Below are 57,671 nucleotides of genomic sequence, written 5' to 3'. Positions count from 1 at the left end.
CATCATGACCATCGCCCAGGCCGGTACGGGCTCCGGTGCCTCCGGTGAGGCCGTGCGCAACATCTACAGCGCGCTCTACGGCGTCCAGTCCGACGGCTCCATCGACAAGAAGAAGGCCCTGCTGCCCACCCCGCAGAAGGGCCTGCCCCAGGTCCGCACCGACGGCACGATCGCCGCCGGCAAGGTCTCCCGCGACCCTGCCAAGGACATCCAGGCCACCCCGTCCGGCTCGCCCGCCCCGGACGACTCCCAGCCCCCGGCGACCACCGCCTCGCCCGAGACCGGCAACCGCAACAGCAACACCCGCAGGCGACCTCGCAAGAGGGGAAGCCGGAGGATGCCCGTATGACCGGCAACAGCTTCTCCGTCTCCGGGTACGGCCCCGCGCGGGCCGGCTGGACCCGGCTCCTCGCCCGCGACTCGGTGGCCCGCCGACTGGACTGGCCCATACTGCTCGCGTGCCTCGCCCTGTCGGGGCTCGGCTCGCTGCTCGTCTACTCCGCGACCCGCAACCGCACCGAGATCAACCAGGGCGACCCCTACTACTTCCTGCTCCGGCACCTGATGAACACCGGCATCGGGCTCGCCCTGATGATCGGCACGATCTGGCTCGGCCACCGCACCCTGCGCAACTTCGTGCCGATCCTCTACGGCCTCTCCGTCTTCGGCATCCTGCTGGTGCTCACCCCGCTCGGCTCCACCGTCAACGGCGCCCACTCCTGGATCGTGCTCGGCGGCGGCTTCTCCCTCCAGCCCTCGGAGTTCGTGAAGATCACGATCATCCTCGGCATGGCGATGCTGCTCGCGGCCCGCGTCGACGCCGGCGACAAGAAGTACCCCGACCACCGCACCGTCCTGCAGGCCCTCGGCCTGGCCGCCGTACCGATCATGATCGTGCTGCTCATGCCCGACCTCGGCTCGGTCATGGTCATGGTGATCATCATCCTGGGCATCCTGCTCGCCTCCGGCGCCTCCAACCGATGGGTGTTCGGCCTGCTCGGCGCGGGCGCCCTGGGCGCGATCGCGGTCTGGCAGCTGCACATCCTGGACGAGTACCAGATCAACCGCTTCGCCGCCTTCGCCAACCCCGACCTCGACCCGGCCGGCGTCGGCTACAACACCAACCAGGCCCGCATCGCGATCGGCTCCGGCGGCCTGACCGGCGCGGGCCTCTTCCACGGCTCGCAGACCACCGGCCAGTTCGTGCCCGAGCAGCAGACCGACTTCGTCTTCACCGTCGCGGGCGAGGAACTGGGCTTCGTCGGCGCGGGCCTGATCATCCTGCTGCTGGGCGTCGTGCTCTGGCGCGCCTGCCGCATCGCCCGCGAGACGACCGAGCTGTACGGCACGATCGTCGCCGCCGGGATCGTGGCCTGGTTCGCCTTCCAGGCCTTCGAGAACATCGGCATGACCCTCGGCATCATGCCGGTCACCGGCCTGCCACTGCCGTTCGTCTCCTACGGCGGATCGTCGATGTTCGTGGTGTGGGTGGCGGTGGGGCTCCTCCAGTCGATCAGGGTGCAGCGGCCGATGTCCGCGTAGCCCCGCGGAGCATCGCGGAGCCTCCGCGCAGCCGATGTCCCTGCGGGAGGGCGTACCAGGCCGGATCGGGGCTAGATTCGGTTCATGGCGGATACGAAGCGGGAGATAGAACGGAAGTACGAGTCCGACGAGAGCGGCCTGCCCGACCTGACCGGCGTCGGCGGGGTGGCGGGCGTCCTCGACAAGGGCGTCGTGGAACTGGACGCCACCTACTACGACACCCCCGACGAGCGCCTCGCCGCCACCGGTGTCACCCTGCGCCGCCGCACCGGCGGCTCCGACGCGGGCTGGCACCTCAAACTCCCGGTCGCCCCGGGAGTGCGCGACGAGATCCGCGCGCCCCTCTCGGACACGGTCCCGGACGACCTCACCCCCCTGCTCCGCTCCCGCGTCCGCGACGCCGAACTGGTCCCCGTGGTCCGGCTCCGCTCCGTCCGCGACGTACGCCACCTCGTCGACGCCGACGGCCGGCTGCTCGCCGAGGCCAGCGTGGACGCCGTGACCGCGGAGCGGCTCACCGGAGACGGCGGCCTGGCCCAGTGGACCGAGATCGAGGTGGAGCTCGCCGACGGCGGGGACCCGGCCTTCCTCGACCTGGTGGACAAGCGGCTGCGCAAGGCCGACGTACGGCCGTCCAAGTCACCGTCGAAGCTGGCCCGGGCGCTGACGGAGACCGCGCCGAAGGGGTCGGGGCCGAAGGGGAAGAAGGGCCGGCGCCGGCAGAAGGCCGGACAGCCCGCCCAACCCGCCACCGCCGGCGACCACGTCCTCGCCTACATCCGCACCCAGCGCGACGTGATCGTCGACCTCGACCCGGCCGTACGCAGGGACGTCGAGGACTCCGTCCACCAGATGCGGGTCGCCACCCGCCGCACCCGCAGCGCCCTGCGCGCCTACCGCTCGCTGTTCGACCGGTCCGTCACCGAGCCGATCGGCGCGGAGCTGAAGTGGCTGGCGGGCGAACTGGGCGTGGACCGCGACCGGGAGGTGCTGGCCGAGCGCCTCACGACGGACCTCGGCGGCCTGCCGGACACGCTCGTCCACGGCCCGGTCGCCGACCGGCTGCACGCCTGGTCGGAGGGCCGGCGCGGCGGCTCCCGGCCGCACGTGATCGGCGTACTGGACTCCGCCCGCCATCTGGCGCTGCTCGACTCCCTGGACGCCCTGCTCACCGACCCGCCGCTGCGGAAGGCGGCCGGCGGCAAGCCGTCCAAGGCGATCGCCAAGGCCGCCCGCAAGGAGTCCCGCCGCGTCGCCGGGCTCATCGAGCAGGCGATCGACACGCCGCCCGGCCAGGACCGCGACGTCGCCGTGCACGAGGCCCGCAAGAAGGCCAAGCGCACCCGCTACACGGCGGAAGCGGCCACCCCGGCCCTCGGCCACCCGGCGGCCGCCCTGACCAAGGCCATGAAGTCCCTGACCCAGCTGCTCGGCGACCACCAGGACAGCGTCATGGCCCGCCTGGCCCTGCGCGAGCTCTCCGCCGTGGCGCACGCGACGGGGGAGGACACGTTCACCTGGGGACTGCTGTACGGGCGGGAGGAGCAGCGGGCGGCGGAGGTGGAGGCGGAGCTGCCACGGGTGTGGAAGAAGGCGCGGTCGAGGGTGATCGTCTGAGCGGGGCCCTTCGCCGGGTTAGGCTAGATGGTCACCCCTGTCAGCTCACGAAGGTACGAAGGTAACCCCCGCGATGTCTGTCGAGTCGGTCTTCCCACAGCTCGAGGCCCTGCTCCCGCATGTGCAGAAGCCGATCCAGTACGTAGGCGGCGAGCTCAACTCGACCGTCAAGCCGTGGGACAGTTGTGACGTCCGCTGGGCGCTCATGTACCCGGACGCGTACGAGGTCGGCCTGCCCAACCAGGGCGTCATGATTCTCTACGAGGTACTCAACGAGCAGGAGGGCGTCCTCGCCGAGCGCACGTACAGCGTGTGGCCGGACCTGGAGGCGCTGATGCGGGAGCACGGCGTCCCGCAGTTCACGGTGGACGGCCACCGCCCGGTGAAGGCCTTCGACGTGTTCGGCCTCAGCTTCTCCACGGAGCTGGGCTACACGAACATGCTCACGGCCCTGGACCTGGCCGGCATCCCGCTGGAGTCCAAGGACCGCACGGTCGACGACCCGATCGTCCTGGCCGGCGGCCACGCGGCCTTCAACCCGGAGCCGATCGCCGACTTCATCGACGCGGCGGTCATCGGCGACGGCGAGCAGGCCGTGCTCGACATGACGCGGATCATCAAGGAGTGGAAGGCGGAAGGCCGCCCCGGCGGCCGCGAGGAGGTCCTCCTCCGCCTGGCGAAGACCGGCGCCGTCTACATCCCGGCGTTCTACGACGTCGAGTACCTCCCCGACGGCCGCATCGCCCGCGTGGTCCCCAACAGGTCGGGCGTCCCCTGGCGCGTGTCGAAGCACACGGTCATGGACCTGGACGAGTGGCCGTACCCCAAGCAGCCCCTCGTCCCGCTCGCCGAGACGGTGCACGAGCGCATGTCGGTGGAGATCTTCCGCGGCTGCACGCGCGGCTGCCGCTTCTGCCAGGCGGGCATGATCACCCGCCCGGTGCGTGAGCGCTCGATCACCGGCATCGGCGAGATGGTCGACAAGGGCCTGAAGGCGACGGGCTTCGAGGAGGTGGGCCTGCTGTCCCTCTCCTCCGCCGACCACACCGAGATCGGCGACATCGCCAAGGGCCTGGCGGACCGCTACGAGGAAGACAAGATCGGCCTCTCCCTCCCCTCCACCCGCGTGGACGCCTTCAACATCGACCTGGCGAACGAGCTGACCCGCAACGGCCGCCGCTCGGGCCTCACCTTCGCTCCCGAGGGCGGCTCGGAACGCATCCGCAAGGTCATCAACAAGATGGTCTCGGAGGACGACCTCATCCGTACGGTCTCGACGGCCTACGGCAACGGCTGGCGCCAGGTGAAGCTGTACTTCATGTGCGGCCTGCCCACGGAGACCGACGACGACGTCCTCCAGATCGCCGACATGGCGACGAAGGTCATCGCGAAGGGCCGCGAGGTCTCGCGCTCGAACGACATCCGCTGCACGGTCTCGATCGGCGGCTTCGTCCCCAAGCCCCACACGCCCTTCCAGTGGGCCCCGCAGCTCTCCGCCGAGGAGACGGACGCCCGCCTCGAAAAGCTCCGCGACAAGATCCGCGGCGACAAGAAGTACGGCCGCTCGATCGGCTTCCGCTACCACGACGGCAAGCCCGGCATCATCGAGGGCCTCCTCTCCCGCGGCGACCGCCGCATCGGCGCCGTCATCCGCGCCGTCTACGACGACGGCGGCCGCTTCGACGGCTGGCGCGAGCACTTCTCCTACGACCGCTGGATCGCCTGCGCCGACAAGGCCCTCGCCCCCCAAGGCGTGGACGTCGACTGGTACACCACCCGCGAGCGCACCTACGAGGAAGTCCTCCCCTGGGACCACCTGGATTCGGGCCTGGACAAGGACTGGCTCTGGGAGGACTGGCAGGACTCCCTCGACGAGACGGAGGTCGAGGACTGCCGCTGGACACCGTGCTTCGATTGCGGGGTGTGCCCTCAGATGGACACCCAGATCCAGATCGGCCCGACCGGCAAGAAGTTGCTCCCTCTGACGGTCAAGAACGCTGCGCCGGCGCCCGCTTCGAGTGGTCACACGCACTGAGGTGACCATGATGCCCCCTTCGCTTCGGAGGGGGCGCAGTCGTGTCATGACCTGCCGGAACAGCCGATGCAAGTTGCCTTCGGCAAGTTGATGCCCATGTAAGCGATTGCTGGTTAAAGTCATGTGGTTACTACTGGTTGTGGGGACAACCAGAGCTCGGTCGGCTGTGCCGACATCCTGGGGAGGGCCTGTAGCGCATGAGTCGTCGCTCTGCTGGTTTTGTCGGTGCCTGGGCAGAAATGCAGCGTCAGCACCAGCGTCAAGTGGAAGCCGAGGCCAGACGGCGCCGGGAAGAGGCACGGCAGGCGCGGGCCTATCAACGACTTGCCACTCAGGAACGTCGGCAGTATCGACAGGCAGAGGCGAGGCGGCGCACGGAGGAACTGGACGCGCAGGTCGCCACCTTGCAGGGGCTGCTGGCCGCGGGTTGCCAGGCGCCGGCCTTCAGGGCGTCGTCCCTGATGCGCGCGGAAGAGATCGCGCCGTTCGACCCGGGACAACTCGCGTGGCCTGTGCGCATGCCGGATCCGAGCCAGTACCAGGCGCAGGGTGGGTGGACCGCAAACAGGCGTGCACAGGCCGAGGCGGAGGCACGGGCTCGGTTCGAACGGGACTGGCACGCCGCGCAAGCTGCAGAGGCCCAGCGACAGCAGCAGCTGGCTGCCCTCCAGCGGGACTACGAGCAGAGGACTGGGGCTCAGCGTGCGGAGGTGCGTCGGCACAATGCCGGCATCGTCGAGGTGACCGAGGGCGTCAGGCGGGGAGACCCTGACTCCGTGGTCGAGTACTTCTCAGCGGCTCTCTACTCGTCGACTGCCTGGCCGGAAGGGTTTCCTCGGCAGGTCGCGGCAGCCTTCGACTCGGCGGCGGGGCAGCTTGTTCTGGACTGGGAGCTGCCCGGGTACGACGTGGTCCCCGAGGCGAAATCCGTGAGGTACGTGCCCGCCCAGGATGAGGACAAGGAAACCGCACGTCCTGTGACTCAGCGCCGTGGGCTGTACCGAGAGGTGCTGGCGCAGAGCCTGCTGCTGGTCCTGCACCAGCTCTTCGCGGCGGACGAGTACGGAATCCTCGACTCGGTGGCCCTGAACGGCTTCGTGGACGCCCACGACCCGGCGACGGGCAGGCGAACGCACATCTTCCTTGCGACCGTCATGGCCCAGCGGGCGGCGTTCATCGGCCTGCACCTGGAACAGGTGGACGCGGTCAGCTGCCTGACCGACGCGTTGAGGGGCCAGCTCGCGTCCAGACCTGATCAACTCACCTCCGTACGGCCTGGTCGAAAGCCTCAGGACGTAGGGAACCACGTTGTCACCCACGGCGGTGATGAGGATCCGGATCTGTATGACATGGATCCGATCGAATTCGAATCGCTCGTTGCCGACCTGTTCCGCGCCATGGGGATGCAGGCTGTGACGACTCAGCGCTCGAATGACGGCGGCGTGGACGTCGACGCGCTGGACCCGACTCCCATCCGAGGCGGCAAGATCGTCGTACAGGTGAAGCGCTACCGGAGCACGGTGCCGCCCACCGCGGTGCGGGACCTGTACGGAACGGTCCAGGACATGGGCGCCAACAAGGGAGTGCTGGTGACCACGGCGGGCTTCGGCCCCGGCTCACACGCATTCGTTCGGGGCAAGCCTTTGGAGCTCATCTCGGGCGGTGAACTCGTCGATCTGCTGCACCGGCACGGGCTTCGGGGGCGCCTGGGAGAGGGCGGACGACCGACTCCGGCGCAGCCGTCGTCGTCCAGTCCCGCATCGGCGCCCGACGACCACAACGTGTTGGGCATGACGTGGTCCGGCCGTGTCGCACTGGACGTATGCGCGCTCGTCTGCCGTGGCGACCGAGTCCTGAGCGATGACCATTTCGTCTTCTTCAACAATCCGCAGACTCCCGACGGTTCGGTACGCACGGTGCCGGCCGCGGCGCCGGACAAGGCGGCGCTCCGTGTCTCCTTCGACGCGCTGCCGGAAGCGGCTGACCGGTTCGTGCTCGTGGCGGCCGTTGATCCGGAGGTGAACCCTGGAGCCGACCTGTCCGGATTCACCGACGCGTGTATCCGGTTGCTGGACCCGGCAATGACTGAGCTCGGTCGGCTTGAGGTCTCCGATGGCCGCTCCCACGAAACCGCCTTGGTGCTCGGCTCCTTCCGGCGCAGGGCCAGTGGCGACTGGGACTTCGTGCTCGGCGGGAAGGGGTACACAGGGGGGTTGGAGCAGCTCGTGCAGGAGTACGGCATCGAAGTGGAATGACGGCACCGGCAAGAGGTTGCTGCCTCTGGCGGTCAAGGACGGGCGGCAGGCGCGGGGCCCGACTACACAAGCTCGGCGGATATCTTCCACAGTCCTTCGAAGAATTCCGTGCTGTCCCGGACGAAGCGCTTTGACTCGTCGTTTCCGTGTCTGGAATTCCAGCCGTGGATGCTGGTGAGTGGGCCTTTTGGGTTCAGCAGGGTGCGGGTTGGGTCTTGGATGGGGAACCCTGACGTCCAGGCCACGTCATAGAACCCGGTGAAAGCCATGTCCTCGTTGAAGATGTAAAGCTTGAAGACGGGAATTCCGGGGTAGGTTCGAAACTCGACGGTGACATCAACCCCGGATTCCCGTAGGCGCAGCGCAAGTCCGGACAGGTGATGAGAATAATCCCTGGTTCTGCGGGTCTGGTATTCGCGGAATTCGGGGTCGTCGGACGTTGAGCCGTCCTGGTGGAGCGTACAGGGGAGCCCGACGGGTCCCGCCAGGTCCGGAACGAGGATCCGGATGGTGACCGAACGGGTGCGCCCCGGGGTGGTGAGGACATCCAGCAGAAGGCGTTGCAGGTGCAGGAAGAGGGTTTCCCCTGTATAGCCGATGAAGCGAATGTTCACCGTGCGGGCGGTGAAGGCCTCATCGATGTAGGGGCCCAAGGAGTGCGGATTGGTGACCGGCGGTGTGTTGCGGCCGTTCGGTGGTGTGTCCGCCAGATCCTTCAGGGCGTCGTACAGGATGTAGGCGACCGCACTGAGCAGTGCCCCGCCGAGAAACATCTTTCCTTCGAGAAAGTCACCCACCGGTTTGACGAACTGCGCCAGGATGCCGAGCGCAACGACACCCAGCAGCACGCACCGCGTGACGGCCGACTCCACGCGCGACCGGAAAAGACGTACACGCGCGCGAATCCGCTCAGCAGATGAAACCGCCATGACGCCCCCGTCATTCGACCCCGCAGGGCGTGCGCCCCGCACAAGTGCTGAACAGGGTCGCGGACACGGGCCCGCGGGACAAGGGCGCGCGGGAGGCGTACGGAAGTGGGTCAGCGGGACGAGTCGGGGCACCGGGCTGTCGCGTCACCCCGCGTTCTGCTCGATGTGCAGATGGACCGGACCGCGAAGAACGGGGCTGCGCCGGTACGGCGGGGGGTCGGTGACCAGTCGGGGGTGGTCCAGGCGGCGTACCAGTTCGGTCAGGGCTATCTGGGTTTCCCGGCGGGCCAGTGGGCCGCCGAAGCACAGGTGGATGCCGCTGCCGAAGCCGAGGTGCTGGTTGTCGCGCCGGTCGGGGTCGAAGCGGTCGGGGTCGTGGAACCGGTCGGGGTCACGGCTGCCCGAGGCCAGCATCAGCATGATCTGCGAGCCCTTGGGGATGACGGTGTCGGCGACGGTGATGTCGCTGTACGCCGCCCGCCAGGGAATGATGTGCACGGGGGGCTCGTAGCGCAGCAGTTCCTCCACCAGCGGGACGACCAGGCCCGGTTCGTCGCGCAGTCGCTGGAGCACCTGCGGGTTGCGCAGCAGCGTCAGCATGCCGTTGGTGATGAGGTTGACGGTGGTCTCGTGGCCGGCGATCAGCAGCAGGTTGGCGGTGGCGATGATCTCGTCGTCGGTCATCCGCCCGTCCGGCCCGTCGTCGTTGGCCAGCCGTGCCAGCAGGTCCTCGCCCGGCCGGCCGTGGCGTTGCTCCAGCAGCCCGCCGAGGTACTGCCGCAGGTCTTTGCGGGCCTGCAGCCCGTTCTCCAGTTTTTCCTTCGGGTCGGTCTTGGGGTTGTAGTCGATCGCGTTGACGAGGGCGTCCACCCACAGATGGAACCGCGGTTCGTCCTCGCGTGGCACGCCGAGCAGGTGGCAGATCACCGTGACGGGGAACGGGTAGGCGAAGTCGTCGACGATGTCGATCCGCTCCTTGCCCGCGAAGCCGTCGATCAGGCCGTTGACGACGGCGGTCAGGTCGCCGTCCAGGCCCGTCACCAGCCCCGGGGTGTGCGGGGGGCCGAAGTGGCGCATCGCCATGCGCCGCAGGCGGTCGTGCTCGGGCGGGTCGAGGTTGATGAACGCCGGGGTGGCCTCCCCCTCGTGCGTGGGCATCGGGTGCGACAGATTGCGGACGTCGGAGCTCAGGTGCGGGTCGTGCAGCAGGTCCGTGAGCTCGCGGTAGGTGCTGATGACGTAGCTGCCGTCCTCCTGCCGGGCCACCGGCGTCTCGCGCAGTTCGGCGTACAGCGGGTAGGGGTCGGCCCGGGAGGAGTAGTCGAGGATCCGGTGCAGGGTGTCGGGTGTCTTGGTCGTGGTCATCTCGCTCTCCCTCCTACCGGTGGTGCTGGTAAGCGGCCGTGACGCGCCGTTCACCCGGGTCATGTCCGGTGACGACCACGGTGGCGCCCTGGGCGAGCAGGGTGGGGCCGGGGAAGTCGACGGGCACCGGCTTCACGTCGACGGGCTGGTCGGGCGTGGGGCAGGGCGGCGGGAACGGGGCGGCCGTCTCGATCAGCCGCCGGTAGTGGTCGAGCCACTTGGCGTTGTTGAAGCTGACCGCCGCGGTGACGCGGCCCTGGTAGCCGTACGCGGCGACGAAACGGCGGTCGGACACCGACCCCTGGCTGACGACCACCTCGTCGGCGAAGGTCGGTACGCCGACGGACTTGATGTTGACGCCGAACTGGATCGACCAGAACACCGGGATGGACAGGTGGGGCCAGCGGTCCGCCTGGCCGCTGACCATGTTGTGCGCCGCGACCTCGGCCTGTTCCACGGCGTTGGCCCAGTGTTCCAGCGAGATGAGCCGGTACTCGTAGACCGGGTTCGGGCAGCGCGCCACGTCCCCGGCGACGAAGACGTCGTCGGTGAGCAGGCCGTCGATGGTGAGGGCCCGGCAGCCCGTGTCGCAGGCGATCCCCCACGGGCCGGCGGCCAGTCCCGAGCCCCGCAGCCATTCGGTGTTGCGGATGCCGCCGAGCGCCACCACGGCCACGTCGGCGTCGATCGTGCTGCCGTCGTCGAAGTGGGCCCGGCGGAAGCGGCCCCGCGCGTCGCCCTCCAGCTGGGTGACCTTGACACCGCAGCGCAGGTCGACGCCGTGAGCGCGCTGCATGTCCGCCGCGACCTCGCCGATCATGGCGCCGAGCGCCCCGACCAGCGGGGCCGGCGCGAGTTCGGCGACGGTCACCGGGATGTCCCGTTCGCGGCAGACGGAGGCGATCTCGGACCCGGTGAATCCCGCGCCGATGACCAGCACGCGGGAGGGCCCGGCGGCGAGGGCTCGCTGCAGGCTCTCGGCGTGTTCGCGCGTTCGTACGACGAATACGCCGTCCAGGTCCGCCTCGGCCTCGACGAACCACGGCCGGGCCCGTACCCCGGTGGAGATCAGCACCCGGTCGAAGGGAATCTCGCGTCCGTCGGCGAGACGCACGTGGTTGGCCGCCAGGTCCAGCCCGGCGGCGGGTACGCCCAGCAGCCACTCCGCGTCGATGTCACGGCGTCGCGGCAGCATGGTGCCCCCGGCCGGCACCCAGCCGGTCAGTACCTGCTTGGACAGGGGAGGCCGGTCGTAGGGCTCGCCCGTCTCGTCACCGATCATGGTCAGCGATCCGGTGAATCCCTCGTCGCGGAGGGCCTCCGCGGCCCGCAGTCCCGCCAGGGACGCTCCGACGACCACGACGCGGCCGTCACGCTTGAACGCTCGCAGGGTGTCGGCGCTGGTCATGACGTCGACGCCTCCATCGGTACGTTCCGCCCCTCCAACTGGTCGACCAGGATCGCCTGGACCGGGCAGGCCGCCGCGGCCCGCAGGACCTGGTCGCGCCGGGCGTCGTCGGGGTTCGGGTCGTACATCAGCGCTTCTTCGCCGTGCATCCGGAACGCGTCCGGGGCGAGGAACGCGCACTGCGCGTAGCCTTCGCACCGGGAAAGATCAACGACAACTCTCATCCCGACCTCCACAGGGATTGCGAGCTGCGGACCGATGACAGGGTCAGGTCCTCTGGGCGGTTCTACAGACGCCGGTCGTTCTGTCCGCGACGAGTCGTCCTGTCCGCGACGAGTGGTTGTTCCTGCGGAGAGCCGACGGGCGGGGTGCGCACCCTCGTAAAACGGTATCCCCCGGGCATGTCACCCGCACCCGGGGAACTTCGTTCACCCGCCCGCCGCGTGCCCGTGCGGCGGTGATCGCTGGCGCCGATGCTTGCCGCATGGGTCAAGTGCTGGGTGATGTGCTGGGCCTGGCGGCCGGTGTGGCCGTCAGTCCGCTGCCGATCATCGCCATCATCATCGTGCTGGCGACGCCTCGTGGACGCGTGAACGGGTTGGTGTTCGCCACCGGCTGGGTGGTGGGCCTGTCCGCCTTGGGCGCGGTGATGCTGCTTATCGGCGGCAAGGGCGGTGCCGGAGCCCAGGGACAGCCCGCCGACTGGGTGGGGGCTCTCAAGCTCGCGCTGGGGGTGGCGCTGGTTCTGCTCGCCGTGCGGCTGTGGCGTCATCGTCCTGCGGATGCCACACAGGCGCAGTTGCCTCAGTGGATGGCCGCGCTCGACCGCTTCACCCCGGTGAAGATCTTCCTTCTCGCCCTGCTGCTGTCCGCCGGAAACCTGAAGAACGCCCCGCTGACCATCGCCGCGGCGGCCACCATCAGCTCGTCGGGACTGCCGGCCGGAGAGCAGATCGCCGCGCTGGCGATCTTCGTCCTCGTCGCCTCCCTCGGGCTGCTGACTCCGCTGGGGGTCTTCCTGGTCATGGGCGAGCGGGCGAAGAGCACGCTGGGCAACTGGAAGGAATGGGCGGCGCGGCACAACACGGCTGTCATGGCGGTGCTGTTCTTCGTGTTCGGGCTGAAGCTGCTGGGGGACGGGATCGGCGTGCTGAGTTCCTGACGGAGTTCGTGCTGAGTTCCTGACGGAGTTCATGTCACGGACGCGCATCCCGGTCCCGCACCGGAGGCGGGCTTCCGAGGCGGCCGGCCAGCCGCGGTTCCTGGGCCGCCACGGCACCCGCGCTGATGCTGATCGCGACGGCGACACAGACCGCGATCAACCACGACAGCATGATGAACACCGAGCCGAGGGAGCCGTACTCGGCGAGGGCGTGGTTGAGGGCCCGCGGCAGGTACAGCCGTGCGGTCACGCTCAGTGCGGTGAGGGCGACAGCTGTGATCACCGCGCCGGGCAGCAGCGGCTTCCAGGCGATCAGGCCGCCGAGCAGCAGGTGCTGGGTCCACCACCACAGCCCCGTCAGACCCACCAGCGTGATCGGGATCCCCAGCCAGGCCCCGACGCCGAACCCGTCGCGCAGGGGACCCTGCACCAGCAGTGCCCCCAGCCACAGGACGAGCCAGGCCAGCCAGCGCCAGGGGGCGATCCGGGTTCCTGCCCGGGGGATCTCCCAGGCCCGTTTGCACAGCCGTTGCATCGCCCTGCTGACCGCGGTGGCCGAGAGCAGCACCATCAGTCCGCCCACCACACCGGTCGCCTGCCGCAGATCGCCCGAGGTGGGAGTGAGCGCGTGTACGAGCTGGGCGTTCGCGGCTCCCGTGACCCCGAAGACGGTGCGTACGGACGTGATGAGCTGCTGCCGTACCGGAGGGGGAGCGTACGCCCCGACCACGAAGAGCAGCGGGACCGCGGTCAGGAAGCACTGCGCCGCCAGGCGGGTGGCGGAGTCGAAGACGTTCACCGACACCAAGCGGTCCGCGAGGTGGGTGACCACCGGGAACCGGGCCGCCGCCCGGGAGTGCGCGGACCGGGCGGCGGCGACCAGCCGATGCGCCAGCTGATGCGGCGCCAGCCGATGCGCCGATCCCCGCCGACGGGAGGTACCGGCGGTCCGGTGATGCGATGTGAGCATGTTCCCAGAGTGGGGGACCTGGCGCTCCGCAGCACGTCAGGCACGGCGCGCCCGCCCCGGCCCGTACTCCGGGGCGCCGCCGCTTCTGTTGCGGAGGGCGGCGGCCCGGCGTTGGAATCAAGTGTGAGGCACTTTGGCGGCGCCGTGTCCGCAGGCCGCCCCGCTCCCGGGACGGGGTCCGGCCGGAAGGGGCTCAAGAGCGACGCCCTGGGCATGTTCTCCTCGGTGGTCATCGGGCTGGCCTCCACCGCCCCGGCGTACAGCCTCGCGGCGACGCTGGGGCTCATCGTGGCGGCGGTCGGCCTGCAGGCCCCGATCGTCATCATGCTGTCGTTCGTCCCGATGCTGCTGATCGCGTACGCGTTCCGGGAGCTCAACGCGAGCAACGCCGACTGCGGAACCACCTTCACCTGGGCGACCCGCGCCTTCGGTCCCCGCACCGGCTGGATGGGCGGCTGGGGCATCATCGTCGCCAACGTCATCGTCATGGCGAGCCTCGCCGAGATCGCCGGTACCTACAGTTTCCGGCTGGTGGGCCTGGACGGGCTGGCGAGTAGCCGGCTGTGGACCACCGTGGCGGGCATCGTCTGGATCGCCGTGATGACCGCGGTCTGCTACGTCGGCATCCAGTTCTCCGCCGCCCTCCAGCGCTGGCTGCTGTGCCTGGAAGTGGGGATGCTGCTCCTCTTCGCCGTGGCCGCGCTGGTGAGGGTCTACACCGACGCGCCCCCGACGGCGATCCATGTCTCCGCCTCCTGGTTCAACCCCTTCGAGGTGTCCTCGGTGAAGGGCCTCACCTCGGGCCTCCTCGCGGGCGTTTTCATCTACTGGGGCTGGGACACCGCCGTCTCGATCAACGAGGAGACCGTCGACAGCACCCGCATCCCCGGCCGCGCCGCGGTCCTGTCCACCGTGCTGCTCCTGATCATGTACGCGCTGGTGGCCACCTCGGCGCAGGCCTTCGCCGGAGTCGGCTCCTCGGGCATCGGGCTGGGCAACAGCGGCAAGTCCGACGATGTGTTCTCCGGACTGGGCGACGCCGTCTTCGGGAGCCAGAACGCGGGGCTCGTCCTGTCGAGCCTGCTGATCCTGATGGTCCTGACCTCGGCGCTGGCCTCCACCCAGACCACCATCCTGCCCCTGGCCCGGACGGTCTTCTCCATGGCGGTCCACAAGGCCGTCCCCGCCCGGTTCGCCCGGGTCCACCGCAGGTTCCTCACCCCGACCTGGTCGACCGTCGGCATGGGGGCGCTCTCGATCGCCTTCCTCGTCCTGCTGACCTCCTTCAGCGGGAACGTCCTGGCCGACTCGATCGACTCCGTCGGCCTCGCGATCACCTTCCACTACGGACTGACCGGCTTCGCCTGCCTCTGGTACCACCGCAAGGTCCTCACCCGCAGCAACAAGGACCTCGTCTTCAAGGGCGTACTGCCCGGTCTTGGCGGGCTGATCATGCTCTGCCTGTTCCTCTACGCCACCTACGTCTACGCGGCCCCCGGGTACGGCGCGACCAGCGTCGACCTGCCCCTGATCGGCCCGACCGGCGGGGTCACCGTCATCGGCCTGGGCGCCCTGCTGCTCGGGGCGCTGCTGCTGCCGGTGGTCACCCGTGGCCACACCGTGGCGCTCAAACTCCAGCGGGGCCTGCTGCCCCGCCGTCTGCCGCGGCACACCGCCCTCGACTCGGCGAGCCGCTATCTGCCCGCCGACAGCGGGTCCGGGGTGGGCGGCGACTGGTACGACGTCATCCCGCTGTCGGGCACCCGGGTCGGCCTGGTCGTCGGGGACGTGCTCGGGCACGGGCTGCGCGCCGCGGCCACCATGGGAAGCCTGCGTACGGGGGTGCGCGTCCTGGCCCGGCTGGACCTGACCCCGGACGAGCTCCTGTCCCGCCTCGACGACCTGGCCGAGCAGACCGCGCACGAGCGCGGGAACGGCCACGACCCGGGCCTGCTGAGGCGGCGGGCGCCCGCCGACGTCCGGGTGACCTGTCTGTACGCGGTGTACGACCCCGTGTCGGGCAAGTGCAGCCTGGCGCGGGCCGGGGAGTCGCTGCTGGCGGTCGTCGAACCGCACACGGGCGTCGTCGACTATCCGGAACTGCCGCCCGGACCGCCGCTCGGAGTCGGCGGCGAGCCCTACCAGAGCACGGAACTCCAGCTCCCGCCGGGCAGCCTCGTCGCGCTCTTCACGGGCGGCCTCCTCCAGGCGACGGACGGCCGCGACGCCGGGCTCGCACAGCTGTCGGACGTCCTCGCCGGCGACCGGAGCTCCCTGGAGGAACTGTGCGACCGGGCGGTGACCACCCTGCTGCCCGGACCGGTGGACCAGGACGCGACGCTGCTCGTGGCCCGCACCCGCCTGCTCAACCGGAACCAGTTCGCCGAGTGGGGGCTGTCCCCGAACCCGGCCGCTGTGGCCACCATCCGCGGCGCCGTCAGCAAGCAGCTCGGCGACTGGGGGCTGGACGAACTGGCGTTCACCAGCGAACTCATCGTCAGCGAACTGGTCACCAACGCCATCCGCTACGTCGGCGGCCCGATCCAGGTACGCCTGATCCGCGACCGTAACCTGATCTGCGAGGTCTCCGACACCGGCCACACCACCCCCAACCTGCGGCACGCCGCGAGCGACGACGAGGGCGGCCGGGGCCTGTTCATCATCGCCCAGATGACCCATCACTGGGGCACGCGCTACACCCCCACCGGCAAGACGATCTGGACCGAGCAGGACCTGCTGCCGTAACGGGACCTGCTGCCGTAACGGCCGGCGTCGGCGCCGCGCGAACCACCCGCGGAGGGTGATGCCGCCCCCGCTGACCATGCCGCACCTTGAGGGGGCGACGAAGGGACGAGCAGGCGATGGCCGACGAGAGAGCCGAGGGGGCCGCGGACGGCCGGGCGTGGTACGCGCTGCCGACCGGGGAAGTGGCCGCGGCCTTCGATGTGGACCCGGCCGGGGGGCTGCCCGCGGCGCGGGCGGCGGAGCGGCTCCGGGCGGACGGGCCGAACGCGCTGCCCGAGGAGAAACCCGTGCCGGGCTGGCGCCGCTACCTGGCCCAGTACCGCAGCTACATGCAGCTGGTCCTGGTGAGCGCCGCCGTGGTCTCGCTGCTGATCAAGGAGTGGAGCACGGGAGTGCTGCTGCTCGTCCTGACGGTCCTCAACGCGGTCGTCGGGATGCGGCAGGAGGGCAAGGCGGAGAGCGCCATGAACGCGCTCAAGTCGATGATGAAGGCGACGGCCCGGGTGCGCAGGGACGGGACGGAGTCCGAGATCCCCGCCGAGGAGGTCGTCGTCGGCGACGTGGTGCTGCTCGCGGCGGGGGACGAGGTGCCGGCCGACGGCCGGATCGTCGCGGCCAACGCCCTGCAGATCGACGAGTCGGCGCTGACCGGTGAGAGCGTGCCGGCGGTGAAGGAGACGGGAACCCTGACCGGGACCGGCCTGCCGCCCGGGGACCGCCGGAACATGGCGTTCATGAACACGCCGGTCACCCACGGCAGCGGGACGGTGATCGTCACGGCCACCGGCTCCGGTACCGAACTCGGCCGCATCTCCGGGATGCTGTCGGCCACCCCGCGCGAGGCCTCACCGCTGAGCCAGGAGATGGACCGGCTCACTCTGTGGATCACGGCGACGGCCGGGCTGACGATGATCGTGATGTTCGTCCTGGGACGCAGCCGGGGTACGGCGTGGGACGCGCTGTTCGTGAGTGCCGTCTCGCTGGCCATCGCCGCCATCCCGGAGGCCCTGCCCACCGTGACGCAGACGATCCTGTCCATCGGCGCCGTCGACCTGGCCCGGCGCGAGGCGATCGTGAAGGACCTGCCGTCGGTGGAGGCGCTGGGCTTCACCTCGGCCGTCAACTCCGACAAGACCGGCACGCTCACCATGAACCAGATGACGGCCGTGGAGGTGGTGGACCCCGGTGACCGCTACACCGTCTCCGGCACCGGGTACGGCCTTCAGGGCAAGGTCCACCACGCCGTCGGCAGCGCACCGGACATGGAGAGCGCGATCCTGCCCTACCTCGTGGCCAACGACGCGCGACTGGTGGACGGCGAGGTCGTCGGCGATCCCACGGAGGGCGCGCTGCTGGTGCTCGGCCACAAGGCCGGGGTGGACATCGACGCCACCCGGGACCGGCTGCCGCGGCTGGCCACCCTGCCCTTCGACCCGTCGTACAAGCTGATGGCCACCTTCAACGCGGCCACGGACGCCGCGGGCCGCCCCGTCGTGCGCTGCTTCGTGAAAGGGGCGGCGCCCGCCATGATGGAGCGGGCCGGCAGCGCGCTGTCGGGGGGTACCGCCGTCCCGTGGGACGACGCACTGAGGGGCCGGGCGCAGGAGCACGTCGAGCGCATGGGCAGGGAGGGCCTGCGGGTGATGGCCGCCGCACAACGCGACCTCGACCCCGCGGAGTTCGACAGCGCGGGCGACCTGCTCGGCTACGTCACCGAACTGCGGATGACGAGCCTGGTCGGGATGGTCGACCCGCCGCGGCCCGAGTCGCGCACCGCGGTGGCGGACGCGCAGGCCGCTCACGTCAGGGTGCGCATGGTGACCGGGGACGACGTCGTCACCGGTGCGGCCATCGCCCGGCAGCTGGGGATCGAGGGGGAGGCCATGCTCGGCGCGGACTTCGCCGCGCTGCCCGAGAACGAGCGGCTCGACCGGATCGACGGCGTCGGGGTCGTCGGCCGGGTCGCCCCCGAGCACAAGGTGCTGCTCGCCGACACCCTGCGCAAGAAGGGCCATGTGGTGGCCATGACCGGCGACGGCGTCAACGACGCCCCGGCGATCAAGGCGGCCGACGTCGGGATCGCCATGGGATCGGGAACCGAGGTCGCCAAGAACGCCGGGCGCATGGTGCTGGCCGACGACAACTTCGCCACGATCGTCTTCGCCGTCGAGCAGGGCCGCAAGATCTACGACAACCTCACCAAGTACATCCGGTTCGTCCTCGTCCTCCTCGTCGTCTTCGTGCTGACGTTCCTCGGTGCGGCGCTGTTCGACATAGCCGCCGGCGAACCCTTCACCCCGGCACAGGTGCTGTGGATCCACTTCTTCGTCAACGCGGCCTTCGGTTTCGCGCTCGGCTTCGACCGGCAGAGCCCCGGCCTCATGGAACGCCGGCCGCGGCCACGCGGCATGCCCGTGCTGAGCAGGGGAGTGGTCATCACGGTCGGGCTCTCCGGGCTGGTGATCACCATCGGTCTGCTCCTGCTGATCAAGCTGGGGGAGTCGCGCTTCGGCAGTGCCGCCGTCGGCCAGTCGATGGCGTTCACGTCCTTCGCGCTCTGCCTCATCGTGGCCGCGCTGGAGTGCCGCAGCGAGACGGACACCGTGCTCACCACCGCCAGCTTCGACAGCAAGCAGATGAACCGGGCCATGCTCGTCGAGTTCGTCCTCGCGGTCCTGGTCACCCAGATGGACGCCTTCCGCCGGCTGCTCGGAACGACCGAACTGAATCTGCCGCAGTTCGCCTGGACGCTGGTGCCGGCCCTGGCGCTGCTGGCGCTGTGGGAGATCGGGAAGTTCCTCGCCCGCTGGAACGGCGGACCCTCAGTGCGAAAGTGACCGGTCGGGCCGGGCCAGTGCCAGGCGCAGCACGCGCCGCCAGTCGGCCGGGGGCCTGTTCGGCGGTGTTCCCGGCCGGTGCCGTGGGACACGGACCCGCAGCGCTCCGGGGGTCACCCGGCAGACCACCGGAGCGGGCAGTACGACGGATTCTCCGTCGATGCCGACCGCGACGGTGTCCCCGTCGGACTCGACGACCACTTCGCGGGCCGTCAGCCGGGTCACGGCCGGTGACCGCCGGCCCCTCCCCAGCAGCCGGGCCGGGAGCCGGGCCGCCTGGGCGGAGTTGTCGACGCGCACACCCAGCACACCCAGCCGTCCGGAGTCGAGGCGTTCCCGCAGCCCGGGGTGCGCCGAGTCGGCGACGGGCCGGTAGGGGTTGTTGCTGACCAGCACGGCCTGCAGCCCCTCGGCGCGCGACTGCCCGGCACGCATCCGCAGCCGTGGCGCAGCCGGGCCGGTGAGGAGAGCGGGCAGCGCCTGAAGTGTCATGCGCAGTTTCGCGTCCCGGTAGGCGGGATCGCCCACCACGACCGCGTAGGTGCCGAAGGAGGCGTTGTTGACGAACACCCGGTCGGCGGCGAACCCCAGGTCGACGCGGAGTTCGACGGCGTCGGTGAAGGCATCGAGGGCCGCTGCCGGGTCGTCCCGGTCGAGACCCAGGTCGAGCGCGAAGTGGTTGCGCGTCCCCGCCGGGATCACCATGAAGGGCACGTCGTGCGCGGCCGCGACCTCGGCGACCAGGGCCTGCGTGCCGTCCCCGCCGGCCACGGCCAGCAGATCGGCTCCCTCGGCCACCGCACGCCGGGCCAGGTCCGCCACGTCCTGGTGGTGCTCCGGGTCCAGCAGGACGACGCGGGCGCCCGCCGCTCTCGCCTGCTCGGCCAGGTGGAACCGGCCGACCTTGCCCCCGCCCGAGCGCGGGTTCATCACGACCCACGGATGCCGCGGGGCCGTCACCGGCCCGGGCTCGGCGCCGTGCCCGGCGGCACGGTCCGCGGGGGTCGTCGCGATCCGGGCGGTCGCCAGTGCCAGCACCCACAGGCCCAGGGAGAGGCAGGCCGGCCAGAGCATGCCGTACGCGGCGAAAAGGGCCAGGCCCACGAGCGGAACGAGTACCACCAGGAGGATCCCGGCGGCCCGGACGGCTCCCGCATGGGCGAGGGCCCACCAGAGTCCGGCGGCCGTCACGGCCACGCCCCCCGCGGCGATCAGTACCCAGAGCAGGCTGCGCAGCCCGGCGGTGACGAGCAGGACGAGCACGCTGCCCAGCAGGGCGAGGAGCGCCAGCCGGGCCCAGGCCGCGGGCGTGCCTCCGCGCCGCTGAGGTCGCACGTCGATCCGGTTCCCGTCACACCCGTCACGCGGCCGGGCGCCTCTCGTCCCGCACCACGCACAGCGCCCAGATGACGAATCCGGAGATGGCGATCGCCAGGACGGACCACACCGGGTAGTAGGGCAGGGAGAGGAAGTTGGCGATGATGAGGAATCCGGCGATCACCACGCCGGCGACCCGCGCCCAGGTCGCCACCTGGAACAGGCCCAGGCTGACCACGAAGGCGACCGCCCCGAGGATGAGGTGGACCCAGCCCCAGCCGGTGAGGTCGTACTGGAAGACGTATCCGGACGTCGTCAGGAAGACGTTGTCGTGGGCGATGCCCATGATGCCGCGGAAGATGTCGAGCACGCCGACGATCGCCAGCATGACGGCGGCGAACATCATCAGACCGACCGCCCAGTGCTGCTTGGCGGATTCCGGGCGTGCGTGGTGTGTCGCGGTCATGATCTGTCTCCTGTCTCCTTACTCCTCCTTCGGCCTAGCTTGCGCACGTCAAGAGCCGGGCCGCCTCACCCTGCGAGGGTGAGGCGGCCCGGCTCGTGTCATCGCACGGATAATCTACGGACACGGAGGGCCGACGTCGGGGAGGCCCGCAAGGGGCGTGTGGGGAGACTGGTCCAGTGTCGAGGCGTAAAGTGCCCGCGGGTGCCTGGATAACCGGGCTGTTGGTGGGGGCACTGGCCATAGTGTTCGCGCTGTCCCTCCAGGCGCGGAAGGGGATTCCGGACGGGGGACTGGCCGGCGGTGCCGCTCCGCAGCCGAGTCCGAAGGCGTCCCACTCCACCGCGCCCAAGACCCCGCAGTACAAGGTGCCCGCCGGCTCCGGGACGGGGCGCCGGGTCGTGTACTCGCTGGGGCAGAAGCGGGTGTGGCTGGTCGGGGCCGACGGCAGGTCCGAACGGACGTTCGCCGTCTGGCCGGGCACGGTGACACCGGCCAAGGGGGCGTTTCCCGTGACGTTCCGGCGTGAGACGGGGGTCGGCAGCGACGGCGTGCAGATAGAGAACGCCGTGTACTTCGGGACCTCCAACGCCTTCTCCAACGCGGTCGACGGCTCCTCGCCGTCGCCGAAACCCGGCCTGCGCACCGGCGCCGTACGCGAGAGCGCGGCGGACGGCAAGGCGATGTGGGACTTCGCCACGAAGGGAACGACCGTCCAGGTCGTCGGCTGACGGCGGACCTGACGGCGGACGGTGGGAACTCCCGGCGTCCAGGACACGTACTCTTGGTAGCAGCACCACCGCTCTCACGAAGGACTAGGACACTGGGCAAGCGACAGCCCGAAGGCCCGCCGCCCGCACCCGCGGTGCAGCGCATCCGACTGCGCTACACCAAGCGCGGCCGCCTCCGGTTCACCAGCCACCGTGACTTCCAGCGCGCCTTCGAGCGTGCGCTGCGCCGTGCCGAGGTGCCGATGGCGTACTCGGCGGGGTTCACGCCGCACCCCAAGGTGTCGTATGCCAATGCCGCACCCACCGGCACGGGCAGTGAGGCGGAGTACCTGGAGATCGCCCTCACCGCGCACCGCGACCCGGAGCCGCTGCGCGCCCTCCTCGACGAGTCGCTGCCCCTCGGGCTCGACATCGTCGACGCGGTCGAGGCACGGACATCGGGACTCGCCGACCGGCTGACGGCTTCCGTGTGGGAGCTCAGGCTGGACGGAGTCGACCCGGCCGAGGCCGAGCGGGCGGTGACGGCCTTCAACGGGGCCGGCGCCGTCGAGGTCCAGCGCATGACCAAGAACGGCGTCCGCACCTTCGACGCTCGACCCGCGGTCGTGAACCTGGAGAGCCAGGAGAGAGTGACAACACAGAGTCAGCAGGCTGATAGGCCGACCGACCAGCCCTGTGCGATACTGCGGCTGGTTGTTCGGCACGTGACGCCTGCCGTACGACCCGACGACGTCCTGTCCGGTCTCCGCGCCGTGGCCGACCTGGCGCCGCCGGTCCCCGCAGCGGTGACCAGGCTGGCGCAGGGGCTGCTCGATGAAGAGACCGGCACGGTGACCGACCCGCTCGCGCCCGACCGCGAGGCGGCGGAGGCCCTCACAACGGCCGTTCCCGCTGCCGCCGCGACGGCGTCGGCGACGGAAGGTTCCGCGTAAGGACGGACGTCGTAGCGCCGCCCTCGTACTCGGGAGCCACCTGGGTCGGGCAGCGCACCGACCACAAGACTTTCGCCAGGCCGTACAAAACAAGGCGTACGGAACCGGCGAGACAGGACACAAAGAGCTCCCGTGCGGCGACCGCGCCGCGAACGGCGGCACCGCGCACCGCGCGAGCCGCGGACGTCAACGGCGGTCGACGAGATCGACGCCGGACCAGGCGCGGCGCCCGGGAGCCTGACGGGAGAAACGCCCGCATGCTCGAGCCGACCGAACCCACCGAGGGTTCCGAACTCAACACCCCCAGCGACACCCTGCCGCCGCGTCGTCGGCGCCGTGCCGCTTCCCGCCCCGCGGGTCCGCCCGCCGGGCCCGAGACCTCGGCCGAGGTCACCGCGCCGGCCATACCGGCCGCCGATGTCGACGAGGTCGAGGAGAAGGTGGCCGCCGAGGTGGAGACCGAAGAGACACCCGCAGCAGAGGCGCCTGCCGTCGAGGCTACGGCCGCCGTGGAGGAGGCCGCGCCCGCTCGTCCGCGTCGCCGTGCGACCCGCCGGGCCGCCGCGCCCGCCGGTTCCCCGGCGTCCACGGAGGCCGCCGAGACGGTCGTACAGGCCGCCGCCCCGGCCCCCGCCGAGGCCGAGGCGCCCGCCGCCGCAGAGGCCGGCGAGCAGGCCGCGCAGGAGGCCGCCCCGGCCCGTACCCGCCGGCGTGCCACGCGCCGGGTGTCCGCCCCCGAGGCCGCGCCCGCGCCGGCGGAGACCGCCGAGCCGGAGGTCGCCGAGGCGGAGACCGTCGAGGCGCCCGCCGCCGAGGCTCCGGCCGCCGTGGAGGAGCCCGCGCCCGCCGCCCGCCCGCGTCGCCGTGCGACCCGCCGGGCCGCCACGCCGAGCGCGGCCGAGGAGGCCGCTCCCGCTGCCGCCGAAACGCCCGTAGCGGCTGCCGAGGCGCCCGCCGTCGAGGCCGAGGAGGCCCCGGAGGAGACCGCTCCGCGCCGCACCCGCCGCCGTGCCACGCGCCGCGTGTCCGCTCCGGCCGGTACCGCGGTGACGGAGGAGACCGCTGTGACCGAAGAGGCCGCCACCGTGCCCGCCCAGCCCGCCGAGGCCCCCGCCGCCGAAGCGCCGCAGGCCCCCGCCGAAGCCCCGCAGACCGAGGCCGAGGCCGCCGCCCCGCGCCGCCGCCGTCGGGTCGTGCGGCAGGCCGCGACCGGGTTCGCCGAGCCCGCGCAGACGGCCGCCGCGCAGGCCGCGGAGGGCGATGCCCCGCGCCGTCCGGCCCGGCCCGCCGTGGCCGTGTTCCAGGCGCCCGTGTTCACCGAGCCGCAGTTCCAGACCCCGCAGCGCGCCGCCGCCGAAGCGGCCGCCGAGGCGGCGGAGACCGACGAGCCCGATGAGGCCGCGGCGGTCGAAGCGGTCGAGGAGTCCCCGGAGGAGCAGACCGGCTCGCGCCGCCGCCGTCGCCGCCGGGGTGGCGAGGAAGCCGAGGCCCGGGCCGAGGAGACCACCGCCGACGAGGCCGAGAAGGCCGGGGAACCGGCGGAGTCCGCCGAGGACCTCGCCGAGGGCGACGAGGCCGACGACACCGACGCCGATGACGACAACGAGGAGACCGGTTCGCGCCGTCGCCGCCGCCGCGGTGGCCGTCGCCGCCGTCGCGGTGACGCCGCCGACGGCGAGGCCGGCGCGGACGGCGAGTCCGAGGAGCTGGCCGCCGAGCAGGCCGAGCAGGATGCCGAGGACACCGCCGAGCAGGAGGAAGAGGACGCCGACGACGCTCGTGGCGACGAGTCGTCCGGCGGCTCCAGCTCCAGCCGTCGCCGCCGCCGGCGCCGTCGTCGCGCCGGTGACTCCGGCACCGACGCCGAGCCCGGCGAGGGCGACCCGGAGCGTACGGTCGTCAAGGTCCGCGAGCCCCGCAAGGCCGCCGAGCCGTCCGACGAGGTGCAGTCCATCAAGGGCTCGACCCGACTGGAGGCCAAGAAGCAGCGCCGCCGGGAAGGCCGCGAGCAGGGCCGCCGCCGCGTCCCGATCATCACCGAGGCCGAGTTCCTGGCCCGCCGCGAGGCCGTCGAGCGTGTGATGGTCGTCCGCCAGAACGGCGACCGCACGCAGATCGGCGTCCTGGAGGACGGCGTGCTCGTCGAGCACTACGTCAACAAGGAGCAGTCGACCTCGTACGTCGGCAACGTCTACCTGGGCAAGGTCCAGAACGTGCTGCCGTCGATGGAGGCCGCCTTCATCGACATCGGCAAGGGCCGCAACGCGGTCCTGTACGCCGGTGAGGTCAACTTCGAGGCGCTGGGCATGGCCAACGGCCCGCGCCGTATCGAGTCCGCCCTGAAGTCCGGCCAGTCGGTCCTCGTCCAGGTGACGAAGGACCCGATCGGCCACAAGGGCGCCCGCCTGACCAGCCAGGTCTCCCTCCCGGGCCGCTACCTCGTGTACGTCCCCGAGGGCTCGATGACCGGCATCAGCCGCAAGCTGCCCGACACCGAGCGCGCCCGGCTGAAGACCATCCTCAAGAAGATCGTCCCCGAGGACGCGGGCGTCATCGTGCGCACCGCCGCCGAGGGCGCGAGCGAGGAGGAGCTGCGCCGGGACGTCGAGCGGCTGCAGGCGCAGTGGGAGGACATCCAGAAGAAGGCCAAGAACGGCAACGCCCCGACGCTGCTGTACGGCGAGCCGGACATGACCGTCCGGGTCGTGCGCGACATCTTCAACGAGGACTTCTCCAAGGTCGTCGTCAGCGGCGAGGACGCCTGGGAGACGATCCACGGGTACGTCTCGCACGTCGCGCCGGACCTGGCCGAGCGGCTGTCGAAGTGGACCTCCGAGGTCGACGCCTTCGCCACCTACCGGATCGACGAGCAGCTCGCCAAGGCCCTGGACCGCAAGGTCTGGCTGCCCAGCGGCGGTTCGCTGGTGATCGACCGGACCGAGGCGATGGTCGTCGTCGACGTCAACACCGGCAAGTTCACCGGCCAGGGCGGCAACCTCGAGGAGACCGTCACCAGGAACAACCTGGAGGCGGCCGAGGAGATCGTCCGCCAGCTGCGGCTGCGCGACCTCGGCGGCATCATCGTGATCGACTTCATCGACATGGTGCTGGAGTCCAACCGGGACCTGGTGCTGCGGCGTCTGCTGGAGTGCCTGGGCCGGGACCGTACGAAGCACCAGGTCGCCGAGGTCACCTCGCTGGGTCTGGTCCAGATGACCCGCAAGCGGGTCGGCCAGGGTCTGCTGGAGTCCTTCTCCGAGACCTGCGTCCACTGCAACGGCCGTGGTGTCATCGTGCACATGGAGCAGCCGACCGCCCCCGGGGGTGGTGGCGGCAAGCGCAAGAAGCGCGGGCGCGGTGGCGACGGTCAGGTGACCGAGCAGGAGACCGTGTCCGTGGCCTCCGGCGTCGCCGCGACCGTCGAGGAGGAGGCCGAGGTCGAGGCCGTGGCGGAGGTCGCGGCCGAGATCGCCGAGCCGGTGGCGCTGCCCGCGCCGGACTTCTCCCCGGACGAGGAGCTGTACAGCAGCGTCGCCGAGGCGGAGGCCGCCGCCACCCGTGGCCGTTCGCGGCGCCGGGCCAGCAGGCGGGCGTCGGCTCCGGCCGGCGCGCCCAGGGCGGAGACCCGCAAGAAGGAGGCCCCCGAGGCGGAGGCCGAGGTCGTCGAGGCCCCGACCGCCCAGGACGTCTCCGTCGCGGCGGAGACCGAGCGTCCGGTGCTGCCGGAGCCGGCCGCCGAGGCGCAGGCCGAGCCCGTCGCCGTCGAGGACCCGGTCGTGCCGGTGGCGCAGGCCGAGGCTCCCGCCCCGGCCGCCGAGGAGGCCGCGCCCAAGGGCCGTACGCGCCGCCGGGCGACCCGCAAGGTGTCGGCTCCGGCCGGTGCCCCCGAGGGGGCCGAGGCGTCCGTGGTGACGATCACCGAGCCGGTGGCACCCGCCGCCGAGACCCCGGTGGCGGAGCCCGAGGCCCCGGTGGCACAGCCCGAGGCCGCGGTCGAGGAGGCGCCCGCCGAGAGCGCCGCCCCGGCCCGTCCGCGCCGCCGTGCCGTGCGCAAGGCCACCGCGCCCACCGCGTCCGAGGAGGCGGCCGTCGTGGTCGTCCCGTCGGCGGAGGCGCCCGCAGCGGCCGCCGAGGTCGTGGAGGCCGCCGAGGAGGCGGCTCCGGCCAAGAAGACGGCCCGCAAGGCCGCCAAGAAGGCCACCGCGAAGAAGGCCGCCACCAAGGCGACCACGGCGAAGAAGACCGCGGCCAAGAAGACGGCCGCCAAGAAGACGACGGCCAAGAAGGCGGCGAAGACCGCCAAGACGGCCGCCGCCAAGACGACGGCGAAGAAGACCACGGTCTCCGCCGCCACCGACGAGGGCTGACCCGGCAAGGTCGGCACGCTGTGCGGCCGGTCCACGTGACCGGCCGCACAGCGGCGGGGCCCGGCCCGGTTTGACCCCTTCGACCGTGGCCCCGTAACCTTGACCCTCGGCGTGTTCCGTGGATATGGACGCGCCACATCCCCGTAAACCTCTTCCTCCGGAGCATTGGGTGTTCCGGAGAGGCCGCTCGCGTGCCGGGCGGCTGGACTGCGGGGGTGCCGTTCCCCGAGCGAGAGAGTGAGATCCGCGTGTACGCCATCGTGCGCAGCGGTGGTCGCCAGCACAAGGTTGCTGTCGGCGACATCGTTGAGGTTGACAAGATTTCCACCGCCAAGGTTGGCGACACGGTCGAGCTCTCGACCCTGCTCGTTGTCGACGGCGACGCTGTGACCAGCGACCCGTGGGTGCTGGCCGGCATCAAGGTCCAGGCCGAGGTCGTGGACCACCACAAGGGCGTCAAGATCGACATCCTTCGCTACAAGAACAAGACCGGCTACCGCCGTCGTCAGGGCCACCGCCAGCAGTACACGGCGATCAAGGTCACTGAGATCCCCGCGGCTGCGAAGTAAGGGACTGAGGAGACATGGCACACAAGAAGGGCGCATCGTCCACCCGGAACGGTCGCGACTCCAATGCCCAGCGGCTCGGCGTGAAGCGCTTCGGCGGTCAGGTCGTCAACGCGGGTGAGATCCTGGTCCGCCAGCGCGGCACCCACTTCCACCCCGGCGCGGGCGTCGGCCGTGGCGGCGACGACACGCTGTTCGCGCTCCAGGCCGGTGCGGTGGAGTTCGGCAGCCACCGTGGCCGCAAGGTCGTGAACATCGTTCCGGTCGCCTGAGCTACGGCTTAGACCGAACGTTTCGCGAGGCGGACCTCACTTCCCGGTCGGGAAGGCGGGTCCGCCTTTCGCGTGTTGACATTGGCATTACCCCGTATGTATCTGGAGGCACGAACCATGACCACCTTCGTGGACCGCGTCGAACTGCATGTCGCCGCGGGTAACGGAGGTCACGGCTGTGCCTCCGTCCACCGTGAGAAGTTCAAGCCGCTGGGCGGCCCCGACGGCGGCAACGGCGGCCGGGGCGGTGACGTCATCCTGACCGTCGACCAGTCGGTGACGACCCTTCTCGACTACCACCACTCCCCGCACCGCAAGGCCACCAACGGCAAGCCCGGCGAGGGCGGCAACCGCTCCGGCAAGGACGGGCAGGACCTCGTCCTGCCGGTGCCGGACGGCACGGTCGTCCTCGACAAGGCGGGCAACGTCCTCGCCGACCTGGTCGGACACGGCACGTCGTACGTCGCCGCGCAGGGCGGCCGCGGCGGCCTCGGCAACGCGGCTCTGGCGAGCGCCCGCCGCAAGGCGCCCGGGTTCGCGCTGCTCGGTGTGCCGGGGGACCTCCAGGACATCGTCCTGGAGCTGAAGACGGTCGCCGACGTGGCGCTGGTCGGCTACCCGAGCGCGGGCAAGTCCTCGCTGATCTCGGTGCTGTCCGCGGCCAAGCCGAAGATCGCCGACTATCCGTTCACCACCCTCGTGCCCAACCTGGGTGTCGTCACGGCCGGTTCGACCGTGTACACCATCGCCGACGTGCCCGGCCTGATCCCGGGTGCCAGCCAGGGCAAGGGCCTGGGCCTGGAGTTCCTGCGGCACGTGGAGCGGTGCAGCGTCCTGGTGCACGTGCTGGACACGGCGACCCTGGAGTCCGACCGCGACCCGCTGTCCGACCTCGACATCATCGAGGCGGAGCTGCGCGAGTACGGCGGGCTCGACAACCGTCCCCGGATCGTCGTCCTGAACAAGGTCGACGTGCCCGACGGCAAGGACCTCGCCGAGATGGTGCGGCCGGACCTGGAAGCGCGCGGTTACCGCGTCTTCGAGGTGTCGGCGGTGGCGCACATCGGCCTGAAGGAGCTGTCGTACGCGCTCGGTGACCTGGTCGGCGGGGCGCGGGCCGCGAAGCCGAAGGAAGAGGCGACCCGGATCGTGATCCGGCCGAAGGCCGTGGACGACGCGGGCTTCACGGTCACCCGCGAGGAGGCCGGCGGGGAGCTGGTGTTCCGGGTGCGCGGCGAGAAGCCCGAACGCTGGGTCCGCCAGACCGACTTCAACAACGACGAGGCCGTCGGCTACCTCGCCGACCGGCTCAACCGCCTCGGTGTCGAGGGCGAGTTGATGAAGGCGGGCGCCCGCTCCGGCGACGGCGTGGCCATCGGCCCCGAGGAGAACGCGGTCGTCTTCGACTGGGAGCCGACGGTCATGGCGGGCGCGGAGATGCTCGGCCGGCGCGGCGAGGACCACCGGTTCGAGGAGCAGCGTCCCGCGGTCCAGCGACGCCGGGACCGGCAGGCGGAGCGCGACGAGGCCTTCCAGGAGTTCGGCGAGTTCAACCCGTTCGAGTGAAGTGGGGCGCGCGACCGCGCCCCACCGCCCCCTCACCGTCTCCTGAGCACGGCTTGGATCGGGCTTCACCTGTTGAACGGCTCGCCCCAGAATGTCTCCTGACACCCAGTAGCACACACAGTAATTCGGGTTGACCTTCGGTAAGACCCGTTGCGGCAAGATCACGTTCGTCGTGTGGTTCCCGTGCCGCAACGGGTCTTCTGTTGTCTGCCCATTTGTCATGCACGCGAAGGCTTCCGTTCAGCGGGCGGACCGTCCGGCCGTGGGAGCTTCCGAGTGTCCAAGAGGCCACTGTGGCAAGGGAGTTAGCGCATGACCGGAGTAACGCCCGACCGACGCCGCTTTCTGACCGCCGGTGCCGCCGTCCTCGGCGCCGCTGCCTCCGCCCAACTCTGGCTGCCGGGCACCGCGCGGGCGGCCGAGACCAAGCTGCCCGACGGTGTGTTCAGCCTCGGCGTCACCTCCGGCGACCCGCTGCCGGACGGCATCGTGCTGTGGACCCGGCTCGCCCCCGACCCGCTGAACGGCGGGGGTATGCCCGACAGCGTGGTTCCGGTGGAGTGGGAACTCGCCGAGGACGAACGCTTCAGAAAGACCGCGCGCCGGGGCGTCGCCCAGGCCCGGCCCGAGTACGGGCACAGCGTTCACGTGGATGTACGCGGTCTGCACCCCGACCGCACGTACTGGTACCGCTTCCGCACCAGCGGCCAGATCTCGCCCACCGGCCGCACCCGCACCGCGCCCCACCCGCACCGCAAGGGCGGCTCGCTGCGCGTCGCGCTGGCCTCCTGCCAGAACTGGCAGCACGGCTACTTCACCCCGTACGCCGACATGCTCGCCCAGGACCCCGACTTCGTGCTCTTCGTCGGCGACTACATCTACGAGTCCTCGCCCTCCTCGACCGCCGTGCGCAAGCACGAGGGCAAGGGCGAGCCGTACACCCTCGAGCAGTACCGCAACCGCTACGCCCAGTACCGCGGCGACCCCGACCTCGCCGCGATGCACGCGAACGCCCCCTGGGTGGTCACCTTCGACGACCACGAGGTCGACAACGACTGGGCCGGGGAGATCCCGCAGGACCCCGACAAGCAGTCGCACGACGCGTTCGTGGCCCGGCTGACGGCGGCCTTCCAGGCGTACTACGAGCACATGCCGGTCCGCGCCACCGCGATCCCCGACGGGCCGCACATCCAGATGTACCGGCGCCTGGAGTTCGGCCGTCTGGCCCGGCTCAACGTCCTGGACACCCGGCAGTTCCGCAGCGACCAGGCCACCGGCCAGGCCGGTGCCCAGGACCCGTCGACGACCATGCTCGGCGCGGACCAGAAGGCGTGGCTCCTCGACGGGCTCAAGGACTCCCCGGCGCGCTGGAACATCATCGCCTCGCAGATCATGATGGCCGAGACCGACCTCCAGCTCGGCGAGGGCAAGCTCTGGTACTACGACGCCTGGGACGGCTACCAGGCCGAACGCAACGCGTTCCTGAAGGAGTTCACCGACATCCGCAACCCGGTCGTGCTCAGCGGCGACCGGCACCTGACGATGATCAGCGACCTCAAGGAGGACTTCGCCGACCCCGACTCCGACGTCGTCGGCGCCGAGTTCGTCGGCACCTCCATCTCCAGCAGCGGCGACCAGGACCAGGCCGCCTTCCACGCCCAGTGGGACCCGCTGATGGCGGACAACCCGCACTGGAAGGTCATCGACGCCCACCGCGGCTACCACCTCTTCGACATCCGCCGCGACGGCATCGACGCGAAGGTCCGGGTCGTGGACACGGTGCTCAAGCAACAGGCGACCGCGAGCACGCTGGCCACCTTGCGGGTGGAATCGGACGAACCCGGCGTGCGGGTGGTCTGACGGCCCCTTGAGACACCGTCCGCACCGTGGGACTCACGCCAGTCCCACGGTGCTCTCAGGCAAGTCTCAGGTAAGTCTCTTACCTTCCGTTGGCCATGGAGATGGACTGTACGACCCCCGAGCCGCTGCCGAACGGCACCCGCCTGCTGCACATCGGCCCGCACAAGACAGGCACCACCGCCATCCAGGGCGCCCTGTTCGCCGCGAAGGAGACGCTGCTGCGGTACGGCGTCGAGTTCCCCGCGCACAGCCGGCACCCCATGGAGGCCGCGCTCGCCGCCTGCGCCCGGCCCGCGATGATGGGCGACACCGCACCCACCGACAGGCACTGGACCCGGCTGCTCGAACAGGTCCGTGCCACCGGCGCGCACACCTCCGTGGTGAGCAGCGAGTTCTTCGCCGACGCCGACGGCGGCGCCACCGTCGAGCGGATCGTCGGGCAGCTCGGCGGCGACCGGGTGCACATCCTCGTCACGGTGCGCCCGCTGGCGAAGATCATGCCGTCGCAGTGGCAGCAGTACGTGCAGAACGGGCTGCGCATGGGTTACGAGGAATGGCTGGAGCACATGCTCCGCAAGGCCCCGTACGAGAAGCCCAATCCCAGCTTCTGGCACCGGCACCGGCACGACCGGCTCGTGGAGCGCTGGTCGCGGGTGACCGGGCCGGAGCGGGTCACCGTGGTCGTGGTGGACGACCGGGACCGGGGCGGCCTGCTGCGCACCTTCGAGGCGCTGCTGAGCCTGCCCGGCGGTCTTCTCCAGCCGGTTCCGGACACCGCGAATCGGTCGCTCACCCTCGCCGAGACCGAAATGCTGCGGAATCTTAATGTGGAATTCCGGGGCAATGGACTGCCCGACGAGCTGTATTCCAGGCTCGTCCGCAACGGCGCGGTCATGCATATGAAGAACGCGTGCAGTCCCACCGCCCGGGACGTGCGGATCGCCACGCCCCGGTGGGCCCTGGAAGCCGCCGCCGCGGCCGGCGCCGAAGCGGCCGGGCGGATCGCCGCGATGGGCGTGCGGGTCCTCGGCGATCCGGCGCCGCTGTCCGCCGTGCCGGAGCAGGCCGCGGCGGAGCGTGCCGTGCCGGAGCAGGGCGAGCCGGTGCCCGACGTGGCCCGTATCGCTCCCGAGGTGGCCGCCCGGGCGCTGTACGGCGCGCTCGCCGCGGCCGCCTCCGTGCCCGCCCGGGCCGCCCAGGCGCGCAGCGTTCACCAGACGCCGTCGAAGGAACTCGTCCGGGTGCTCGGACACCGGTGCCTGAAGCGGCTGCGCGGGCGCTGAACGAGTCCCGCGACACCTGTGGAGTTACTCACAGCAATTCCGCGGAACTGACAAACAGGGCACCGCCCGTCACCAGTGGGGCAAGGTGAATGAGAGGTTGCGCGCACATATGCGGTGGCGGTCACTCACCTTGCACTGCGGTTACCCGAAGTGGGAGCATTTCCGCGTTCCCTGTCGCCCCAAGGTAGGTCACTTGTGTCCCAGCACATAGCCAAGCCCCGTACCACCGCAGTGATCCTGGCCGGTGGCACCGGTCAGCGGGTGGGTCTGTCGATCCCCAAGCAGCTGCTGAAGATCGCCGGCAAGGCAGTCATCGAGCACACCCTGACCACCTTCGAGAACGCCGACTCGATCGACGACATCATCGTGCTGATGGCGCCGGGCTACGTCCCCGACATCGAGAAGATCGTCGCCAAGGCCGGTTTCACCAAGGTCAAGAAGATCATCGAGGGCGGCTCGACGCGGAACGAGACCACCGAGCGCGCCATCAGCGCCCTCGGTGAGGGCCTGGCCGAGGGCGAGGACCGCAACGTCCTCTTCCACGACGCCGTCCGCCCCCTGCTGTCGCAGCGCGTCATCGACGACTGCGTGACCGCGCTGGAGCGCTTCGAGGCCGTGGACGTGGCCATCCCGTCCGCGGACACCATCATCGTCACGCGCACCCACGGCCAGGACGGCGAGTTCATCACCGAGATCCCGGACCGCTCCCGGCTGCGCCGCGGCCAGACCCCGCAGGCCTTCAAGCTGTCCACGATCCGCCGGGCCTACGAGGTCGCGGCCGGTGACCCCAACTTCCAGGCCACCGACGACTGCTCCGTCGTGCTCAAGTACCTGCCGGACGTGCCGATCCACGTCGTCGCGGGTGACGAGTACAACATGAAGGTGACCCAGCCGGTCGACGTCTTCATCGCCGACAAGCTCTTCCAGCTCGCCTCCACCGCCGCCCCCGAGCAGAACGGCGACGAGGCCTACCGCGAGCTGCTCACCGGCAAGACCGTCGTCGTCTTCGGCGGTTCGTACGGCATCGGCAAGGACATCTCCGAGCTCGCCGAGTCCTACGGCGCCAAGGTCTACGCGCTGGGCCGCTCCACCACCGGCACGCACGTGGAGAACCCGGAGGAGGTCGACGACGCGCTGTCCAAGGCGTACGCGGAGACCGGCCGGATCGACTACGTCGTCAACACCGCGGGCGTGCTGCGCATAGGCAAGCTCGCCGAGACCGACAACGCCACCATCGAGGAGGCGCTGAAGGTCAACTACCTCGCCCCGGTGCAGATCGCGCGCTCCTCGTACAAGTACCTGTCGGAGACCAAGGGCCAGCTGCTGCTCTACACCTCCAGCAGCTACACCCGCGGCCGCGCCGAGTACAGCCTGTACTCCTCCACCAAGGCCGCCATGGTGAACCTCACCCAGGCGCTGTCCGACGAGTGGGCGGGCGACGGCATCCGCGTCAACTGCATCAACCCGGAGCGCACCGCCACTCCGATGCGGACCAAGGCCTTCGGCCAGGAGCCCACGGGCAGCCTGCTCTCCTCCGAGGCGGTGGCCCGTACCTCGCTGGACGTGCTGCTGTCGGAGCTGACCGGGCACGTCATCGACGTCCGCCAGCAGGACCCGACGGCGGGTGCCGCCCAGGCCTCCGGCTTCGAGCAGGCGCTGGCCTCGGTTCTGGACCGCCAGGACGGCGTGTAATAATTGCCGCCAATTAGCGTTTAGGAATTCAGGCCTCTGCGGGCACCCGTTCACCGGGCGTTCGCGGGGGCCTGAATCCGTAAACCTGGCGAATCACCCGCAAATCCGCAGCACTTCCACACAAAACCGGCACTCCCCCTCCCAGAGCAGGTTTCTCAGTTGATATCCACCGCTATTCGCGTCGCCCGGGTGGGCAGCGCGGCCGAGCTGGCCGCGGCGGCCCTCATGATCCTGGGCTTCCCGGCGCTCATGCTGGCCGCGCTCGTCCCGAGCGTTCCCGCCTTCGCGGCCGCGGCCGCCGTGACGTATCTGGCGGACCACTATCTGCACCGCAAGGGCAGCTACCTGATCAACCGCCTCAGCAAGGTGCGGGCCGGTCTGTCGATCCGCTTCCTGATCCGCCAGCTGCTGCTGGTCCTGCTGCTGGCCCGGCTGTCCCTGTCGGACAACCTGATCTTCTACAGCGCCATCGCCTGCTTCATCGCCTTCTACGGTCTCCAGGCCCCGCACGGCGCGCTGGTCACCCTGATCCGCAACCGCCGCCGGATGCCGGTCGCCACCCGTAACATCGACCTCAAGTCGCGCGTCCGCATCCCGGACGCCCCGCCGCGCCGTCTGCTGCACCGCTCCGCGGAGAAGATGCTGCACCTCGACCTCGCGGCCGTCGCCGGCCTGCTGGTCTCCGGGGTCATGGACTCGGCCGTCGCCGGCTTCGTCGGCATCGGCCTCACCGTCAGCGTGGGCTGCCTGTACGTGCTGGCGCTGATGCCGTACGTGCGCGGCAGCAAGATCCCGCCGAACGCCGAGAAGGTGCTGGCCGCCGTCGACGACTGGCTGGCCGTCTACAAGCCCGAGACGGTGCTGTACTTCTCCGGCTCCAAGGACTCCGCGTACCAGGTCAACATGTGGCTGGAGACGATGGAGCAGTTGGACACCCGGCCGCTGATCATCCTGCGCGAGCGGGTCATCCTGAACAACCTGGCGCCCACCACCGTCCCCGTCGTCTGCGTGCCCGGAGGGGTGCACCTGATGAACATGGACCTGACCACGGTGCGCGTCGCGCTCTACGCGGCGAACGTCGGCAAGAACATCCACCTGCTGCGCGTGCCCACCATGAAGCACGTCTTCATCGGCCACGGCGACAGCGACAAGCTCGCCAGCGTCAACCCGTACAGCAAGGTGTACGACGAGGTATGGACCGCCGGCCGGGCGGGCCGCGACCGCTACGCCATCGCCGACGTCGGCGTCCGCGACGACGACATCGTCGAGGTCGGCCGTCCGCAGCTGGCGCCGATCCAGACCTGGCAGGGCGTGCCCGAGGCCCGTATCCCCACGGTGCTGTACGCCCCCACCTGGGAGGGCTGGGACGGCAACCCCGGCAACACCTCGATCGTGCTCGCCGGTGAGAACATCGTGAACAGGCTGGTGCAGGCCGACCCGCCGGTCCGCGTCCTGTACAAGCCGCACCCCTTCACCGGCACCGTCAGCAAGGAAGCCGGCGCCGCGCACCGGCGGATCATCGCCCTGGTCGAGAAGGCCGCCGTCGAGCGCGCCGCCGACGCGCACTTCACCGTCGACACCGCCGTCCAGGACCGCGCCAAGGCCGAACTGGCCCGGATCGAGGCCCGCCTCGCCGAGCTGTCCGGCACGGGCGGCGAGAAGCGCGACGAGGCCGAGGCCACCCGCGACGGCGTGGCCGACGTCAAGAAGCACGAAGAGGTCGCCCGGCTGCGCGGGGAGTGGAACGACGCCCACTGGCGCTCCTTCCCCACCTGGGAGCACCGGGTCGTCACCGGCGCCCAGCCGCGCCTGTACGACTGCTTCAACGTCTCCGACGCGATGGTCTCCGACATCTCCAGCGTGGTCTCCGACTTCATCGCCAGCGGCAAGCCGTACGCGGTGACGGACTCGGCCGAGCTGGGCGTGGAGGAGTTCAAGCGGCAGAACACCGCGGTGCGCGCCGCCGTGATCCTCTCCAACGGCGCGACCGAGCTGGGCGGGCTGCTGGACGCCGTACGCGACCCGGCCGCCGACCCGCTGGCCGCCGAGCGCAAGGAGCTCAAGCAGTACCTGCTCGGTCCCGACGAGCCGAGGTCCATCGACCAGTTCAACACCGCGGTGGCCGATCTCGCCCTCAAGGCCGAGGCCCGCAACGTCGGCCAGGAGGCCCGGGTGACCGGCGCCAACGTCGACCCCGCCGAGGCGGCCGAGCTGACCAACGCCCTGCCCGGCCAGCGGCTGTCGTCCACCGGCGAGACGGACGACGCGACCGCCGTCTGACCGGCCCCGCCCGCTCCCTGCGGCCCCCGAGGATCAACTCCTCGGGGGCCGTTCTCTTGTCCCGCTCTTACCGCATCCCCTGAGCGGCACTTACCGGGTCCGCGTACTTTCTGGTGGCACCGTCCGCAAGCCGTCGTCCACCGCGGAGGCATGTGACGTACACCACTGATTCAGGTGGTGGGGGCAACCGCTTCCCCTGGCAACCCGTCTAACAGATTGCTAATGATGCGATTCGGGGGAAACGCCCCATTGACCTTGGGGAACGTGTGAAAGAGGGGGAAATGTGACCGTCGTGACGCAGCCTGATGTGACCGTGATCATCGGGGCGTACGAGGCGATGCCGTATCTGGTCGAGTGCCTGGCCTCCGTGGAGGCGCAGACCCTGGACCCGGCGCGTATCGAGGTCATCGCGGTGGACGACGGGTCGACGGACGGGTCGGGGGAGTACCTGGAGGAGTTCGAGGCCCGCGCCGCCATGCGGGTCACCGTCGTCCGGCAGGCGAACTCGGGCGGCCCCAGCGGCCCGCGCAACGTCGGCCTCGGCAAGGCGTCCGGGCGGTACGTGTTCTTCCTGGACGCCGACGACCGGCTCGGCCCCGAGGCCCTGGAGCGCATGGTCGCCGCGGCCGACAGCAACGGCACCGACGTGGTGCTGGGCCGGGTCGAGGGGGTCAACCGCTCGGCGCCGAAGTCGATGTGGGGCAAGAACCTCGACCGCACCGACGTCTTCTCGTCCAACATCAAGTTCACGCTCAGCGCGCAGAAGCTGTTCCGCCGCGAGCTGCTCGAACGGCACGGGATGCGCTTCGACGAGTCCCTGTGGACCGGCGAGGACGCGCTGTTCACGATGGAGGCCTATCTGCGGGCCGACGGCGTCTCGGTCGTCGCCGACCACACCTGCTACTACCTGGTCGGCCGCGACGACGGCAAGCACGTCACCAAGTCCGGCGGCTACACCCTGCGCTTCGACTCCGCGCGCGCCCTGATGGACCTGATCGCGCGGATGGTCCCGGCGGGCCCCAAGCGCGACATGCTGATGGTCCGGCCCCTCACGATCACCCTGCTGCCGCAGTTCGGGCCCAAGTACCTCAAGGACAGCGACGAGGTGCGGCGGCACAAGCTGGAGCTGGCCAAGCCGCTGCTGGACGCCCACTGGACCCCCGGGACCGCCCGGCGCCTGAAGGTCCACGAGCGGCTGCGGCTCCACCTGGTGGCCATGGAGCGGCCCGAACTCCTGGGGGACGTCGTGGAGTTCGTCAGGTCGAAGAAGCAGGCCGCCGCGGTCCTGGAGAAGCGGGGCACCGAGGTCTACCTGGTCTACCCGCACTTCCGCTCCAAGAAGGCCGGCATACCCGACTGGGTGTACCGCGCCGAGGACCGGGAGGCCCGGGCCTTCGAGGGGTACCGGGGGGCCGCCGCCAACTCCTTCCTGCGCCGCGCCCTGCGCAAGGTGCGGCGCTCGCTGCCCACCGGGGGCTTCGCCGCGGCGGCCTGACCCGGCCCGGCGGTTACTGGCGCCCGGCCTGGAGGGCCCGCTTGATGGGGCGGCCCACCACGCGCCGGGCGCGACGGTAGACGCTGGTGGCGGGGGCGGCCTCAGTCGCCTTGGCGGCGGCGCCGACGGTCACCTTGGCCTTGGCCTTCGCCCCCGACCTCGCCAGCTCCTTCCGCAGCTGCGCGTTGTCGGCGGAGAGTTCGGTGATCCGGCTCTGCAGCCAGCCGAACCGCGTGGTCAGCGACGAGATGTCCGCGTCGTTCCACGGGCGGACGCCCGGCGGGAACGACAGCGACCGCATCCGCTCCTCGTAGGCCACGCCGCCGTCGCCGTGGGTGAAGGTGTTCTCCAGCCCGTTCTTGTCCAGGAACGCGGTGAACCGCTCGAAGCGCTCCGCGTGCCCGCCGACCAGCGCGCCGAAGTCGGCCTCCGCGTACAGCCGCGCGGGGTCGGCGGCCTCGGGCGTCTTCGCGATCTTGTCGAGCAGCTGGTGCGGGATGCCGAAGTAACGGCACAGCTCCAGCGTCCGCGAGTCCCCGCACAGCACGGTCGCGGGCGTACCGGCGAGCAGGGCCGCGATGTTGCCGTGGATGCGGGAGCCGAAGGAGAAGTCGAAGCCGCGCAGGTCGTCGATCCAGGTGACGGGGTCGATGTAGACACGGACCTTGTCCTCCCGGTACATCGGGTGGTCCGGGTGCGTCGGTATCGCGGTCACCTCGGCGTTCGGGTCCGACAGGTCCCGCCAGTGCAACTGCCGTGCGTCGCTGAGGTTCTGGCCGACGAAGCGCAGATGCGGATAGCGCTCGTGGGTGCGGGCGATGATCCGGTCCAGGTGCTGCTTGCGCACCGCGCTGTGCGAGCCGTTGATCGCGATCCGCGAGCCGGCCGTCAGCTCCGGCGTTCGCTTGCGCACGTCGAGTTCGCGTCCGTACATGAACAGCGACGGGCAGCCGATCACCTCGACGTCCCTGAAGCCCATGTCCTTCAGGTACTGCTCGGTGAACTCGCCGCGCACCCCGATCGACGCGCTGCGGTCGAGCACCGCCGCGCAGAAATCGCGCACGGCCGGTTCCAGCCGCTTCAGCCGCTCCGGGTTGTAGCTCACCCCGGACTGCGCGCCGACGCCCAGCACCACCACGGGGATCCGCAGCCGTCCGATGAGCCGGGTCAGCCGGTTCAGCCCGGCCTCGAAGGACGGCCGGAAGGCGTTGGCGAGCGGGACGACGAAGGCGTCGTACTCCTCGTTGATCCGGGCCGCCGCGGCCACGTCGGTGCGCATCCCGTTGGAGACCACCTCGGTACCGGGTGTCTCGAGGATCTTGTGGGCGGCGTCGCTGAAGATCAGGTTGCCCGAGTTGGTGGCTATGACGTCTCTGTGGAGGGCTTCCTCCAGCGGGACGACGTCGTAGGGGCTCTTCCCCGAGCGGAGGAGTATGCGCTTCACGCGGCGAACTGTAGGTGACACACCGTTGAAATTAACTTTGTGCAGGCTTTAATTTCTATAAGCAACCAGTGCAACCTTTTTGCCGTACGCGGGACGTGAGCAAACGATCACGCAGCGCCTGTCCGGAGGCTGGAATCGAGGGGCGGGGGCCGATCTCCTTCGCGTAGATTGCCGGGCAGGGCAGGCCGCATCTATGCGCAAGGGGACAAAGCAAGTGGCAAGGGCAAGGCAGGCCGTGGGCGAGGCCCGCAGGATCGTCGTCAAGGTGGGCTCCTCGTCGCTGACCACCGCCTCGGGCGGCCTGGACGCCGACCGGGTCGACGCGCTCGTCGACGTCCTCGCCAAGAGCCGCAGTGGGGGGGAGAAGGAGATCGTCCTCGTCTCCTCCGGTGCCATCGCCGCCGGACTCGCCCCGCTGGGCCTGCGCCGCCGCCCCAGGGACCTCGCCCGCCAGCAGGCCGCCGCCAGCGTCGGCCAGGGCCTGCTCGTGGCCCGCTACACCGCCTCCTTCGCCCGCTACGGCGTCCGCGTCGGCCAGGTGCTGCTCACCTCCGACGACATGAGCCGCCGCGCCCACCACCGCAACGCGTCCCGCACCCTCGACAAGCTCCTCGCCATGGGCGCCTTCCCGATCGTCAACGAGAACGACACCGTCGCCACCGACGAGATCCGCTTCGGCGACAACGACCGGCTCGCCGCCCTCGTCGCCCACCTCGTCCACGCCGACCTGCTGGTCCTGCTCTCCGACGTGGACGGCGTGTACGACGGCGACCCCGGCAGACCCGGCACCTCGCGGATAGCGGAGGTACGGGGACCCGCCGACCTCGACGGCATCGAGATCGGCAGCTCCGGCAAGGCGGGCGTCGGCACCGGCGGCATGGTCACCAAGGTGGAGGCCGCCCGGATCGCCGCCGCCGCGGGCATCCCGGTCGTCCTCACCAGCGCGGTCCACGCGGCCGAGGCGCTGAGCGGCGGCGACACGGGCACCTGGTTCCACCCCACCGGCAAGCGCTCCGCCGACCGGCTGCTGTGGCTCCAGCACGCCTCCACCCCGCAGGGGTCCCTGACCCTGGACGACGGAGCCGTACGCGCCGTCGTCGAGCGCCGCAAGTCGCTGCTGCCCGCCGGGATCGCCGCCGTCGACGGAGAGTTCAACGCCGGCGACCCGGTCGAGCTGCGCGACGGCACCGGGCGCGCGGTGGCCCGCGGGCTGGTCAACTTCGACGCCAGGGAGATCCCCCGGCTGATCGGGCGCTCGACCCGGGAACTGGCGCGGGAACTCGGCCCGGAGTACGAACGCGAGGTCGTACACAGGGACGACCTGGTGGTCCTGCACTCGTAAAACGGGGCGTAACGACCGACCCCGGTGGGGGACGTTCCGTAAAACCGCCACGCGAAGCCCTGCGGCCTGCTCAACTTTCCTGAGGGGCGTGTTTCAGGCGCGCGCCCCCCCACGGGCACAGCGTGAAGGAGGCCGTCGTGAGACGAGTGCGCCCCGGTGCGGCGGCGTCCCGCGGTGCTCTGACGAGCGTCGCGGCCGGTGACACCTACGAGGAGCCGAGGGACCTGCCCCGCTTGTGGCACGTCACCCTCAGCGTCTCCGGGCAGGAAGTCCCCCTGGGCGACCTCAGGCGCGCCCTGGAGCAGCTGGCCCACGACCACCCCTTCCTGCTGACCAGCAGGTACGCCAACGACCACGCGGAGATCCGCTACTGGGAAGAGGCCCGCGACCTGCACGACGCCGCCGCCGTGGCCCTGCGCCTGTGGGGCGAGCACCGGCAGACGGCCGGTCTGCCGCCCTGGGAGATCGTCGGCCTGGAGGTCATCGACCGCGAGACCTACCACCAGCGCGTCGCCGAGGGCTACGGACCCCCGCCGGCCACTCCCGTGGGCGTTCACCCCTTTTGATCCCATCTCGGGCTGTGGAACAGGCCGTGAACAGCGCTCCCGGGAGCACTACTCTTCCTTTATGACCACGCTCTCGCCGTACGACTCGATGTCCCCGGTCACCCAGGCCGCCTACCGCGCCAAGTCCGCCGCCGCCGACCTCGCGCCGCTGCCGCGCGCCGTGAAGGACGACGCGCTGCTCGCCATCGCGGACGCCCTGGAGGTCCGGACCAGCGAGATCGTCGAGGCCAACGCCAAGGACGTGGCCAAGGCCCGGGAGAACGGCACCAGCGAGGCCATCGTCGACCGGCTCACCCTCACCCCCGAGCGGGTCCGCGCCATCGCCGCCGACGTCCGTGACGTCGCGAAGCTGCCCGACCCGGTCGGCGAGGTCGTCCGCGGCTCCACCCTGCCCAACGGCATCGACCTGCGCCAGGTCCGCGTCCCGCTCGGCGTGGTCGGCATCATCTACGAGGCCCGGCCGAACGTCACCGTCGACGCCGCCGCCCTCTGCCTGAAGTCCGGCAACGCAGTACTGCTGCGCGGCTCCGCCTCCGCCTACGAGTCGAACACCGCCCTCGTCCGGGTGATCCGGGACGCCGTCGGCGGCGCCGGGCTGCCCGCCGACTCCGTGCAGCTGGTGCCGGGGGAGAGCCGGGAGAGCGTGCGCGAGCTGATGCGCGCCCGCGGGCTCGTCGACGTGCTGATCCCGCGCGGTGGCGCCTCCCTGATCCAGACCGTCGTCGCCGAGTCCACCGTCCCCGTCATCGAGACCGGCACCGGCAACTGCCACGTCTACGTCGACGCCGAGGCCGACATCGACATGGCGGTCGAGATCCTGATCAACTCCAAGGCCCAGCGGGTCAGCGTCTGCAACGCCGCCGAGACCCTCCTGGTCCACCAGGACATCGCCCCCGAGTTCCTGCCGCGCGCCCTGGACGCCCTCGCCGAGGCCGGGGTGACCGTGCACGCCGACGAACGCGTGCTGGCGTACGCCAAGGACTCCCGGGCCACCGTGGTGGAGGCCACGCCGGACGACTGGGACACCGAGTACCTCTCCTACGACATCGCCGCCGCCGTCGTCGACTCCCTGGACCGGGCCGTCGCCCACATCCGGCTGTGGAGCTCAGGACACACCGAGGCCATCGTCACCACCTCCCAGCAGGCCGCCCGCCGCTTCACCCAGCTGGTCGACTCGACCACGGTCGCGGTGAACGCCTCCACCCGCTTCACCGACGGCGGCCAGTTCGGTTTCGGCGCCGAGATCGGCATCTCCACGCAGAAGCTGCACGCGCGAGGCCCGATGGGCCTGCCCGAGCTGACCAGCACCAAGTACATCGTCACCGGCGACGGACACGTACGGCGCTGACCGCGGCCGGCCGGGACGCCCCGGCTCGTGCTGTCCGGTGGGTCGCGTGAAAGACGTCTCATCAGGCGGATGAATTTCCATACCGTCTGCCCAAAATGACCCCCCAGGACTAGTCTGGACCCGTGCCGGAGGACGTGGGGGGCACGCCGTTCCCGGACGGCTGGGAGCCCGACGACGACCACGACCACGGGGTGCCGGACGATGAGTTCGCCTCCGTGGTCTTCGACGAGGCCTTCGTACAGGCGGCCGTGGTGCACGAGCCGACCGCCGTCGAACGCCTCCTGGCCGCCGCCCAGGCGAGAGCCGAGGCCTCCGAGGCGGAGGCCCGCCGCGCCCATGCCAGAGGTGAGCGGTACGACGAGCGGTACAGCCCGGACGGCACCGATCTCGGCCATGATCCGGACCTGGACGACTTCGACGACCCCGACGTCCTGGCCGACCGGTACGGCACCTCCGGGTCCTACGGCAAACAGGTCCGCTGGCACCGCCCCGTCGCCTGGCTGCTCGCCGTCGTGATGGGCGTCGGGATGGTCGCGCTGGCCTTCGCCGCGGTCTACCGCGGCGCCTCCTCGGGCAGCCGGGACCCGGTTCCGTCACACGCTCCCACCGGCCTGGAACAGGGCACCGCGGCGGGCCCCACCGCGTCCGCCGAATTCTCCCAGCCCGCCCAGCCCGCGGCCTCCGCGATCCCGCGCTCCCCCTGAGCGGTCCGGGACGCCCGTGGTGAGAACCTGTCAGAAGTTGTCGTGCAGCGGGGCGTTTACCTGAGGCTCCCGGGACCTACTCTGAAAGTATGGGCGGGCCTGGAGACCCACCGGAGGGGCCACCCGAGGGCGCCCCCGGTGGTGGAGAGGACGAGTACCGATCCGTCGTGTTCGACGAGTCGTTCGTCCGCGCTGCCCGCCTCCAGGAGTACTCCGCGCAGGAACGTATGGCGGACCACGCCCCGGCCGTCCGCCGCCGCCCGCCCCTGCACCGCGGGCTGTCCCGGCAGGTGCTGGTCCTCGTCCTGCTGATAGCCGTCGCCTTCGGCACCGCCATCTACATGGGCGTCCGGCACCCCTACGGTTCCGCCCAGGCCCGGCGGACCGTCGACCCCCTGCGGATGACCGTCATACCGCTGGCCCCGCAGGGCAAGGTGCCCGGATCGGCCGACGCCGAGTACCTGTACGCGCACAGCCCCGCCGCCCAGTTCGCGGTCGGCGCCCACGGCATGCCGCTGCCCGCCACCCGGAGCACCGCCCACTTCTCGGAGAGCCAGGTCGTGGCCGCGCTCTCCGCGGCCAAGGACTACATCGTCCGCTCCTCGCTCTACCCCGAGGTCCTCGACAGCAGCGACGTCCAGGCCGCCCGGGCCCTGCTCGACCCCGGGCAACTCGACCAGTTCGACCAGAGCTTCGAACACCCCGCCGCCGACGGCCGGCACACCCCGACCGGATGGCTGGTCCGCTTCGACCCCACCCGCGCCGAGCTGGCCGACCGTGAGGTCCGCGTCCAGGGCAGCTTCCAGGCCGCCGAGACCGACTCCGCCACGCTGGAGGTGACCGCGGACCACACCTTCGTCTACGCGCTACGGCAGACCGGTGCCGGCGCCAAGGCCCCGGCGTCCCTGTTCACCGTCCGCCGCGAACTGACCTTCCGCTTCGACCGCGACGACCTGCGCACGCACCAGGTCCAGCTGGTCGTCTCCTACGTCCAGGCGGGCCCCCTGTCCTGTGCCGAGGACGCCACGAACCATCTGCGTCCCCTGCTGGCCGGCCAGACCGCCAAGGCGGGCGGCCCCGCGGGCACCGACCCCTACGCGACGGGCAGCGCGACCGCCCTGTGCGGGACGCTGGCGGCCGGGGCCGAGCCGAAGGTGTGAGCGGCCGGGGGTATGAGCGGCTCGTTATTCCTCGTCCTGCGGCGGAGCGTCCGTCGGTGGCTGGTCCGTCGGCGACTGGCCCTTCGGCGGGGGCGGGCTGGTGAACCCGTCGAAGCCGCGCCGCACCCGGCCGCCCAGGTCCCCGGCCCCGCCGGCGAGGTCGGTGACCAGCTTCATCAGCGGGTCCTTGGAACTCTTGACGTGGTCGGCGTAGTGCGCCGCCGACTCGCGGAACGAGTCGCTGACCGAGGTGTCCTTGTCCTCGTCGCGCCGCGGGTAGTGCCCGTCCATGATCCGCTGGTGGTCCCGCGACTCGGCCCACTTCTTCAGCTCGGCCGCCCGGACCGTGGTGAAGGGGTGGGAGCGGGGCAGCACGTTGAGGATCTTCAGCACGGAGTCGCGCAGGTCGCCCCCGGCCTCGTACTCCTCGGCCTGCTGCAGGAACGCGTCCACGTTCATCTCGTGCAGGTGGTTGCCGCCGGCTATCTTCATCAGGCCGCGCATCGAGGCCCGCAGGTCCTGGCCCACGAGGAGGCCGGCCCGGTCGGCCGAGAGCTCCGACTTGCGGAACCACTCGCGCAGCGCCGTCACGATCGCCAGGACCGCGAGATTGCCCAGCGGGATCCAGGCGACCTTCAGCGCGAGGTTGGTCAGGAACAGCAGGATCGTGCGGTACACCGCGTGGCCGGACAGCGCGTGCCCCACCTCGTGGCCCACCACCGCCCGCATCTCCTCCTCGTCGAGCAGTTCGACGAGCCCCGTGCTGACCACGATGATCGGCTCGTCCAGACCGATGCACATCGCGTTCGGCTGCGGGTCCTGGGTGACGTACATCGGCGGGACCTTCTCCAGGTCCAGGATGTAGCAGGCGTCCCGCAGCATGTCGCCCAGGTGCGCGAACTGCTGGTCCGAGACACGCACCGAGTCGGACAGGAACAGCAGCCTGAGGCTCCGCTCCGGCAGCAGCCCGCTGAGCGCCTTGAACACCGTGTCGAAACCGCTCAGCTTCCGCAGGGCCACCAGGGCCGAGCGGTCGGCAGGGTGCTCGTACGCACGGGAGGAGATCCCCGGGAAACGCCTGCGCTGCCTGCTCGGCACGCTCCCGTTCCCCTGCCCGTTGTGTACGTGGCCGTCGTCGGACATGTCTTCCCCCATGCGCGTCTGAAGTGCCCCATGTGCCCCCGAGGCAGGCCCCACCCTAGGCGGAGATACCGTGGACGGGCAGTACAGCCGAAGGAGTCCCGCCATGGAGCACACCCCCGCAGCCGCCTGGCTGACCGAGGCCGCGAGCGCCGCCCCCCAGCACGGTGCGGGGAATCTGCTCCGGATCGTACTGGTCGTGATGGTCCTGGGCTGCGCGCTGACCGCCTGGTTCCTGCTGCGCGGGTACAAACAGAAGGACGACTGAGCGGCCCGCGGAGTTCCCCGGCGTCCACCCCGGGCTTCCCCATCGGCGGAGTCGGGGTGATCGGCTCCGGACCGCCCGCATACGATGAGCCGACATCTTTGTCCCGCCCACCGGATAGGTCCTGCCGAGATGAGCTTCCACAGCACCGCAGCCCAGTTGGTCACCCTCGCCGCCGAGGGCGAGGAACACGGCGGAAACCACGAGAGCCTCAGCCCCTACGTCACCGGCGGCGGCGCGTTCATCATCCTGCTGCTCCTGCTGTGGATCACCACCCGCTTCAACCGCGACCGCTGAGCCGGCAGACCGTCGCCGGGGATCTGGCGGCCGGGCCTCACGGGCCGGGCCGGTAGGGTCTGCACGCATGGGAGAGCAGGACATGCCTACCGGTCCGGCGAACGACACGTCCGACGACACGGTGAAGGCCCCCGGGTACCGGCCGGGCCACGGCCCCGCGCACACGGGCAAGCGACGCCTGGGCGTGATGGGCGGAACGTTCGACCCGATCCACCACGGGCACCTCGTGGCGGCCAGCGAGGTCGCCGCGCAGTTCCAGCTGGACGAGGTGGTGTTCGTCCCCACCGGCCAGCCGTGGCAGAAGTCCCACCGCAAGGTCTCCCCGGCCGAGGACCGCTATCTGATGACGGTCATCGCGACCGCCGAGAACCCCCAGTTCTCGGTGAGCCGCATCGACATCGACCGCGGCGGCCCCACCTACACCGTGGACACCCTGCGGGACCTGCGTGCGCTCAACCCCGACAGCGACCTCTTCTTCATCACCGGCGCCGACGCCCTCGCCCAGCTCCTGACCTGGCGCGACAGCGAGGAGCTGTTCTCCCTCGCGCACTTCATCGGGGTCACCCGCCCCGGCCATCAACTGACCGACCACGGCCTTCCGGAGGGCGGAGTCACGCTCGTCGAGGTTCCCGCGCTCGCCATCTCCTCGACGGACTGCCGTGCGAGAGTCGCCAAGGGCGACCCCATCTGGTACATGGTCCCGGACGGAGTCGTGCGCTACATCGACAAGCGCGAGCTGTACCGCGGCGAGTGAGCCGAGAGGGGCACCGGTGAACGACCGATACGACCCGGGGTACGGGCAGGACCAGTACGAGCTGGTCGGCTACGACGAGTACGGGCAGCCTGTCTACCGGCAGGTCCCCGCCCAGCACACGCCGCCCCAGGCCTACGACCAGTACGCACAGCAGGGCTACGGCTACGACCCGTACGCGACCGGACAGCAGCAGTCCATGCCGCAGCAGTCCGGGCCCCAGCAGTCCATGCCGCAGCAGTCCATGCCGTCGTACGACCCCTATGACACCGGTCAGCAGGCGTACGACCCGTACGGGCAGGCCGCGGCCGGCGGCCGGCAGCCCCAGGTCGCCGAGCAGACCGCCTACATCCCGCACCAGGCCGGGCCCTCCGAGGCCGAGGCCGAGGCCGAGGCCGACGAGACGGACGCCCCCGCCACCGGCGAACGGGATTACCGCACGGAGCAGTTCGCCTTCGTCGAGCAACCGGACGGCGACTCCGAGGACGTCATCGACTGGCTGAAGTTCACGGAGAACCGCACCGAGCGCCGCGAGGAGGCCCGCCGCCGCGCCCGCAGCCGGGTCATCGCCCTCGTCGTCGTCCTCGCGCTGGTCGCGGTCGGCGGCGTCGGCTACCTCTGGTACGCCGGGAAGCTGCCCGGCCTGTCCTCCTCCGGCTCGACGTCGGGCACCACCACGGCCGCGGGCGCCCAGAAGCGCGACGTCATAGTCGTCCACCTGCACAACACGGCCAAGGGCGGCACCTCCACGGCGCTGCTCGTCGACAACACCACCACCAAGCGGGGCACCACCGTGCTGCTGCCCAACTCGCTCGCCATGAGCGGGGACGACGGCACCGCCACGACCCTCGCCAAGTCGGTCGGCGACGACGGCTCCTCGGGCACCCTCGACCAGCTCGACACCGTCCTCGGCACGAACATCGAGGGCACCTGGCGCCTCGACACCCCCTACCTGCAGAACCTCGTCGAGCTCGTCGGCAACATCGACATCGACACCAACGCCGACGTGCCCGACCCGGCCGCCAAGAAGAAGGGCGGCGCGCCCCTCGTCCACAAGGGCCAGGACCAGACCCTCAGCGGCAAGATGGCCGTCGCCTACGCCACCTACCGCGCCTCCGGCGAGTCCCAGAACGCCCAGCTGGAGCGGTTCGGCCAGGTCATGCAGGGCGTGCTGCGCAAGATGCCCTCCGACCCGACCACGGCGACGACCACCGTGCAGACGCTGGCGCAGATCCTGGATCCCTCGCTGACCGACAAGGACCTGGGCGTCTTCCTCGCCAAGCTCGCCGACCTCGCCAAGGGCGGCGACTACAAGACGGCGCTGCTGCCGGTCCAGTCCGACGGCACGCTGAGCGCTCAGACCAGCGACAGCGTGGTGAAGGACATCCTCGGCGGCACCGCCAAGAGCCCCGAGGCCGGGGCGGCCGTCCGGGTCTCCGTCCAGAACGCCACCGGCGTCAAGGACAACACCGAGAAGACACGCGTGGTGCTCGTCAACGGCGGCTTCACCTTCCTGGAGGCCGGCACGGCGGCCACCACCCGGGCCACCTCCGAGGTGCTCTACGCCGACGCCGCCGACAAGGAGAACGCCACCGAGGTCGTCAAGACCCTGGGCCTGCCCTCCGGCTCGGTGAAGAAGGGCACGGTCAGCTCCAACGCCGACGTCTCGGTGATCCTCGGCCAGGACTACAAGCCGGCGTCCTCCTAGGACGCCGCGCGCACCGCGATCCGGCGGCCGCGCCCCACGTGAGCCCGTAATCACGTGGGGCGCCCCCGGCGGCTCATGAGACCCTTGGTGTCAAGTGACCACCGACGGAAAGCCACGTAGTGACCGCCACCGACCGTTCCCTCGAGCTCATCAACGCCGCCGCCCAGGCGGCCGCAGACAAGCTCGCCCACGACGTCATCGCCTACGACGTCAGCGACGTGCTCTCGATCACGGACGCCTTCCTGCTGGCCTCCGCGCCCAACGACCGCCAGGTCAAGTCGATCGTCGACGAGATCGAGGAGCGACTCCAGAAGGAACTCGGCGCCAAGCCGGTGCGCCGTGAGGGCGACCGCGAGGCCCGCTGGATCCTGCTCGACTACGTCGACATCGTCATCCACGTGCAGCACAGCGAGGAGCGCGTCTTCTACGCGCTGGAGCGGCTGTGGAAGGACTGCCCCGAGATCGAGCTGCCCGCCGACGCCAAGGCCACCCGCGGCAAGGCCGAGGAGCACGCCAGGCTGCAGGCCGCCGAGGACGCGGAGGAGCTGGACGGGGAGTGGCGATGAGCGCCACGGGTGAGGTGAGCGACCGCAAGGGCCGCGGTCGCCGCGTCATCCTGTGGCGGCACGGCCAGACGGCCTGGAACGTGGAGCGCCGCTTCCAGGGCAGCACGGACGTGGAGCTGACCGAGACCGGCGTCGGCCAGGCCCGGCGCGCGGCGCGGCTGCTCGCCTCCCTGAAGCCCGACGCGATCATCTCCTCGGACCTGAAGCGGGCCGCGCTCACCGCCGCCGAGCTCGCCGTCCTCACCGGCCTGGAGATCAGCCGCGACGAGGCCCTGCGCGAGACCTACGCGGGCGTGTGGCAGGGACTCACGCACGAGGAGATCATCACCCGGTACGGCGAGGAGTACGCGGCGTGGAAGCGCGGCGAACCGGTGCGCCGCGGCGGCGGCGAACTGGAGACCGAGGTCGCCGACCGCGCCGCGCCCGTCGTGCTGCGGCACGCCGAGAAGCTGCCCGAGGACGGCACCCTCGTGGTGGTCAGCCACGGCGGCACCATCCGCACCACCATAGGCCGCCTCCTCGGCCTGGAGGCGCACCACTGGGAAGGGCTGGGCGGCCTCTCCAACTGCTGCTGGTCCGTCCTCGGTGAGGGCGTGCGTGGCTGGCGGCTGCTGGAGCACAACGCGGGCACCCTCCCGGAACCCGTCCTCGGCGACGACGACTGAGCGACGACTGAGCGACGGCCGGGCGCGGATTTCACTTTCTGGCAGGTCGCAGGCTAAAGTTCTTCTTGTTCGCCCCGCCGAGCGGAGCGAGAACAAGGGGCTATAGCTCAGTTGGTAGAGCGCCTGCATGGCATGCAGGAGGTCAGGAGTTCAATTCTCCTTAGCTCCACAGTTCGAAGATCCCGTCCCTCCAAGGGGCGGGATTTTCTGTGCTCCCCCCACTGTTCCTGAACCGGCTTGAGTCACTTGGGGTCCTGGAGGCGTATACCTCTGTGAAGGCGCTTTCAGTGTGCGTGGGCGCCGGTCCGGCACGGCAGCGGTGGGCGCTGTGTCCGGACTGGTACTGAGGCGTCGCTGACCGTATTGGTCCGGCCGTGGCAGAATCAAACGGCCGGAAGGGGGCGCGGCCCGACGGGAGGAGTAGCGATGCCTGCGAGCATCCTCGAGGAGGTCGACCACCTCCTCGAAGCGGCGGTGATACGGGACACGGCCACCCGGCTCAGCTGCCCTTCCTGCGGTTCCGGTCATGTGGCCCAAGTCCTCGGCGACAACGGCGGGGTTTCCTACGTGTGCACGGCCTGCGGCCACAGCTGGAGCTGATCGATGGGTGCACACAGGCGGAAGTGCGACTGGTGCGGGAGCGGTACCCCCATCGTCCGTGACATGGAGCCGCTCAATCCCGACTACCAGTACTGGTGCGAGGAATGCGCGCGGGCGCTGATCATAAAAGGCGACCCGATCGAGACGTACCGTGAGCTGGAGGGCGAGCCGATCTACGGCCGGCTCCTCGAGGAGCACTGCACCCTCAAGCGGTTCTATTCGTTCGTCACGGCCTGATCCCGCCTGATCCCCGCGGGTGGCCTGATCCCCGCCGGGCCGCGGCAACGGTGTCCGGCGAACACCAGGAACACCAGTGCGGCCCCCGCGTAGAGCGCCGACAGCACCAACTCCGGACAGCCCTGGTGCAATTCGGGCCGCTTGGGCCCGTGCGGCACCCACCACAGCGCGTACGAGCAGAAGACCAGCGTGGCGGCCGCGGCGCCCGCGCGGTGTCCGTGCGTCCACAGCAGCAGTGCGAGTGGTACGCACCACACCCAGTGGTGCGACCACGACACGGGGCTGATCAGCAGCGCGGTCACCGCGCACGCGGCCACCGCCCACGCGCGCCGGCCGCTCAGTTCCGCCGAGACCGCCGCCGCCAGCCCCAGCAGGGCCACCAGGGCCGCCGTGGCGACCCAGACGGCTCCCGGGGCCGGTGTGTGCAGCAGCCGCGCGAGAACGCCGCGCAGCGCCTGGTTCGCGGTCTCCTCGGCGTGGCCCACCCGGCTCGTGCGGAACACCATGCTGGTCCAGAACCGCCACGAGTCGCCCGGCAGGACGGCCGCCGCCAGCAGCGTGGCCCCGGCGAACACCGCTGCCGCCCCGCGCGCGTGCCGCAGCCAGGGCCCGCCGCGGCCGCCCCTGAGCCGTGCCACGGCACCGGCGGCCAGCAGGAACACCGCGAACAGCGCGGGCGTCAGCTTCACCGCGGTGGCCAGCCCCACACCCACCCCCGCCCAGCGGGCCCCGGGCCGGCGGGACAGGTCCCACAGCACCAGGACGGCGAGCAGCAGATTGACCTGCCCGTAGCGCAGCGTCGTCCACACCGGCTCGCACCACACGGCCCCCGCCGCGACCCACCAGGCCGCCTCCACGCGCGCGTGGCCCACGAGTCGCAGCGACAGCCGTACGAACACCACCAGCAGCGCGAGGTTCCCGGCTGTCGCCAGCGTGCGCAGGAGCCCGGTGTCCAGGAGCGTCAGCGGCGTGAAGAGCAGGGCCGCGAACGGCGGGTAGGTGGTGGGCAGCTGCGCGGCCGTCACCCGCAGCGCGTACAGGTCGCCGCCCGCGCGGACGGTCGCCCCCTCCGCGCGGTACACCAACAGGTCGACCATCGACACGTGCGCGGCCCGCTGCGCGATCCAGAACGCCGTGAAGGACAACAGGCACGCCCCCAGGGCGGTCGGGACACGGCGGCGGGTTCCGGTGGAGGCGAGCGCAGTCACGAAGGCCGACATTAGCGCCCGTATCGGACCAGAACGGAAACGATTTGGTGCTGTACCCCTGCGACCGTGTAATGTTGGCGTCGCCGCCAGGGAAACCGAGCGGAGCGAGAACAAGGGGCTATAGCTCAGTTGGTAGAGCGCCTGCATGGCATGCAGGAGGTCAGGAGTTCAATTCTCCTTAGCTCCACAGAAGTCGAAGGCGGATCACTCGGTCGAGTGATCCGCCTTCGGCGTTCTCCGGCGTCTCCGTCGTTCTCCGGTGTTCTGCGGCTTTCGGTGCGACGGCAGTCGTACGGCGGGCCACCCGAGATCCGGGTGGCCCGCCGTACGACTGCTCAGCGGCCCAGAGCGCGGCGTCCGCGGCCCTGGGAGAGGACCGGCAGGTTGCGGGCCGGGGCCTGCCCGCGGGTGTCCTCCTCGATGCGCAGGGCGAGCGCCGGGCAGCGGCGCACCGCGCGTAGAGCCTTGGCCTCGGCATAGCGCGGCACCTTCGCCTGCGCCACCGTCGGAAAGCCGTCCGCACCGAGTTCGAAGACCTCCGGGAGGATGTCCGCGCACAGTCCGTGGCCCCGGCACAGTGTCCAGTCGACGTAGATCTTCTGACGGCTGCCGGGACTGTTGTCCTCGGGCTCTCCGCCGCCCGGGATGCCCACCGGCATCTTGCCGTCCTCGAAGAGCGGCAGAACGCCTTCCACGCGCCGTCCGCAGCCGTTCCCGAGGACGTGCGCCGCCAGGTCGTCGGTGAACGCCTTGATCGTCGACTCCAGGAACATCGCGGAGCCGTCCGGGTGCGAGCACGCGCCGCGCCGCTTGACGTTCTTGGCGACCTGCTTGAGGGCCTCCAGGGCGGCCGGGCCGCCGCCGTTGAGGATGTCCTCCATGCCGCGCGCGGCGGCCGGCAGACCGAGGTAGCAGGGACCGCACTGTCCCGCGCTCTCCTCCGCCAGCCACTGCGCCACCCGCAGCGACTCGCCCAGCGGGCAGGTGTCCTGACTGATCGGCAGGATCGCGCCGGCGCCCAGCGCACCGCCCACCGCGTCCAGGGAGTTGCGGGAGACGACCGCCTCGTTGACCGTCGCCGCGTCGATCCACTTGCCGTGGTAGCCGCCGGTCAGCACGCCCTGCGGGACCGGCGGGGCGCCGGCCAGCTGAAGGACGTAGCGCAGCGGCACGCCGGTGGGGACCTCGATCACCATGGGGCGGGCGACCGCGCCGGAGACCGTGAGCATGACGGTGCCCGGCTCGTCGTACAGACCGGTGTTGCCGTAGCGCTCCGGGCCGATGCGGGCGGCGATCGCCAGCTGGGCGAACGTCTCGGCGTTCGACAGCAGCGTGGGCGCGCCGCCGACACCGTTCTGCGAGGCGCTGGTCTTGCGTCCGGGCGGGATCGCCGGGCCGCCGTCGATGGAGCGGATCAGCGACGCGGCGGCGCCGGTGACCATGCGGATCGGGTTGCGCTGTACGAACGCCTTCAGCGCCGAACGGCGGCCGTTGTTCAGGCCGCGTTCGTCGAGCGCGGCCTCCATGGAGCGCTGCGTGGACTCACGGGTGACCCCGATCACGAGCGTGCGGGCGCCCAGCGCCTCCGCGCACAGCAGGGCGCCGTCCAGGATCAGGTGCGGGGCACGGTTGATGAGCACCGTGTCCTTGCGGCAGGCCGGTTCGTCCTCGCTGCCGTTGACGACGACGACCGGCCGGACGCCGCGCTTGATCGCCGCTTCGGCGACCGAGCGCAGCTTCTTGTGGAAGGGGAAGCCCGCGCCGCCGCGGCCCTTGAGATTGATGGCTTCGGAGAGCTGCGCGAGCTGCTCGCCGCCCAACGGCTCGAGCGGCCCATGCACCTTCAGGTGCATGGGCAGATCGAGCCTTTCGACAAGGTCGAAACCCGACGTGAGCTGAGGAAGCCCGACCACGCGGACTTCTGGTACGTCGGGGAGGGCCTCGTTCACCTATAGCCTCCGGAAGGCGTGTTCCAAGGTTCGCCCGATCCCGGCGAGTCGAAGGACGCACCGGGTGCTGGTTCGTTGGCGGGACCGCTGTTGTACGTGTTGTTCGAGTTGTACGTGCCGTAGCGGGCGTTCGTCTCACCCGTGTTGTACACATCACTTCCGCCGTACCCGCCGGCGCCCGGATTGTTGTAATTCGGGATGTTGTTGTACCCGGTGTCCGCGAGCGGGTCGTAGGCCGACGGGGGTGCCTCGCCGACCGGCGGCGGGGACGGGACCGGCCAGGTGCCCGAGGTGCTGGACGCGTTGTCCACGCGCGAGAACGTCTCCGTCGCCTGCATGTCCATCGGCATGTCCATGCGTGCGGTCTGGCCGGCCGCGAAGGGCTGCTGGGGCTGTCCGGGCGTCGAGACGGCCCGGTAGGCGGCCGCGAATCCGGACGCGGGCTCCCCGGCCATGGTGGGCTGCGAGCCCGTGTCGTACATCGGTGCCGAGGGTGCCCCCGCGCGCGGGAAGGAACCGGTGTCGCCGAACCCCGCCCCCGCCTGCTTTCCGAAGCCCGGAATCGGGGACGAGCCCGTCCCGAAGGATCCCGTGTCCGTCATCCTGGCCCGGCTGGCGTCCAGGTCGTCGAGTTCCGGCCGCTCGGCGCTGCCCAGGATCCCGGCGAGCTGGTCGGCGACCCTGCGCTTGAACGTGCGCGGCGCGGCGCGCAGGGCGAGGGCCGCCATGATGCCGAGCAGGCACAGCTCGTACGAGATCATGAAGAACGGCTTCGCCGCGCGTCCCGCGAACAGGCCGTGGATCAGCGCGGCGCACAGGGCCGGGTAGGCCAGCATGTGCATCGCGCGCCAGCGTGCCGCGACCGGTGCGGGGGCGGCGAACTGGTTGCGCAGCGCGCCGGTGATGCCCACGAAGATCATGAGCAGGCCGGCCAGGGAACCGAGGCCGATGAGCGCGCCGCTGCCCGACACGCCCGTGCTGAAGGGGATCAGCGCGGCGATCAGGACGGTGTGGGACAGTGCCAGCTTGATGGTGACGTGCACCAGGAGGAACGCGATCGAGGCGATGGCGAGCACCCGGTGGATGGCCTGGGAGACGATCCGCTGGCGGGTGTTCAGGAAGATCCGGTCCTGGGTCACCAGGCCCCAGATCACCGAGCAGGTGAGGCTGACGAGCGACAGGACGCCCGCGCCGAAGTTCAGGAAGTCCTGTAGCCAGTGCCCTCCGGACAGCACCACCACGGGTATGAGCAGCAGGACGACAGCCGTCGCCACCCCGTAGGCCGACCGGCCTGGCTTGGGGAGCGAGCTGGTACTAACACGAGCGTTCATGGGGGCAACTCCGAGCGGTTCGGGAAAGCGGTCCCGCTGCCGAACTGTAAATGGCGCCATACCGATCAGTACGAGGTTTGAGTTATTGCGTTGTTATCAAAGGATCATCTGGCCGCTGCGATGTCCCTTTGTGGCGGTTGTGCGTGATTAATCCTTGACTTTGGTTCAGTGACTGTCGTTGTCACCTATACATACGCAAGCGCGTCGCGGCTTGCTCAGAGCCTGCGGTACCCTAACGCCATGCGTGCCGTACGCCTTCTGCTTAGCGGGCCGCGCTGATCAGTCCCGACCGGCGGCGAGAGCCGGGTCGGCATCGGCGCGGCGTCCCCTCCTGTGTGAGGGGATTTTTCATTTCTTTGAATGTCACAGCCCGCAGGCAGAGACGATCGATGGAGCTTTGAAGATCATGAGCGAGACGAACCCCGCTGCCGCCGCTGCCGTCTCGGCGGAGGCCGCGCCGCACCGCTACACGGCGGCCCTGGCCGCCGAGATCGAGGCACGCTGGCAGGACTTCTGGGACGCCGACGGCACGTACGCGGCGCCGAACCCGAGGGGTGACCTGGCCGGCGACCCCGAGGTGGTGGCGCGGCCCAAGAAGTTCATCATGGACATGTTCCCATATCCCTCGGGTGCGGGCCTCCACGTCGGCCATCCCCTGGGATACATCGCCACCGATGTATACGCCCGCTTCCAGCGGATGACCGGCCACAACGTCCTGCACACCCTGGGCTTCGACGCCTTCGGCCTGCCCGCCGAGCAGTACGCCGTGCAGACCGGCACGCACCCGCGCGTGTCCACCGAAGCCAACATGGAGAACATGAAGGCCCAGCTGCGCCGGCTGGGCCTGGGCCACGACAAGCGCCGGTCGTTCGCCACGATCGACCCGGACTACTACAAGTGGACCCAGTGGATCTTCCTGCAGATCTTCAACTCCTGGTACGACGACGAGGCCGGGAAGGCCCGCCCGATCAGCCGGCTGATCGCCCAGTTCGAGTCCGGTGAGCGCGCCGTGCCCGGCGGGCGCTCCTGGGACCGGCTGACCGCCGCGGAGCGCGCCGACGTCCTGGGCGAGTTCCGCCTGGCCTACGCCTCCGACGCGCCCGTCAACTGGTGCCCGGGCCTGGGCACCGTGCTGGCCAACGAGGAGGTCACCGCGGACGGCCGCTCCGAGCGCGGCAACTACCCGGTCTTCAAGGCCAAGCTGCGCCAGTGGAACATGCGGATCACCGCCTACGCCGACCGGCTGCTGGACGACCTGGAGGCACTGGACTGGCCCGAGGCCATCAAGCTGCAGCAGCGCAACTGGATCGGCCGGTCCGAGGGCGCCCGCGTCGACTTCCCGATCGACGGCGAGCGCATCACGGTCTTCACCACGCGCCCGGACACGCTGTTCGGCGCGACCTACATGGTGCTGGCCCCCGAGCACCCGCTGGTCGAGAAGTTCACCCCGGCCGCCTGGCCGGAGGGCACCCACCAGGTGTGGACCGGCGGCCACGCGACCCCGGCCGAGGCCGTCGCCGCGTACCGCGCGCAGGCCGCCTCGAAGTCCGACGTCGAGCGGCAGGCCGAGGCCAAGGACAAGACCGGCGTCTTCATCGGCGCGTACGCCACCAACCCGGTCAACGGCGAGAAGGTGCCCGTCTTCATCGCCGACTACGTCCTGATGGGCTACGGCACCGGCGCGATCATGGCCGTCCCTGCGGGCGACCAGCGCGACTTCGAGTTCGCGCGCGCCTTCGAGCTGCCGGTCCACTGCATCGTCGAGCCGACCGACGGCCGCGGCACCGACACCTCGACCTGGGAGAACGCCTTCGCGTCGTACGACGCGAAGATCATCAACTCGTCGAACGACGAGATCTCGCTGGACGGCCTGACCGTCGTCGACGCCAAGGCACGCATCACCGCATGGCTGGAGCGCGAGGGCACCGGCGAGGGCACCGTCAACTTCCGGCTGCGCGACTGGCTGTTCAGCCGCCAGCGCTACTGGGGCGAGCCCTTCCCGATCGTCTACGACGAGGACGGCACCGCCCACGCCCTGCCCGAGTCGATGCTGCCGCTGGAACTGCCCGAGGTCGAGGACTACAGCCCGCGCACCTTCGACCCGGACGACGCCGACACCCAGCCCGAGACGCCGCTGTCGCGCAACGAGGAGTGGGTCAACGTCACCCTGGACCTGGGCGACGGACCGAAGAAGTACCGGCGTGAGACCAACACCATGCCCAACTGGGCCGGTTCCTGCTGGTACGAACTGCGCTACCTGGACCCGCACAACGAGCGGCAGCTGGTCGACCCCGAGATCGAGCAGTACTGGATGGGCCCGCGCGAGGGCCAGCCGCACGGCGGCGTCGACCTGTACGTCGGCGGCGCCGAGCATGCCGTGCTGCACCTGCTGTACGCCCGCTTCTGGTCCAAGGTGCTGTACGACCTGGGCCACGTCTCGTCCGCGGAGCCGTTCCACAAGCTGTTCAACCAGGGCATGATCCAGGCCTACGTCTACCGCGACAGCCGTGGCATCGCGGTGCCGGCCGCCGAGGTGGAGGAGCGCGACGGCGCGTACTACCACCAGGGCGAGAAGGTCTCCCGGCTGCTGGGCAAGATGGGCAAGTCCCTGAAGAACGCGGTCACTCCGGACGAGATCTGCGCCGAGTACGGCGCCGACACCCTGCGCCTGTACGAGATGGCGATGGGCCCGCTGGACGTC

Annotated in this window: 45 protein-coding genes and 2 tRNA genes (2 of these 47 only partly in view); 35 read left to right on the top strand and 12 right to left on the bottom strand. The window is 70.6% G+C overall.

Going from position 1 to position 57,671, the window contains the following annotated elements; translation table 11 throughout:
• The 5 genes from mrdA to ACH45E_RS33985 all read left to right on the top strand — a co-directional run.
• Nucleotides 1-349, top strand: partial view of a penicillin-binding protein 2 gene (gene mrdA / locus ACH45E_RS34005; protein WP_361456752.1) — the 3' portion only. The gene continues 1,907 nt to the left of window position 1, outside the view; only the last 349 of its 2,256 coding nucleotides appear in the window; its start codon lies off the left edge, out of view; its stop codon occupies nt 347-349.
• A complete protein-coding gene (rodA, locus tag ACH45E_RS34000; protein ID WP_361456755.1) occupies nt 346-1,542 on the top strand; it encodes a rod shape-determining protein RodA in 1,197 nt (398 codons plus the stop codon). The genes mrdA and rodA overlap by 4 nt, the downstream gene beginning before the upstream one ends.
• Nucleotides 1,543-1,626: 84 nt before the next feature.
• Complete coding sequence (locus tag ACH45E_RS33995) at nt 1,627-3,159, top strand: CYTH and CHAD domain-containing protein (protein ID WP_361456758.1); 1,533 nt, start codon at nt 1,627-1,629, stop codon at nt 3,157-3,159.
• Nucleotides 3,160-3,232: 73 nt separating this feature from the next.
• The gene (locus ACH45E_RS33990; RefSeq protein WP_361456761.1) at nt 3,233-5,194 is read left to right on the top strand and encodes a TIGR03960 family B12-binding radical SAM protein; all 1,962 of its coding nucleotides are present in this window, start codon (nt 3,233-3,235) and stop codon (nt 5,192-5,194) included.
• A 197-nt stretch (nt 5,195-5,391) separates the two neighbouring features.
• Complete coding sequence (locus ACH45E_RS33985; RefSeq protein ID WP_361456764.1) at nt 5,392-7,449, top strand: restriction endonuclease; 2,058 nt, start codon at nt 5,392-5,394, stop codon at nt 7,447-7,449.
• Between the two features lie 62 nt (nt 7,450-7,511).
• Here ACH45E_RS33985 and ACH45E_RS33980 read toward each other — a convergent pair whose 3' ends face one another.
• From ACH45E_RS33980 to ACH45E_RS33965, 4 genes are all read right to left on the bottom strand, one after another.
• Nucleotides 7,512-8,378, bottom strand: coding sequence for a hypothetical protein (locus ACH45E_RS33980; protein WP_361456767.1), 867 nt, complete (start codon nt 8,376-8,378; stop codon nt 7,512-7,514).
• A gap of 144 nt (nt 8,379-8,522) precedes the next feature.
• On the bottom strand, nt 8,523-9,743 hold the full coding sequence (locus ACH45E_RS33975) for a cytochrome P450 (RefSeq protein ID WP_361456770.1): 1,221 nt from the start codon (nt 9,741-9,743) through the stop codon (nt 8,523-8,525).
• 13 nt (nt 9,744-9,756) lie between these two features.
• Nucleotides 9,757-11,151, bottom strand: coding sequence for an NAD(P)/FAD-dependent oxidoreductase (locus ACH45E_RS33970; RefSeq protein WP_399042118.1), 1,395 nt, complete (start codon nt 11,149-11,151; stop codon nt 9,757-9,759).
• Nucleotides 11,148-11,375 carry a ferredoxin gene (locus ACH45E_RS33965; RefSeq protein ID WP_399042116.1) on the bottom strand — a complete coding sequence of 76 codons (228 nt, stop codon included), beginning with the start codon at nt 11,373-11,375 and terminating at the stop codon, nt 11,148-11,150. Before ACH45E_RS33965 ends, ACH45E_RS33970 begins: the two co-directional genes overlap by 4 nt.
• Before the next feature lie 233 nt (nt 11,376-11,608).
• On the opposite strand from ACH45E_RS33965, the gene ACH45E_RS33960 reads away from it, so the two are divergent.
• Nucleotides 11,609-12,313 (top strand): GAP family protein, encoded by a 705-nt coding sequence (locus ACH45E_RS33960; protein ID WP_361451162.1) that lies wholly within the window; start codon nt 11,609-11,611, stop codon nt 12,311-12,313.
• Between the two features lie 34 nt (nt 12,314-12,347).
• Here the strand turns inward: ACH45E_RS33960 and ACH45E_RS33955 are convergent, their stop codons facing one another.
• A complete protein-coding gene (locus ACH45E_RS33955) occupies nt 12,348-13,283 on the bottom strand; it encodes a YhjD/YihY/BrkB family envelope integrity protein (protein ID WP_361451159.1) in 936 nt (311 codons plus the stop codon).
• Between the two features lie 144 nt (nt 13,284-13,427).
• On the opposite strand from ACH45E_RS33955, the gene ACH45E_RS33950 reads away from it, so the two are divergent.
• Both ACH45E_RS33950 and ACH45E_RS33945 read left to right on the top strand, forming a co-directional pair.
• Nucleotides 13,428-16,028, top strand: coding sequence for an amino acid permease (locus ACH45E_RS33950; protein ID WP_399042114.1), 2,601 nt, complete (start codon nt 13,428-13,430; stop codon nt 16,026-16,028).
• A 116-nt stretch (nt 16,029-16,144) separates the two neighbouring features.
• The gene (locus tag ACH45E_RS33945) at nt 16,145-18,865 is read left to right on the top strand and encodes an HAD-IC family P-type ATPase (RefSeq protein WP_361451156.1); all 2,721 of its coding nucleotides are present in this window, start codon (nt 16,145-16,147) and stop codon (nt 18,863-18,865) included.
• Here ACH45E_RS33945 and ACH45E_RS33940 read toward each other — a convergent pair.
• Together ACH45E_RS33940 and ACH45E_RS33935 are read right to left on the bottom strand one after the other, a co-directional pair.
• Complete coding sequence (locus tag ACH45E_RS33940) at nt 18,851-20,200, bottom strand: diacylglycerol kinase family protein (RefSeq protein ID WP_361451153.1); 1,350 nt, start codon at nt 20,198-20,200, stop codon at nt 18,851-18,853. The two genes, ACH45E_RS33945 and ACH45E_RS33940, sit on opposite strands and share 15 nt — an antisense overlap.
• Nucleotides 20,201-20,225: 25 nt before the next feature.
• Nucleotides 20,226-20,648: a hypothetical protein gene (locus tag ACH45E_RS33935; protein WP_361451150.1), complete on the bottom strand. Its 423-nt coding sequence runs from the start codon at nt 20,646-20,648 to the stop codon at nt 20,226-20,228.
• Nucleotides 20,649-20,824: 176 nt separating this feature from the next.
• On the opposite strand from ACH45E_RS33935, the gene ACH45E_RS33930 reads away from it, so the two are divergent.
• The 11 genes from ACH45E_RS33930 to ACH45E_RS33880 all read left to right on the top strand — a co-directional run bounded on the left by ACH45E_RS33930 (nt 20,825) and on the right by ACH45E_RS33880 (nt 37,689).
• Nucleotides 20,825-21,376 (top strand): hypothetical protein, encoded by a 552-nt coding sequence (locus ACH45E_RS33930; RefSeq protein WP_361451147.1) that lies wholly within the window; start codon nt 20,825-20,827, stop codon nt 21,374-21,376.
• Nucleotides 21,377-21,510: 134 nt separating this feature from the next.
• Nucleotides 21,511-22,308 (top strand): TIGR03936 family radical SAM-associated protein, encoded by a 798-nt coding sequence (locus tag ACH45E_RS33925; protein ID WP_361451144.1) that lies wholly within the window; start codon nt 21,511-21,513, stop codon nt 22,306-22,308.
• A gap of 257 nt (nt 22,309-22,565) precedes the next feature.
• Entirely contained in the window at nt 22,566-26,675 is a 4,110-nt protein-coding gene (locus tag ACH45E_RS33920; RefSeq protein WP_361451141.1) for an Rne/Rng family ribonuclease, read from the top strand.
• 248 nt (nt 26,676-26,923) lie between these two features.
• On the top strand, nt 26,924-27,244 hold the full coding sequence (gene rplU / locus ACH45E_RS33915) for a 50S ribosomal protein L21 (protein ID WP_007381993.1): 321 nt from the start codon (nt 26,924-26,926) through the stop codon (nt 27,242-27,244).
• A gap of 14 nt (nt 27,245-27,258) precedes the next feature.
• Nucleotides 27,259-27,513 carry a 50S ribosomal protein L27 gene (gene rpmA, locus ACH45E_RS33910; RefSeq protein WP_061922958.1) on the top strand — a complete coding sequence of 85 codons (255 nt, stop codon included), beginning with the start codon at nt 27,259-27,261 and terminating at the stop codon, nt 27,511-27,513.
• A 117-nt stretch (nt 27,514-27,630) separates the two neighbouring features.
• Entirely contained in the window at nt 27,631-29,079 is a 1,449-nt protein-coding gene (gene obgE, locus ACH45E_RS33905) for a GTPase ObgE (protein WP_361451138.1), read from the top strand.
• Between the two features lie 312 nt (nt 29,080-29,391).
• A complete protein-coding gene (locus ACH45E_RS33900; RefSeq protein ID WP_361451135.1) occupies nt 29,392-30,939 on the top strand; it encodes an alkaline phosphatase D family protein in 1,548 nt (515 codons plus the stop codon).
• 95 nt (nt 30,940-31,034) lie between these two features.
• Nucleotides 31,035-32,222: a hypothetical protein gene (locus ACH45E_RS33895; RefSeq protein WP_361451133.1), complete on the top strand. Its 1,188-nt coding sequence runs from the start codon at nt 31,035-31,037 to the stop codon at nt 32,220-32,222.
• A gap of 195 nt (nt 32,223-32,417) precedes the next feature.
• Nucleotides 32,418-33,914 (top strand): bifunctional cytidylyltransferase/SDR family oxidoreductase, encoded by a 1,497-nt coding sequence (locus ACH45E_RS33890; RefSeq protein ID WP_361451132.1) that lies wholly within the window; start codon nt 32,418-32,420, stop codon nt 33,912-33,914.
• 159 nt (nt 33,915-34,073) lie between these two features.
• The gene (locus ACH45E_RS33885; protein WP_361451129.1) at nt 34,074-36,194 is read left to right on the top strand and encodes a hypothetical protein; all 2,121 of its coding nucleotides are present in this window, start codon (nt 34,074-34,076) and stop codon (nt 36,192-36,194) included.
• A 292-nt stretch (nt 36,195-36,486) separates the two neighbouring features.
• Entirely contained in the window at nt 36,487-37,689 is a 1,203-nt protein-coding gene (locus ACH45E_RS33880; protein WP_399042109.1) for a glycosyltransferase family 2 protein, read from the top strand.
• 13 nt (nt 37,690-37,702) lie between these two features.
• Here ACH45E_RS33880 and ACH45E_RS33875 read toward each other — a convergent pair whose 3' ends face one another.
• Entirely contained in the window at nt 37,703-39,133 is a 1,431-nt protein-coding gene (locus tag ACH45E_RS33875) for a polysaccharide pyruvyl transferase family protein (RefSeq protein ID WP_361451123.1), read from the bottom strand.
• A 235-nt stretch (nt 39,134-39,368) separates the two neighbouring features.
• Here ACH45E_RS33875 and proB point away from each other — a divergent pair, with 235 nt between their 5' ends.
• The 5 genes from proB (at nt 39,369) to ACH45E_RS33850 (ending at nt 44,253) form a co-directional block, all read left to right on the top strand.
• The gene (proB, locus tag ACH45E_RS33870) at nt 39,369-40,475 is read left to right on the top strand and encodes a glutamate 5-kinase (RefSeq protein WP_361451168.1); all 1,107 of its coding nucleotides are present in this window, start codon (nt 39,369-39,371) and stop codon (nt 40,473-40,475) included.
• A gap of 137 nt (nt 40,476-40,612) precedes the next feature.
• The gene (locus ACH45E_RS33865) at nt 40,613-41,041 is read left to right on the top strand and encodes a hypothetical protein (protein WP_361451120.1); all 429 of its coding nucleotides are present in this window, start codon (nt 40,613-40,615) and stop codon (nt 41,039-41,041) included.
• A 61-nt stretch (nt 41,042-41,102) separates the two neighbouring features.
• On the top strand, nt 41,103-42,389 hold the full coding sequence (locus tag ACH45E_RS33860) for a glutamate-5-semialdehyde dehydrogenase (protein WP_361451117.1): 1,287 nt from the start codon (nt 41,103-41,105) through the stop codon (nt 42,387-42,389).
• 122 nt (nt 42,390-42,511) lie between these two features.
• Nucleotides 42,512-43,093: a hypothetical protein gene (locus ACH45E_RS33855; RefSeq protein WP_361451114.1), complete on the top strand. Its 582-nt coding sequence runs from the start codon at nt 42,512-42,514 to the stop codon at nt 43,091-43,093.
• A gap of 89 nt (nt 43,094-43,182) precedes the next feature.
• Nucleotides 43,183-44,253, top strand: a complete 1,071-nt coding sequence (locus ACH45E_RS33850; protein WP_361451111.1) for a hypothetical protein — start codon at nt 43,183-43,185, stop codon at nt 44,251-44,253.
• A gap of 24 nt (nt 44,254-44,277) precedes the next feature.
• Here the strand turns inward: ACH45E_RS33850 and ACH45E_RS33845 are convergent, their stop codons facing one another.
• Nucleotides 44,278-45,396 carry a M48 family metallopeptidase gene (locus ACH45E_RS33845; RefSeq protein WP_361451108.1) on the bottom strand — a complete coding sequence of 373 codons (1,119 nt, stop codon included), beginning with the start codon at nt 45,394-45,396 and terminating at the stop codon, nt 44,278-44,280.
• Nucleotides 45,397-45,499: 103 nt separating this feature from the next.
• Here ACH45E_RS33845 and ACH45E_RS33840 point away from each other — a divergent pair, with 103 nt between their 5' ends.
• The 9 genes from ACH45E_RS33840 to ACH45E_RS33800 all read left to right on the top strand — a co-directional run bounded on the left by ACH45E_RS33840 (nt 45,500) and on the right by ACH45E_RS33800 (nt 50,482).
• The gene (locus ACH45E_RS33840; RefSeq protein ID WP_361451105.1) at nt 45,500-45,661 is read left to right on the top strand and encodes a hypothetical protein; all 162 of its coding nucleotides are present in this window, start codon (nt 45,500-45,502) and stop codon (nt 45,659-45,661) included.
• Nucleotides 45,662-45,790: 129 nt separating this feature from the next.
• Entirely contained in the window at nt 45,791-45,955 is a 165-nt protein-coding gene (locus ACH45E_RS33835) for a hypothetical protein (RefSeq protein ID WP_361451102.1), read from the top strand.
• Nucleotides 45,956-46,022: 67 nt separating this feature from the next.
• Entirely contained in the window at nt 46,023-46,709 is a 687-nt protein-coding gene (gene nadD / locus ACH45E_RS33830) for a nicotinate-nucleotide adenylyltransferase (protein WP_361451099.1), read from the top strand.
• A 16-nt stretch (nt 46,710-46,725) separates the two neighbouring features.
• A complete protein-coding gene (locus ACH45E_RS33825) occupies nt 46,726-48,414 on the top strand; it encodes a LytR C-terminal domain-containing protein (protein WP_361451096.1) in 1,689 nt (562 codons plus the stop codon).
• Between the two features lie 119 nt (nt 48,415-48,533).
• On the top strand, nt 48,534-48,980 hold the full coding sequence (rsfS, locus tag ACH45E_RS33820) for a ribosome silencing factor (RefSeq protein ID WP_361451094.1): 447 nt from the start codon (nt 48,534-48,536) through the stop codon (nt 48,978-48,980).
• The gene (locus ACH45E_RS33815; RefSeq protein ID WP_361451091.1) at nt 48,977-49,645 is read left to right on the top strand and encodes a histidine phosphatase family protein; all 669 of its coding nucleotides are present in this window, start codon (nt 48,977-48,979) and stop codon (nt 49,643-49,645) included. Before rsfS ends, ACH45E_RS33815 begins: the two co-directional genes overlap by 4 nt.
• A gap of 96 nt (nt 49,646-49,741) precedes the next feature.
• A tRNA-Ala gene (locus tag ACH45E_RS33810) sits at nt 49,742-49,814 on the top strand.
• Between the two features lie 257 nt (nt 49,815-50,071).
• Nucleotides 50,072-50,245, top strand: coding sequence for a hypothetical protein (locus ACH45E_RS33805; protein WP_361451088.1), 174 nt, complete (start codon nt 50,072-50,074; stop codon nt 50,243-50,245).
• A gap of 3 nt (nt 50,246-50,248) precedes the next feature.
• Nucleotides 50,249-50,482, top strand: a complete 234-nt coding sequence (locus ACH45E_RS33800; RefSeq protein ID WP_019523121.1) for a hypothetical protein — start codon at nt 50,249-50,251, stop codon at nt 50,480-50,482.
• On the opposite strand, the gene ACH45E_RS33795 is transcribed toward ACH45E_RS33800, so the two are convergent.
• A complete protein-coding gene (locus tag ACH45E_RS33795) occupies nt 50,461-51,690 on the bottom strand; it encodes a glycosyltransferase 87 family protein (protein WP_361451085.1) in 1,230 nt (409 codons plus the stop codon). The two genes, ACH45E_RS33800 and ACH45E_RS33795, sit on opposite strands and share 22 nt — an antisense overlap.
• A 114-nt stretch (nt 51,691-51,804) precedes the next feature.
• Here ACH45E_RS33795 and ACH45E_RS33790 point away from each other — a divergent pair.
• A tRNA-Ala gene (locus ACH45E_RS33790) sits at nt 51,805-51,877 on the top strand.
• A gap of 148 nt (nt 51,878-52,025) precedes the next feature.
• Here the strand turns inward: ACH45E_RS33790 and ACH45E_RS33785 are convergent.
• A complete protein-coding gene (locus ACH45E_RS33785) occupies nt 52,026-53,639 on the bottom strand; it encodes an NADH-ubiquinone oxidoreductase-F iron-sulfur binding region domain-containing protein (RefSeq protein ID WP_361451082.1) in 1,614 nt (537 codons plus the stop codon).
• Nucleotides 53,636-54,970, bottom strand: a complete 1,335-nt coding sequence (locus ACH45E_RS33780; RefSeq protein ID WP_361451079.1) for a cytochrome b/b6 domain-containing protein — start codon at nt 54,968-54,970, stop codon at nt 53,636-53,638. Before ACH45E_RS33780 ends, ACH45E_RS33785 begins: the two co-directional genes overlap by 4 nt.
• A gap of 406 nt (nt 54,971-55,376) precedes the next feature.
• Here ACH45E_RS33780 and leuS point away from each other — a divergent pair, with 406 nt between their 5' ends.
• Nucleotides 55,377-57,671: the 5' portion of a leucine--tRNA ligase gene (gene leuS, locus ACH45E_RS33775; RefSeq protein WP_361451076.1), read on the top strand. 594 nt of this gene lie beyond the right edge of the window; the window shows 2,295 of its 2,889 coding nt (coding positions 1-2,295); it begins with the start codon at nt 55,377-55,379; its stop codon lies beyond the right edge, outside the window.

Source organism: Streptomyces sp. NPDC020299 (genome assembly GCF_044387825.1).
Taxonomy (GTDB): Bacteria; Actinomycetota; Actinomycetes; order Streptomycetales; family Streptomycetaceae; genus Streptomyces.
Note: the sequence above shows the minus strand (reverse complement) of the source record. Positions and strands in the feature narration are given on the sequence as shown.

Excerpts from the sequence above, each read along its gene's own strand:
- rodA (WP_361456755.1), top strand. The coding sequence starts at position 346 with ATGACCGGCAACAGCTTCTCCGTCTCCGGGTACGGCCCCGCGCGGGCC.
- ACH45E_RS33995 (WP_361456758.1), top strand. The coding sequence starts at position 1,627 with ATGGCGGATACGAAGCGGGAGATAGAACGGAAGTACGAGTCCGACGAG.
- ACH45E_RS33990 (WP_361456761.1), top strand. The coding sequence starts at position 3,233 with ATGTCTGTCGAGTCGGTCTTCCCACAGCTCGAGGCCCTGCTCCCGCAT.
- ACH45E_RS33985 (WP_361456764.1), top strand. The coding sequence starts at position 5,392 with ATGAGTCGTCGCTCTGCTGGTTTTGTCGGTGCCTGGGCAGAAATGCAG.
- ACH45E_RS33980 (WP_361456767.1), bottom strand. The coding sequence starts at position 8,378 with ATGGCGGTTTCATCTGCTGAGCGGATTCGCGCGCGTGTACGTCTTTTC.
- ACH45E_RS33975 (WP_361456770.1), bottom strand. The coding sequence starts at position 9,743 with ATGACCACGACCAAGACACCCGACACCCTGCACCGGATCCTCGACTAC.
- ACH45E_RS33970 (WP_399042118.1), bottom strand. The coding sequence starts at position 11,151 with ATGACCAGCGCCGACACCCTGCGAGCGTTCAAGCGTGACGGCCGCGTC.
- ACH45E_RS33965 (WP_399042116.1), bottom strand. The coding sequence starts at position 11,375 with ATGAGAGTTGTCGTTGATCTTTCCCGGTGCGAAGGCTACGCGCAGTGC.
- ACH45E_RS33955 (WP_361451159.1), bottom strand. The coding sequence starts at position 13,283 with ATGCTCACATCGCATCACCGGACCGCCGGTACCTCCCGTCGGCGGGGA.
- ACH45E_RS33945 (WP_361451156.1), top strand. The coding sequence starts at position 16,145 with ATGGCCGACGAGAGAGCCGAGGGGGCCGCGGACGGCCGGGCGTGGTAC.
- ACH45E_RS33935 (WP_361451150.1), bottom strand. The coding sequence starts at position 20,648 with ATGACCGCGACACACCACGCACGCCCGGAATCCGCCAAGCAGCACTGG.
- ACH45E_RS33920 (WP_361451141.1), top strand. The coding sequence starts at position 22,566 with ATGCTCGAGCCGACCGAACCCACCGAGGGTTCCGAACTCAACACCCCC.
- rpmA (WP_061922958.1), top strand. The coding sequence starts at position 27,259 with ATGGCACACAAGAAGGGCGCATCGTCCACCCGGAACGGTCGCGACTCC.
- obgE (WP_361451138.1), top strand. The coding sequence starts at position 27,631 with ATGACCACCTTCGTGGACCGCGTCGAACTGCATGTCGCCGCGGGTAAC.
- ACH45E_RS33900 (WP_361451135.1), top strand. The coding sequence starts at position 29,392 with ATGACCGGAGTAACGCCCGACCGACGCCGCTTTCTGACCGCCGGTGCC.
- ACH45E_RS33895 (WP_361451133.1), top strand. The coding sequence starts at position 31,035 with ATGGAGATGGACTGTACGACCCCCGAGCCGCTGCCGAACGGCACCCGC.
- ACH45E_RS33860 (WP_361451117.1), top strand. The coding sequence starts at position 41,103 with ATGACCACGCTCTCGCCGTACGACTCGATGTCCCCGGTCACCCAGGCC.
- ACH45E_RS33850 (WP_361451111.1), top strand. The coding sequence starts at position 43,183 with ATGGGCGGGCCTGGAGACCCACCGGAGGGGCCACCCGAGGGCGCCCCC.
- ACH45E_RS33845 (WP_361451108.1), bottom strand. The coding sequence starts at position 45,396 with ATGTCCGACGACGGCCACGTACACAACGGGCAGGGGAACGGGAGCGTG.
- ACH45E_RS33840 (WP_361451105.1), top strand. The coding sequence starts at position 45,500 with ATGGAGCACACCCCCGCAGCCGCCTGGCTGACCGAGGCCGCGAGCGCC.
- ACH45E_RS33835 (WP_361451102.1), top strand. The coding sequence starts at position 45,791 with ATGAGCTTCCACAGCACCGCAGCCCAGTTGGTCACCCTCGCCGCCGAG.
- nadD (WP_361451099.1), top strand. The coding sequence starts at position 46,023 with ATGGGAGAGCAGGACATGCCTACCGGTCCGGCGAACGACACGTCCGAC.
- ACH45E_RS33815 (WP_361451091.1), top strand. The coding sequence starts at position 48,977 with ATGAGCGCCACGGGTGAGGTGAGCGACCGCAAGGGCCGCGGTCGCCGC.
- ACH45E_RS33805 (WP_361451088.1), top strand. The coding sequence starts at position 50,072 with ATGCCTGCGAGCATCCTCGAGGAGGTCGACCACCTCCTCGAAGCGGCG.
- ACH45E_RS33800 (WP_019523121.1), top strand. The coding sequence starts at position 50,249 with ATGGGTGCACACAGGCGGAAGTGCGACTGGTGCGGGAGCGGTACCCCC.
- ACH45E_RS33780 (WP_361451079.1), bottom strand. The coding sequence starts at position 54,970 with ATGAACGCTCGTGTTAGTACCAGCTCGCTCCCCAAGCCAGGCCGGTCG.